The organism is Mesorhizobium sp. B2-3-6, assembly GCF_006442305.1.
Classification (GTDB): Bacteria; Pseudomonadota; Alphaproteobacteria; order Rhizobiales; family Rhizobiaceae; genus Mesorhizobium.
In genome coordinates this window covers 1-54,088 of the sequence record NZ_VFVW01000013.1, presented here as the reverse complement: position 1 = coordinate 54,088, position 54,088 = coordinate 1, and the positions used below count along the sequence as shown (strand labels likewise).

The following is a 54,088-nucleotide window of genomic DNA, read 5'->3' as shown; positions in this document are numbered from 1 at the left end:
GCGGCGCAGATGGCGCGGCCCTCATCGGAATCGTAGGGAATGCCCGAGGTCATCAACAGGCCGCCAATATTGGCATAGCCGAGGCCCAGCGTGCGGTAGTCGTAGGAGAGCTTGGCGATCTCCTTCGACGGGAACTGCGCCATCATGACCGAGATTTCCAGCACGATGGTCCATAGCCGCACCGTATGCTCATAGGCAGCGATGTCGATCGTGCCGTCGGCATTGCGGTAGGGGAGCAGATTGATCGAGGCGAGATTGCAGGCCGTGTCGTCGAGGAACATGTATTCCGAGCACGGGTTGGAGGCCCGGATCGCACCGGCGGAGGCGCAGGTGTGCCAGTCGTTCATCGTCGTGTTGAAATGCAGGCCCGGATCGGCCGACGCCCAGGCGGCGTAGCCGATCTTTTCCCAGAGATCCCTGGCCTTCAGCGTCTTCAGCACCTTGCCGTCCTTGCGGGCGGTGAGATGCCAGTCGGCATCATCCTCGACGGCGCGCAGGAAATTGTCCTTCAGCGACACCGAATTGTTGGAGTTCTGGCCGGAGACGGTGAGGTAGGCGTCGGAATCCCAGTCGGTGTCGTAGGTCTTGAACGACATCGAGGTGTAGCCCTGCTTGGCGAACTGGATGACGCGGTAGATGTAGTTCTCCGGCACCGCGTCCTTCTTGGCCGCCTTGATCTCGCGCTTCAGCGCCGTGTTGATGGCGGGGTCGAAGCAGTCGTCGTCATGGCCTTCGCAGTTGACGCAGGCCTTCATGATCGCTTCGAGATGCTTCTTGACGATCTTGGAGCCGGTCACCAGCGAGGCGACCTTCTGCTCTTCATTGACCTTCCAGTCGATGAATTCCTCGATGTCGGGGTGATCGGCGTCGACGATGACCATCTTGGCGGCGCGGCGCGTCGTGCCGCCCGACTTGATGGCGCCCGCGGCGCGGTCGCCGATCTTGAGGAAGCTCATCAGGCCGGACGAACGGCCGCCGCCGGACAGCTTTTCGCCCTCGCCGCGCAGCAGCGAGAAATTGGAGCCGGTGCCCGAGCCGTATTTGAACAGGCGCGCCTCGCGCACCCACAGATCCATGATGCCGCCCTCATTGACGAGGTCGTCCTGCACGCCCTGGATGAAGCAGGCATGCGGCTGCGGGTGCTCGTAGGAGGATTTCGACTTCGTCAGCTTGCCGGTGAACGGGTCGACATAGAAGTGGCCCTGGCTCGGGCCGTCTATGCCATAGGCCCAGTGCAGGCCGGTGTTGAACCATTGCGGCGAGTTCGGCGCCACGCGCTGGGTGGCAAGCATGTAGGCAAGCTCGTCGCGGAAGGCGCGCGCGTCTTCCTCCGACTTGAAATAGCCGCCCTTCCAGCCCCAATAGGTCCAGGTGCCCGCCAACCGGTCGAAGACCTGGCGGGCGTCGATCTCGGACCCGTAGCGCTCGGCTTCCGGCAGCTTGGCAAGTTCGGCCTCGTCGGCGACGGAGCGCCACAGGAAGGAGGGAACATCGTTCTCCTCGACCTTCTTCAGCCGCGCGGGGACGCCGGCCTTGCGGAAATATTTCTGCGCCAGGATGTCGGCGGCGACCTGGGAGAATTGCGCCGGCACGTCGATATTGTCCAAGCGGAACACCACCGAGCCATCCGGATTCTTGATCTCGGAGAGCGCCTTGCGGAATTCGATCTCCGCGTAGGCCGATTGTCCCTGTCTGGTGAAACGACGCTCGATGCGCATTGGTCCGGTCCCTTTTGTCTATATATAGCGCTTTCGTCAGGAGATTTCTGCTCCCAATGCGAAACGCGCATGTCCGCCGTCTGCCGGCGTTCGAAAACGGCCGGCTCTCCATTTTCGCGGTCTTCGTCCGCCTTGCTGGTCAAACTTCTTGCGAAGCGCCTGTCCAACTCACCGACGAACCCGCGGGTCCCTCAAAACTGATTTTTTCCGATTCCCTCACTCGAGGGAAATTCACATTATCTAGCGTCGAACCTGCCTGCAAACACTAAATATAGTGTTAACAGACAATTTATTCCAGTCCGACAATTCTCCCTTTTATCGCCCACGCCCCCGCAATCCCAACGCTTCCGCCAGCCTCGTAAACAGGCGGAAATGTGGGGAAAAACGCACATAATCCGGGAAAAAGACCGGGCTCAGAACTTTCCGGTCGCGCTCTCAACAGGAGCGCATGGCCTATAAAAGGCGACTCGTTTTGCGCCGTCAAGGATTCGTTTGCGTAGCTTTTGTGACCTCAACATCTTGTGTGTCACACATGTGGATAACGGGGATAGAATGGAGCTGCCGCGGTAGCCCCCGGCCGAGGGGACAAAGACGCGCTTGTCAGGCTTCGCGACGGCTCCGGGGCGTGATGCAGGCAGACCATCTGGCGCATCCGGCGTCGCGGATCAGCCGTAATGCGTCCTGGGCTTCGGCTCGGTTCCGGTGAAGTGCACCCCGATCCGGCCGTTGCGGCGCCAGCGGACCTCGCATCGATAGCCGATGCCGTCGACGGGCACATAGAGAAGGAAATGATCCGGAATCGTCGCTTCGGGCGGAACCTTGAGTTCGGCGCCACCTTCATTTTGATTGCGCAGCGTGCAGCCAACTTCCGAATTCGAGATGCCCGTGATGATCGTGCCGCCCTTGAGCACGCGCTGGCGATGCTCGCGCTTGTGCTCGTCGGATCGCTCTGGATTGGGATTTGCGGGATTTGTCATCGGTAAAACGCCAGGATCGGATCAGATCCTATTACGTCTTCATTAGAAAAGCATTCACGCCGCAGGCGCCCCCGTCCGAGCTGCTTGGTGGCGCGGCCGGTCCCGGGTTCAGGCAAACCGGCGCGGGTCGGCGCAGAAATAGGCGATGATCTGGCAAAGATCCGGTTCGTTGACCATGCGCACCGCTTCGCTCGAACTGACCCATTTGCGGGTGCGGGAGCGTTTTTCCTTCCAATGGTCGGCGACCTTGTCGACATGCAGCGGGAACACCAATACCTCGCACGGCACTTCCTCGCCGGAGGCCAGGGCCTTGGCGTAGAAATAGCGGCCGGCCTCGAGATGCGAGATCGTCCCGCGCAGTCCGGCTTCCTCGACAGCCTCGCGCGCCGCGGCTTCGCAGAGCGGCTCCCTGGCTTCAGGCCAGCCCTTCGGAAGCACCCAGCGGCCGGTATCGCGGCTGGTAATCAGCATGATCTCGACGCCGTTTCCGGTTTCGCGCCAGGGCAGGGCGGCTACCTGCAGACGGCACGGCGCGGTGCCGAAGAGTCGCCGGACCCTTTCGGCCAGATGGTTGTGCGTCGTTAGCCTCGTCAGCATAGGAGAAGCTAGCCCCAGCCTCCAGAATCGTTTGCCGTCTCACGAATCTTACGGCTAATTATCGGCAATAAAAGTAAAAACTTTCATCAGGATGGCCGATTTTCGCCAATAGACGCCGATTTCCGCGCGCCAGCCAGCCTCGCGAGACCTTTTGCCTAGTGGATGAGACTTCCCTGCGGCTCGATTTGCAGCAGGTTGCTTGCCGCGAATCAGCCGGCGTGATCGTCGGCGATCGGCTTCTGGTAGGTGAAGCCCATGTCCCAGGGAAAATAGATCCAGGTATCCTGACTGACCTCGGTGACGAAAGTATCGACCAGCGGTCGCCCCTTCGGTTTGGCGTAGACGGTGGCGAAATGCGCCTTCGGCATCATGGCGCGCACGATGCCAGCCGTCTTGCCGGTGTCGGTCAGGTCGTCGATGATCAGCACGCCCGCGCCGTCGTCGGCAAGCAGGGCCGGCGTGACCTCCTTCAGCACCTGCAGCTGCCCCTGGCTGCTGTAGTCATGATAGGAGGCGACGCAGACCGTCTCGATAACGCGGATGCCAAGCTCCCGCGAGATGATCGCCGCCGGCACGAGGCCGCCGCGCGTGATGCAGACGATCGCTTTCCATTGCGCCTTGTTGGTGCCGGCAAGCCGCCAGGCGAGCGCGCGCGCATCGCGGTGGAACTGGTCCCAGGAGACCGGAAAGGCTTTTTCGGGAAGGGACATCTTTCGCGCACTCCGCAGCACGCGCGGTCGCGCGCAGAAAACAGGGGAATGCGCGCGGAAGTAACTGGAAAACCTCGCGCTTGGCAAGAGCGGCCGCAAACGACACTGTGAACTTACCGCGACAGGAAAGCCGCCACCGGCGCGGTGCGCAGCACGGAGCGCGTCACTCCGCCGAACAGGAGCTGGCGCAGCCACGAGTGGCTGTAGGCGCCAAGCACCAGCAAATCGGCGCCGGTCTCCGCGATCCTGGTCTGGATCACCTCGTCGACCGAGGTGCCGCCCGATCTCTGCACCGAGACACTCACGCTGGCGCCATGACGCGACAAGGCGGAAGCGATTTCCGCTCCGGCGGCCTCGGGGCGTTCATCGAGCGTGTCCGGCGGATCGATGACCAGAATGTCGGTTTTGTCGGCCTCGATGATGAAGGGCAGCGCATCGAACGCGGCGCGTGCGGCCTCCTTGCTGCCGTTCCAGGCAAGCAGCACACGCTTGAAGGTGGTGATCAGCGGACCCAGGTGCGGCACCACCAGCACCGGCCGTCCGGCGTCGTAGACCAGCGTGTCGACGTCGGCGCTCGCATCGCCGCCCGTCTCGCGCTGCGCGGCGATGATCAGGTCGGCGGCACGCACGCTTGAAATGCCGGTCAGGGCGCTGTCGCCGGAAAAACTCTCCAGGCTGTGCCATTCGAAGGACAGGCCGGAATTCTCGATATGCCTGAGAAACGCGGCCCGCAGCTTTTCGGCCCGTTCGCGGTTCATGTCGGCCGAAACCTGCAGGAACTCGGTGTCGGGAAAGCCGGTGGCCGACGTGTAGGGCACCGGAAGCGCTTCGGCGTGGATGCCGATCAGATGGCTCTGGAAGCGGCCGGCAAGCGGAATGGCGAAGTCGAGCACGCGCTCCGCGTCCTGCTCGTTCTGCAGAATGGCGACGATGGTCTTGAAGCGCATGGTGATCCCCTCATTTTGCGAGCGATCCGCCCGCGGCAAGGAAACGTCGCCGCGTTGTGCTTGGTTCCGGCCTGGACCGGATCAGCTCGCGCTGCTGGCAAAGCCGGCCACCATCGCCTCGACATCGGCGCGCGCAGCGTCCAGGGCCTGCTGGCTGCGGGCACGGACCACCAGTTCGGTCCAGAACTTGCCGTCGCCGTATTTCGGATAGGAGCCGATGATCGTGTCCGGATGCGCTTTCTGGATCTCGCCCAGCGGCCCGCCGACGAGACCTTCGCCGAACGGGCAATGCACCGCTGCCGACAGCATTTTCGTGCCGGCTTTCAGCGTCGGCACGACATTGTCGAGCATGGCCTGGAAGATCGAGGGCACGCCCGCCATCACGTGGACATTTCCGATGCGGAATCCGGGCGCGACCGACACCGGATTGTCGATATGGTCGGCGCCGCGCGGCATTCGGGCCATGCGCTTGCGGGCCTCGGTGTATTCGATGCCGCGAGCGGCATAGCTTGCTTCCAGCAGGGCATAGGCCTTGGCATCGTATTCGCACGGCACGCCGAAGGCCTTGGCAATCGAATCGGCTGTGATGTCGTCATGGGTCGGGCCGATGCCGCCGGTTGTGAACACATAGGTATAGCGGGCCCGCACTGCATTTACCGCTGCGACGATCTCGTCTTCCTCATCGGGAACGATGCGCACCTCCTTCAGGTCGATGCCGATGGCCGTCATGATGTCAGCCAGATGGCCGATATTCCTGTCCTTGGTGCGGCCGGACAGGATCTCATCGCCGATGATGAGCATGGCGGCGGTAACGATTTCAGACATCGAAGGCTCCGGCAAAAACGGGGTCGCCTGAAATAGCGCGGCACGCGGCCAGCGGCAATGCCACCCGACCGGTGAACAAACTGTGCCCGCCTACGCGGTATTCCCCGAATATTGGCGCCCTAAGTACCCTGGCGTGGCCGGGCGGACGAGGATCATCACGTCAAGGAGACGCAAATGGCCAAAGTACTTGTTCTCTACCATTCGAGCTGGGGTCACATGGAGCAGATGGCCAAGGCCGCAGCCGAAGGCGCTCGCGAAGCCGGTGCCGAGGTGACCATCAAGCGCGTCGCCGAACTCGTGCCCGAAGCGGTCGCCAAGGCCGCCCACTACAAGCTCGACCAGGAAGCGGCGATCGCCAGCCCGCTGGAACTGAGCGACTATGACGCGATCATCGTCGGCGCCTCGACGCGTTACGGAATGATGTGCGCGCAACTGAAGAACTTCTTCGACCAGACCGGCCCGCTATGGGTCAAGGGCGCGCTGATCAACAAGATCGGCTCGGTGATGTCTTCGACCGCGACCCAGCACGGCGGCGCGGAACTGGCGCTGATCAGCACCCAGGCCATGCTTCAGCACCACGGCATGATCATCGTTCCCCTGTCCTATGCCTATCAGGCTCAGATGGGCAACGATGTCGTGCGTGGGGGGGCGCCCTACGGCATGACCACCACAAGCGACAGCGACGGTTCGCGCCAGCCTTCGGCGCAGGAACTCGAAGGCGCGAAGTTCCAGGGCGGGCGCGTCGCCGAAATCGCCGCGAAGCTGCACGGCTGATCGTTGTGCCGCCGGTGCCTGCCGGCGTTGCTCCTGCTGGCGATGCTTGTGGTCCACGCCGTGGATCGTCGCTTCACCGACGCTTCACAAGGAATTCAAGGAACCATTCGGCTGATGACTGGTTTGCCCCGTGTCGCACCCAAGGCGACGAAGACAAAACGGAGTGATCCAATGTACAAAAAACTTCTCGCGGCATTCGTTCTGACGGCCGGTCTTGCCACATCGGCGATGGCGCAGTCGACGGACGGCAGGTATTACAACCATGACAATTGGTGGAACAATTGGTCGCTGTTCGGCAATGAGGATTCATCAGCCATCGACCAGAGCACCACCGGGAGCATTAACGCATACGGCTCCGGGTTGAGCACCCAAGGCAATACCGGTGGGATGGGCCCATGTGCTCACAACACCCCGGGTCCGGACGCCAATGCTCAAGGCAACGTCAATGACCAGTACTGCGGCAAATAATCAGCCGTAAGCTCCCTGCTGACCGTAGGACGTTTTCTCTCCCGACGTCCGCGGTCGGCGCTCCGGGGCGGCCGGCCTTTGGGGCGATCGGGCTTTGGGCTGAAGATCAGTCGGAAACCTCGGTCTGCGGCCGGTCGCGTCCATCAGCCAGTTCCTCATGCCATTTGCCGTCGGCATCCTCGTACTGGATGCCGTCCGTCGACCCCGCGACCTGCTGCTCGGCTGAAGCGATCTCGGCGGCCCGCAACGCGTCCTGATGCGTGGGAAACGTCTCCGAGAAGGTCGCTCCGACCTTGTAGGCCCAGCCGCCGTCATGCTCGACGATCTTGTAAGTCAGCTTCGCCATCAAAAACCTCCGGTTTAAAGGTCCGTCCGCTCAATGCAGGCGGTCGTCGGACAGCTTGTCGTCTGGCACCAGCACTTCCGATTCCCTGGCGGCTTCGATAAGGGCCCGGCGCGCATCCGCTGTCGAACGATAACCTTCCAGCACTTTGAGGCAAGTGTCGAGAGCATCACGATGACGGGGGCCGCGATTGAGCGGCCAAACCGTCATCAGGCACTCCGCCGCCTCCTGGGTACTGCGGATGTGGCGATATTTGCCGACATGGCCGAGTTCGACCACGACCGGTGTTTCAAAAGGCTTGTTGTCCATCATGGCCGCAACGCAAAGCAGTCAATTTGGTTGCAACCGTGTCTTCAGCCTGCGCCCAAACGTCCCAGACCTCCTTGGAAGCTCTATTGCGGCGGTCGTCCGACGACGCGTTCCGCCTTCTCGGAAGGGCCGCTCAGCCCGCCGCCTTCATCCAGTGCTGCATCGTCGTCACCGAGCGCGCGAGCTGCGGCGCGGGATGGATCGTCTCGCTGAACGTGGCGGCCGCTCGCCACCCCCAGCGCGGGTCGGCGAGGAAGGCGCGCGCCAGCGCAACCATATCGGCGCGGCCTTCGGCGATGATCGCCTCTGCCTGCCTGGGATCGTCGATCAGACCGACCGCGCGGGTAGGGATGCCGGCGCCCCTGCGCACGGCTTCCGCCAGATGCACCTGGTAGCCGGGGCCGGAGGGCAGTTTCTGCAAGGGTGAATTGCCGCCGCTCGAGCAACAGAGATAAGCGACGCCTTCGGCCTTCAGCGCTTTCGCCACTTCGATCGCATCCTCGACGTCGAAACCGCCATCGACCCAATCCTTGACCGACAGCCGGGCGCCCAGCATCAGTTTTGGCGCTGCTTTTTTTACCGCCTTGGCGATCTCGACGACAAGACGCATGCGGTTTTCCAGCGAGCCGCCCCAGCGGTCCGTGCGTTGGTTGGAGAGCGGCGACAGGAACTGGAAGATCAGATAGCCGTGCGCCGCGTGCAGCTCGATGAAGTCAAAGCCCGCGCGTTCGGCCCGCCTCGCCGCCTCGGCGAACCGCTCGATGAGCTGGAGGATCTCCTCTTCCTCCAGCGCTCGCGGCACGTTCCAGCCGGTATCGTAGGCGATTGCCGAGGCCGAGACGGTCTGCCAGGGATCCTCGTTCGGCTGCAGCGGTCCGCCGCCCTCCCAAGGCTTGCGGTTCGAGGCCTTGCGGCCGGCATGGGCAAGCTGAGTGCCGAATTTGGTGTCGGGTGCGGCCACGCGCCTTGCTGCGTCCAGGGCGCGGCGCGCAGCGGCTTCATTGTCTTCGGAATAGAGGCCGAGGCAGCCATGGCTGATGCGGCCACGCCGCTCGACATCGGTCATCTCGACCGTGACCATGCCGGCGCCGGACATTGCCAGGTTCATCCAGTGGTGGAGATGCCAGTCGCTCGCCGAGCCGTCCTCGGCCGAATACTGGCACATCGGCGCGACGGCGATGCGGTTGGGAAAGCTCAAGCCATCGAGCGTGATCGGCTGGAAAAGCGATGTGGTCATGAACGACACTCCGGGAATAGGATGCGCTATTTAGGCGATCGATCGCCGCCATGCCACACACGAGAGAGTGAAATGCTTACTGGACCAACCGCTGCCCCGATTGCGTGAACGCCGGTTCGCGGCTACGCCTCCCGGGTAACGTGGAGGCAGCCGATGGAAGATCGTATCCGCATCCGTTCTGAAGAAATCCTATCCGACGACTGGGCGGTTCTGAAGAAGACCGTCCTCGACTACCGTCGCCGCGACGGACAATGGGAGACACAAATCCGCCAGACTTACGATCGCGGCGATGGCGCGGTGATCCTGCCCTATGATCCCCAGCGTTCAACCGTGCTCCTGGTGCGCCAGTTCCGCTATCCCGCCTATGTCACCGGCCACCGCGAGCCGCTGGTCGAGGCCTGCGCGGGACTGCTCGACGAAAACGATCCGGAGACCTGCATCCGCAAGGAGGCTGAGGAAGAGCTTGGCTATCGGCTGAACCATGTGGAGCGGCTGTTCTCGCCCTATATGAGCCCGGGCAGCGTCACCGAGCGGCTCTGGTTCTTCACCGCCCTCTATTCGCCCGCCGACCGCATTTCGGCCGGTGGCGGCGCCGCCGACGAAGGCGAGGACATCGAGGTGCTGGAAATGCCGCTCGACGAAGCTCTGGCCGGCATCGCCGATGGTCGCATCATCGATGCGAAGACCATCATCCTGATCCAGCATCTGAAGCTCAATCCGATCGCTGTTTGATCGATACCGGTCGCCCTTGGCACCCGGGGGCGTTGAACGCCTGCGGGACGAAGAATCGGTGCGGGGCGAATGAAAACGAACGTGTTTTGCACAACGCTTTTTTGGGACTGCATGGCCCCGATTGACGAGATCGCCTAGGTAGTTGAAACGAAAGGCGCGCGGACGTGGCGGAATTGGTAGACGCAAGGGACTTAAAATCCCTCGATCTCTGATCGTACGGGTTCGATTCCCGTCGTCCGCACCACCTTAACTCTACTTCAATGCTCTGCAGAGCCTAGCCGCCACCAACGGGTGCCACCCGGGTCTCTTAGCGGCGGCTCGGCGACCGTGCGCCGAGGCGCGCCGTCGGCTATGGGCCCTCGGCGAACGTTGCCACGATCCGCCGACCTGAAACGGCGGATCGTGGCGTTCAAGCGCTCACTGGATAATCTTTACGATCTTGCGTGTGCCGGGATCCACGACGACGGTGTGATTGTCCACGACGACGTAGCGATATTTGACGTTGGGAATTTCATGAAGCTCGACCGTGTCGGGCAGGGCGGTCCCGACATTGAGCTCGACGCCGGGAATCTTGACTGAGGCCAGAGGCTGTTTCTTTACGTATTCTTGTATGACGGTTTCGTCCTGCGGCTGAATGACCACATCCTGTGCGGCGGCGGCACCGATGCCGGCAAGCAGCAGGAATCCCGCTACGACGGTTGTAAGATCGGTTCTCATTGTTGCTTCCTTTCTCTCTCGTTGGGCTTGACGCGAAGCGCGGTGGCGCCCGAAGGATTGCCAGGGTTGGCAAGGGCTCCCAATGCTGGCCATCGATCAGGGGAACCATCGTTCAATGGCCTGTCAGGCAATCGCTCTTAGACGCGTGGGTTCCAAACAACCGTGGGTTTGGGCCTTTTGCGCGCCACGATCTGACTTTGGTCGCATGTTCAATAGGACCCAAGCCCCAGCAGTGGAACCGCCGGTAGGAAGCGTGCGTTGCGTTTGCTAATGATCTTCAACTGGAGGCCGATCATGGCAGCCGGCCCCGCTGTGGTAAATTCTGGCGGCAGCGCTGCCGTGGCCATTGTTCTGCAGGCGGAAAAAATATTTGGCGTCAAGATTGACGCTCCCAAAGCCAAAGTGCCGTCCGCATCGGCGAATCCGGCAGCTCCGTCGAACGGTGGCTGATGTCAATCCGACGCTTCGTGAGGCAAAGCATGACCCCTGGTTCCATCAAAACTGATGGCCGTGACCGTGTCACAATCCCCGACAACGACAATCACATGGCTGGCGTCGACACCAAGCCGCTCTTGAAAAGTATCCAGAGCGACGATTTTGCTGACGCGCTTTGCGCGAGAGCCGAGCGGTTCGCGACCAAGGTGGTCGTGGCAATGGCGATTTGTTTGACATCGACACTGGTCGCCGGCGTTTATTTTTTACTGGCGCCCTCTTGAGGGACCAGAAGCTCAAGCTGGAGAGCACGACCGGCCTCTCATACCCGGGCTGCGATTAAGCACTCATTTTCAACAGGGAAGACCCGCCTGGCTTCCTCAGCCTCCACTTCCCTTGTTGTCGGTCCGCCGCTCGCGGGCACGGCCCGGCAGGGTTGGCGATCAGCCGGGCCGGATTGCACAATATTAGTCGTTGCTGTCGTAGATCACCACTGGGTGATGCCGGTGGTGACGGCGTTCAGTTGAGCCCGTTATGACGACGGTGTCGCGGCGATGATGCCGGCGACCTTGGTCATAGAAAGCCACCGTGCCATGGCGCCGATGATGGAGGCGATGGCCCTGATCGTTGATCACTGCCACGTGACGGTGATGATGGCGATGGGTTTTGATGACGACGTCGGCTTCTGCCGCCGAAGCGACAACCGGCATTGCAACGAAAACGAGCGCCATGGCACTTGTCAGAAAAATCGCTTTCATAAGTGTTTCTCCATTCCAGATCCCTCGGGGGTAGTTTCACGACAGCTCAAGCCGCACGAGGTCTCGATTTGAGCTTTCTGCCTGCGAAATGAGCAGGGGGTTGAGGGTGCAACGATGGCAACCCTGCTCTCGTGGGCACATGAAGGACCATTGCTGCACCCGTTCAACAAATGAAAGGAATGCGAGTACGTTCCTTGCAGGAGAGCTGATCGGACCTCTGCTGTAGGTATTCGGACCAAGGTCTTGCTGATGTTCTTGGACCTTCGTCCGCACTTGCGGTTCGATGGCTCTTTTCTCGATGCAATTCTTTGAGTGTTTACTGCGCGATCGGGCGCGGGTACTGCGATGGCGGACGCGCGCCTGCGTGCGAGGGCAGGATCATAAACGGCACGCGGCATCAAGTTCTGCGCCGGTGACGTTCAGACAAGCGGGCATGGTGATACTGGTGCGATCACGCAATTCCGCGCGCCGCAGGCAATGATACGGTGTCTGCGCGGCGGATCTGATCCGTCGAGGCCGGCGTCTACCAGGCCCAACCCATCCCCCCGCCCACTGGGGACGCCGGCCCCTCAGTCCTTGGAATTGCCGTAGAATTGCCGTCACGGACCATGCGAGATCGAGCATGATCCTGCCCGGTGACCGGGCGCGGCGATGGGGCTCAGAACTTGTAGCTCAGATTGATGCCGACCGTATTCAGCTTCACATTCTGGTCGCGATCGAGAAAATCGTCCGGCGCATCGAAATGCTCCTTGCTGAAATCATAGTAGCGATACTGCGCCCCGACGACGAACCTGTCGGTCAGCGCATAGTCGATGCCGGCGCCAACCGTCCAGCCTATGCTGGTTCGCGTGTTGTCGAACGAGGTACCGGCATCTTGCGAGGTTTCGATGCCGGCAAAGGCGACGCCGCCGATGCCGTAGATCAGGAACCGATCCATCGCATAGCCGGCCTTGGCATTGATGGAACCGAACCACTTGACATCCGTGCCGAGCAGATTTCCCGCACCCAGTTCTTCGGCGCCCTTTGCCGAGGAATAGTTAAGCTCTGCTTCGGCGCCGAGCACAGCCTGGTCGAATTGCCACAGACCGGCGACATGGCCACCGACGAAACCGCCGTCGAGGTCTGGCGAGGCGGCAAACGGCTCGCCCTCGGTTCCCGAGATGTCGGAACTGCCCCAGCCATAACCGCCTTGCAGGCCGGCATAGTGGCCGGTCCAGTCGAAACCGGGCGCGGTCATCGGCACATCGGCCACAGGTTCGGCTGCGAAAGCCGGTGCGGCCAGAGCGGCAAGAAAACCGACACTTGCAAGCATTAGGCGACGCATCGAACTGCCCGAACGAAGAGCTGGAAGATCCTGGCAGGCACGGTAACCCGATTTGCGGCAAAACGGAATCGCATTTCTGTGCGGCCGATTTACGCTCTCCGTCGGTCTTGGAACAATCGGGAGAAGGTGTGAGGCTGGTCAAAACCGTGGCGGCTTGGCACAGTCGGGCAAACAGGAGTCGCTTCATGGCGAACACGCCGTCGGGCAGCAAACCCAGACCATGGACTGAAATGGCGACACATCTGGTCGATGTCGCCATGGGCAGGAAACCCGCGGATCTCGTCATCCGCAACGGGCGCTGGGTCAATGTCCACTCCGGCGAGATCGTAGCCGGCACCGACATCGCCATTGCCGGCGGCCGCTTCGCCTATTGCGGCCCGAATGCCGGCCATGCCATCGGGCAGGGCACCAAGGTGGTCGATGCCGGCGGGCGCTATCTGGTGCCCGGTCTTTGCGACGCGCACATGCATGTCGAGAGCGGCATGGTGACGGTGACCGAATTCTGCCGCGCGGTGATCCCGCACGGCACGACTTCGATGTTTATCGATCCGCACGAGATCGCCAATGTGCTCGGCCTGCCCGGCGTGCGGCTGATGCATGACGAGGCCGTCGCCATGCCGATCAACGTGCATGTCCAGATGCCGTCCTGCGTGCCCTCGGCCCCCGGGCTCGAACATGCCGGCGCCGAACTGACGGTCGCCGACGTCGCCGAGGCGATGGGCTGGGAAAATATCATCGGGCTGGGCGAGGTGATGAATTTCCCTGGCGTAGCCGCCAACGATCCTGTGATGTCGGGCGAGATCGCCGCGACCGTGAAAGCCGGCAAGACCGTCGGCGGGCACTATGCCTCGCGCGATCTCGGCTTGCCGTTCCATGGCTATGTCGCCGGCGGCCCGGAGGACGACCATGAGGGCACGCGCGCCGAAGATGCCATCGCCCGCGTGCGCCAGGGTATGAAGGCGATGCTTCGGCTGGGCTCGGCTTGGTACGACGTCGCCTCGCAGATCAAGGCGGTTACCGAGGGCGGCATCGATCCGCGCAATTTCATCCTGTGCACCGACGACAGCCATTCCGGCACCTTGGTTCACCAGGGGCATATGGACCGCGTGGTCCGCCACGCCATCAGCCAGGGCTTGAAACCGGTGACCGCGATCCAGATGGCGACGCTCAACACCGCTCAGCATTTCCGGCTGGAGCGCGAGATCGGATCGATCGCACCGGGGCGGCTGGCTGACCTTTTAATCGTCTCGGATCTCGCCGAAATGACCATCGACGAGGTCTATGCGCGTGGCGTCAGGCTGGCCAAGGCCGGCAAGCTCGACATCGACATTCCGGTCTACGACTATCCCAAGGCGGCGAAGAACACCGTCAAGCTCGGCAAGAAGCTGAAGGCCCACGATTTCGACATCACGGCACCCAACGGCGCGAACGAAGTCCGGGTCCGGGTCCGGGTCATCGGGGTCATCGAAAATCAGGCACCGACGCGGGCGCTGGAAGCGGATCTCGCCGTCGAGGACGGGCTGGTCGCCATGGATCGCCGCAACGACGTCTGCCAGATCGCGCTGGTCGAGCGCCACAGGGGTACCGGCGGCGTCACCAATGCCTTTGTCTCCGGCTTCGGTTACATCGGCGATTGCGCGATGGCGTCGAGCGTGGCGCATGATGCCCACCACATCATCGTCGTCGGCACCAACAAGCGGGATATGGCGCTGGCGGTCAACCGACTGGGCGAGGTCGGTGGCGGCGTCGTGCTGTTTTCCAAGGGTAAGGAACTGGCACTGGTCGAAATGCCGATCGCCGGGCTGATGTCGGACGAGCGGGCCGAAATCGTCGCGGCCAAGGCCGACAAACTGACCGAGGCCATGCGCCAGATGGGCTGCTCGCTGAACAACGCCTACATGCAGCACTCGCTGCTGGCGCTGGTCGTCATTCCGGAGCTCAGGATTTCCGATGTCGGCCTGATCGACGTGACGACCTTCCAGAAGGTCGACCTCTTCGTATAAGAGCAGTTGCGGTCGCTTCGCTCATCCGCCGGTGGCGATCGTCAGCACCTTGAACGGCGTGGTGATGACGATCTCGGCAACCGAGCCGACGGCCTTGCCGAGGCCTTGGCCGAGATTGTTGAGCTGCACTGGAGGTTCGTCCGACGCCAGGCCGGCCGGGGCCCGCAGCCGGTCGCCGAGCAACTGAACCAGGATCGGATTGTCGGCGAATTTGGCGTGGTTCAGCCGGTCGCCACCCTTGGTCTGGCTGAGATCGACCACAGACACGCCATAGCTGGCCAGATCGGCCGCGTCGCCATAGTCGCCGACGCGGGGCTTGTCGCCCGAAATCAGGGAAGACAGTTTGAGCGCCCGGTCGTCCGCGGAAAGCAGGATGGCGAACGGTTTGTCCGGCTTGCCGTAGCGGATCATCTGTTTCTTGAACACGTCGACGTCGATGTCGGGCGAGGCCAGGATGACATAACCAAGCTTGCCGTCGAGATCGCGGTCGCCGGTGATGGCAAGCTGGCGCAGCGCCTCCATGGTCACCCATGTTCCCATCGAATGGGCGACGATGTCGATGCTCTTAGCCCGCGTCTTGGCCAGCATCCTGAGCGTTGCCTCGAGGTCGTCACGCGCCGCGTTGGCGCTCTCCTTGTCGTAGATGTAGCCCGTCGCCTTGCCGCTCGAGGCCCAGGAGAACAGCACCGGCGTGCCCGGATATTTCGTGTCGTGCGCGATCTGCGTCAGCCGGTAGATGCCGTCGTCGAAACCATTGTTGAACCCGTGCACGAAAACCAGCGCACGGTCGCCGCGCATGGCGATGTCGGCACCGACCGCCTTGGCGAATTGCGGCGCATCCGCATAGAACGCGACATCCTTGGCGGTGAAATCCTTGGCTGGATTGCTGTTGGCAGACCCCCGGACACGCTCGATCATGCCGACCTTGTGACTTTTCGGCACGGTGACGTCGACCCGGGCGAAGCTGGTGGTCAAGGAGCGATCGCCGTCGAATACCTGCCGCGGGTCCTTGGTCGCCTTCTGGCGGGTGGTGGCGACGAATATCTCGTGGGTGGCCGCGATGTCGGACGCGGGTACGGCAACCGTCGTCCTGTTCAGCAGATCGTGCGTGTTTCGGCCGGCGCAGCCTGCGACCAGCAGCGTGAACGCAATGACGACGAAACTCTTCGAATGCACCGTCACACGCCGGCTCCCGCAAAGGAGGACGTCAAACGCGTGACGTCGCTGGATATTTCGATAAGGCCAGAGGCCGGCGCGGTCCAGTTCAAAGTTGGTCGAGTCTGTCGCAAGGCCGAGCGGGCCACGCGAACCCGCGGCGATGCATCTATTGGCCGAGCAGGCTGATGCGGTCGGTCACGTCGCGGTCGCTGGCAAATCCATCGTCTTCGCGCAGCCGTTGGCCGATCATCTTCACCAGCGCGGGATTGTCGGCGAATTTCGTATGGTTGAAACTGTCCGCTCCCTTGATCTTGGAGAGGTCGACGACCGTTACGCCGTAGGATGCAAGGTCGGCGGCGTCCTTGTAGTCGCCGACGCGCGGCCGCGCGCCGGCAATCAGACCGGAGAGCCGGAGCGCGCGGTCATCATCGGACAACAACAGGATGAACGGCTTGTTGGGTTTGCCATAGCGGCGCATCTGGCTCTTGAACACGTCGACATCGATGTCGGGCGATGCGAGCACGACGTCGCCGAGCTTGCCGCCGAGATCACGGTCGCCGGTGATGGCGAGCTGGCGCAGCGTCTCCATGGTCACCCAGGTTCCCATCGAATGGGCGACGATATCGATGCGCCGCGCGCCGGTCTGCGCCAGCATGCGCAACGTCACTTCGAGCTGGTCGCGCGCAGCGCTGGCGCTTTCCTTGTCGTAGACATAGTCGGTGGTCTTGGCGCCGGATGCCCAGGAAAACAGCACGGGCGTGCCGGGATAGCCGGAATCGTGGACGATCTGGGTCAGGCGGTAAACGGCGTCGTCAAAGCCGGTGTTGTAGCCATGGACGAAGACCATGACGCGGTCGCCGCGCGCCGCGATGTCAGCACTTAGCGCATTGGCGAATTTCGGCTGGGTGTCGTAGCCGACGACCTCGGAGGCCATGAAATACTTGGCCGGATCGTTCGACTTGCCGCGCGAGCGGCGTTCGATCTGCCCGGTCTGGTGGATGCCGGGCACGGTGACGTTGACGCGGGCGTAGTTCAGCGTGGCCGATCGCTCGCCGTCGAAGACCTTGTTCGGATCGTCGGATTTCTTGCGCGTGGTGGCGATGAAGATGCTGTGATTGCCGGCGATCTCGGTCACCGGCGCTGCCACGATGGCGCTGCCGAGCAGTTCCTGGGTCTGCTGTCCCGCGCAGCCCGCGACAAGCAAGGCTAGGCCAATGGCAAAAATCGTCTTCAACGGCACGTCTGAAATTCCACTCCGGCCCGAAAAGGCCAATCGCCTCCGCAAGTCTCCCCCGACAGCGCAAGTGCGGCGGAAGTAAGTCGTGCCCAGCCGAAAAGCGGTCGGCGTCTCGCGACCGCCGCCGCAGTGTTGCACGAAAGCCAGACTGCATCAGGGCGAGCCCCGACGGGCCTTGGCACCCGCATGGATTTTAAGAATTACATGAACAATCACCTCCAACTAACGGCAAATATGTCACTAAACGCCGACCGCTTGGGAACATGAGTGACGGGCAATGGTTTCACGGGGTCGCCTGTGCAATAGACGGAATCGGGTTGCTTGGCGGCAAGGCTCGCGACAAAAGGGCGTTCCGCAGCCAATCGATGATAGACGTTCCCAAACGACATGCGTTCAAGGTGGCTTTCCGATGACCAGCTTCTCTTCCCGTGTTGCCACCGCTGCTTCCGCGATCCGCCGGATCTTTCCGGAAACGCCGCTGCAGGAGAACGACTATCTGTCGAAGAAGACCGGCGCGCGGGTGCTTTTGAAGCGCGAGGACCTGAGCCCGGTGCGCTCCTATAAGATCCGCGGCGCCTTCAACTTCTTCCGCAAGGCACTTGGCGAAGGCAATCAGGCCGAACTGTTCGTCTGCGCTTCCGCCGGCAATCATGCGCAGGGTTTCGCCTTCGTCTGCCGTCATTTCGGTAAAAAGGGCGTTGTATTCATGCCGGTGACGACGCCGCAGCAGAAGATCGACAAGACGCGGCTGTTCGGCGGCGACTTCGTCGAGATCAGGCTCGTCGGCGATTTCTTCGACGATTGCTATCGCGCCGCCATCGAATTCACCGAAAGCGCCGGCGCTCATATGGTGCCGCCCTTCGACCACAAGGACATCATCGAGGGACAGGCGACGGTCGCCTATGAGATCGCCCACCAGATGCCCGGCGCGGGCATGCCCGACATCGTCATGCTGCCGGTCGGCGGCGGAGGTCTGGCCGCAGGGGTGACGCACTACTTCGCCGATCAGGGGCGTGAGGCGCGCTTCGTCTTTTGCGAACCGGCAGGGGCGCCAAGCCTGCGCGAGAGCCTTGCGGCGGGAAGACGGCTCAAACTCGCCAAGGTCGATAATTTCGTCGACGGCGCGGCGGTCGCCGAGATCGGCCGTGAGCCCCTGCGTCACCTCAAGGACTTCGCCACCGACACGGTGCGGTTGATCCCGGAAAACCGGCTCTGCGCGACCATGATCGAGATGCTCAATGTCGAGGGCGTGGTGCTGGAGCCGGCCGGCGCGCTGGCTATCGATGCGCTGAAGGATTTTTCCAGGAAGGAAATCCGCGGCAAGACCATCGTGGCCGTGGTTTCGGGCGGCAATTTCGATTTCGAACGGCTGCCGGACGTCAAGGAACGGGCACTGCGCTTCGAGGGCCTGAAGAAATACTTCATCATCCGCTTTCCGCAGCGGCCGGGCGCGCTGCGCGACTTCCTTGAAATGCTGGGGCCGGACGACGACATCGCCCGGTTCGAATATCTGAAGAAGTCGGCACGCAATTTCGGCTCGGTTCTGATCGGCATCGAAACCAAGGATCGCCGCAATTTCGACCTGCTGAAAGCGAATTTCGAGGCCGAAGGCGTCCAGTATCAGGATATCACCGACAACGAGACATTGGCCGGGTTCATCATATGAGCGGAAACGTCTTCATCGCCCTGTTTTCAGGCATCAATGTCGGCGGCAACCGCATCGTCAGGATGGCCGAGTTGCGGGCGTTCTTCGAGGATCTCGGGTTTTGCGATGTCGCTACCTACGTGCAGAGCGGCAACGCGGTGTTCCGGGCGAAGGAGGGAGACGCCGCCACGCTGACCAAACAGATCGAAGCGGCTTTCGAGGAGAAATGGGGTTTTCATTCGCGCATCATGGTGCGCGATCTCGGCTGGGTCGAACGGCTGGTCAGGGAAAATCCCTATCCGGAGATTGCCGAGGAGCCGACAAAGCTGCACGCGTATGCGCTGGAGCGCGCGCCTACCGCCGAGGAGGCGGCGCGGCTGGCCGAAAAATGTACGGGTCCGGAGCGGTTCGAGATCAAGGGCGACGTGCTTTACCTGCATGCACCCGGCGGACTGGGCAAATCGGTGTTTGCCAATCTGATCCCACGCGTACTGAAGGTACCTGGCACTGCGCGCAACTGGCGCTCGGTGCTGGCGCTGCTGGAGATGGCCGGCAAGCCCGGCGGCGGCTGATTAATGCCTGCCGTAATGCGCGGAGAAGAGCCTACGCCGCCTCGGCGCGTTTCCAGTCGAACGTCAGCTCCTCGCGAAACGCAAAGCGTCTGATGTGGTCGGCGACGACGCTTTCAAGGCGCTCGATAGAGCCGGGGTCGTCGCTCGACACGGTGATGTGCAGCGCAGCTCCGTCGGCATCCATGATGGTGCGGCCGAGCGAAAGGTCGATGGCGCCATGATTGGGATCGAATTCCACGGGGAATTTGTGCGCCCAATGTTTGCACAATTGCTGCAGATAACGGCTTGCATGTGCGGTGGTTACATCGGCATGGCTGATCGTCATGAAGGGATCTCCGAGGGTGAAACGCACAAAACGGTGCCCGCTTTCGAGGCGGGCGCTATCGCCGCATAGATAGGCGCAAGCTCGCCCGCCGCCATAGGCCGGCTGCCGACCGCCCGAAAAGGTGATCGATCACCAGCTTCCGGTGTTCGGCATCGACGCCCACGGTTCGGCCTTTGCCTTCGCCGGACCTTTCTGCAGAAGTTCGATCGAGATTCCGTCCGGCGACTTGACGAAAGCCATGTTGCCGTCGCGCGGCGGCCGGTTGATGGTGACGCCGCTGTCCATCAGCCGCTGGCAGGTGGCGTATATGTCGTCGACTTCATAGGCGAGGTGGCCGAAATTGCGGCCGCCCTTGTAGTCTTCCGGGTCCCAATTGTAGGTGAGCTCGACCAGCGGTGCTTTCTCGTCGATGCCGCTTTGCTCGTCTTCCGGCGCGGCCAGGAAGATCAGCGTATAGCGGCCCTGCTCGTTTTCGTAGCGGCGCACTTCCTTCAGGCCGAGCTTGTTGCAGTAGAAATCGAGCGAAGCATCGATGTCGGCGACGCGGACCATGGTGTGCAGATAGCGCATGTGATTTCCTCGACTTGTTGGGTTGCGGCGCAACATAGGGGTGGGCCGTCCAAAGGGCAAATCCCAGGCGGCTGCCGGCGCCGCCAAAGAACAAATCCGGTATTCGCATAATGAACCGTGAAAAAAGGCACGTCAGGTCTTGCACTCACCGGAAGCCGCAGTGTTAATCTGGTGTCAAGAATCAGTTGCGGTGTTCTTGAAAAAAGGGGGCATTCTTATGGGGGAAAAAGCCTCTTTGACGGGGCGGTCCGAAACCCTTGGCGACGCCATGAAGCGCGACGAAGGCGGCGATGCCGTCGATCTGACCGAAATATCCGGCGCCATCAAGTGGTTCGATGTAGCCAAGGGCTATGGCTTCATCCTCCCGGATGACGGCGTTTCAGGCGACATCCTCCTCCATGTGACATGCCTTAGACGGGATGGTTTCCAGACTGCTCTGGAGGGAGCGCGCGTTGTCTGCCTCGTCAAGCAGGGCGAGCGCGGATTGCAGGCTTTTCGGGTTCTCTCGATGGATGTCACCACAGCGGTCCATCCGGCGGAAATGCAGGAACAGCGCACCCATGTCTCGGTGACGCCCGAAAGCGGGCTGGAGCGTGCCTTGGTGAAGTGGTTCAACCGCACCAAAGGATTTGGTTTCCTGACCCGGGGCGAGGGCACCGAGGACATCTTCGTCCATATGGAGACCTTGCGTCGCTACGGCATCACCGAGCTTCGGCCGGGGCAGGTCGTGCTTGTCCGCTTCGGGCGCGGCGACAAAGGCCTTATGGCTGCCGAAATCCACCCCGATATGGGAACCTTGCCGGTCGCGCATTAGGGCGGTTGCCGAGGATTTTCGCATGACACATAGGAATTGGCTTACGGCGGGCGCAATGTGCGTCCTGGCTGCGGTCATCGTCGCCGCGGCCGCCTATTTCTATTCGCCTGCACCGACGGCGGCCGACAGCCGGGTGATGACCCTGCCGGTGGACCCGACGCCGCTGGTCGTGGCGACGAAAGGCGGAGATCGCTCCTTTTCCATCGAAATCGCCGACACCGATGCTGAACGCGAGGCCGGCTTGATGTATCGCCAGGACATGGCGGACGATCACGGCATGTTGTTCGTCTTCGACATGCAGCAGCAGGTCAACTTCTGGATGCAGAACACGCCGATGCCGCTTGACCTGGTTTTTATCGGCCAGGATGGCAAGATCCGGGCGGTCAAGCACGGCGAGCCGCAATCCCAGGCGCTCATTTCGCCCGGCGTGCCGGTGCGCTTCGTGCTTGAGCTCAAGGCGGGCACCGCCGCCAGGAACGGTATCGATTATGGCGACCTGGTGCGCCATCCGGCCGTTGGCACCATATCAGGCCCCGAGGTGCCGCCATCGGACAATGGCGATGCGCCGAACGGCGGTGGCGGTTGAGGACGCGGGCAGTATAGCCGATGCAGTTTTTTTCCCATGACGGGTTCGATATCGCCTTCCTCGACCGCCAGCCGGAATCGGGCCGGGGCGATCCTGTGCTGATGATCCATGGCTTTGCCTCCAGCCATTACGTCAACTGGGTTTCGCCCGGCTGGTTCAAGACGCTGAACGATAACGGCTACCGCGCCATTGCGCTGGACAATCGCGGCCACGGCTCGTCATCGAAAAGCTACGAAGAGGCAGATTACACCCCGGCCCGGATGGCCTCGGACGCGGCTGCTTTGCTCGATCATCTCGGCATCGGGCGCGCCCATGTCATGGGCTATTCGATGGGCGCGAGGATAGCGGCATTCCTGGCGCTGTCGGATCCCGACAAGGTGGCGACGCTGGTCTTCGGCGGTCTCGGCATCGGCATGATCGACGGCGTCGGCGATTGGGATCCGATCGCGGCAGCCCTTCTTGCCGACGATCCGGCCAAGACCACTCATCCCCGCGGCCGTTCGTTTCGCGCCTTCGCCGACCAGACTCGCAGCGACCGCCGGGCGCTCGCGGCCTGCATCGCCACCTCCCGCGAGTTGCTGAGCGAGGATGAAATTGCCCGGATCGCCCAGCCGACGCTGATCGCCGTCGGCACCACCGACGACATTGGCGGCTCGCCCGACGAACTTGCCGCACTGATGCCCAACGCCAAGGCTTTCCACATCGAAGGCCGTGACCATATGCTGGCCGTCGGCGACAAGACCTTCAAGCGGCGTGTGCTGGAATTCTACGCCGAAAATCCGCTTTGACCCGGCGCAAGAGCCCGATAAAACCTGATGCACAAGCCAGATGTCACGCTGGTTTTTGCAGCGCTTCGAGCGACCGGGTGAGATTCAGCCTGGCCTGCTGCTCGAAGCGCCGACGGAATTCCTCGCTGTGGAAGATGTGCGGGCGTGTCAGGAAGCTGTTCAGCACCGCGCCGCGTCCGGCCCGCCAGATCGGCTCCTCCACCCATTGATATTCGGCGCGGATCGCGCGCTCATAGGCATCGAATGCATCCGGCGCTGCGCCGAGGATCGACAGGTCCATGTCCAGGAAAAGAGCGGCGTCACGCACCGCGGCCGTGTCTTCGAAGCCCGGCAACTGGTGTGTTGCGGTGGCAAGGATCATGGCGCTGATGCGGCAGAGGCGCTGGGCGTCGATGCGGCCCGCGAGCTTTTTTTCCGCGAGTGCTGCGCTTTGTGCCTCGTTGTCCTTAGCCCGGCTGTCATAGACGGCGTCGTGGAACCAGATCGCCGCCTCGACGGCCTCGGGATCGTCGAGCAGCTTCTGGTACTCGCCGGCGAGCGCCAGCATCGCCTCGATATGGGTAAGGTTGTGGTAATGGCGGTCCTGTCTCTCATAGAGAGCGGAAAGCTCGCGTTTGAGGGCATTGTCGAGCAAGAGTTCATTTTCCATGCCGGCTTGAATTCCCGCTAACCAAATCCATTTGACAGAGCACTAAGGAAAATTGAGTTCAATCGTGCTATGATCTGGCTTATATGTGCGGCCCGACATTAGGCAAGGCGGCAGGACGACGTCGATGAACAGCATCAGCATTTCCCGACACAGCGCGTTGCAGCCGGTCGATCCGATCTGGCGCTCGATCCGTGACGAAGCGATGGACGCGGTCAATCGCGACCCGCTGCTCGCCGCCTTCCTCTATTCGACCATCCTCAATCAGGAGAGCCTGGAGGAGGCGGTCATCCACCGGCTGGCCGAGCGGTTGGCGCACCAGGACATTGGCTCCGATCTCATCCGCCAGACCTTCAAATCGATGCTGGCCGACGACAAGGATTGGCCGACCACCGTGCGTGTCGATATCCAGGCCTATTACGACCGCGATCCGGCCTGCGACCGCTTCATCATGCCGGTGCTCTACTTCAAGGGGTTTCACGCCATCCAGACCCACAGGCTGGCGCATTGGCTGTGGAACCAGGGGCGCAAGGATTTCGCGCTCTATCTGCAAAGCCGTTCGTCCTCGGTCTTCCAGACCGATATCAATCCGGCGGCCCGCATCGGCAAGGGCATCTTCATCGACCACGCCACCGGTCTGGTCGTCGGCGAGACAGCGGTCATCGAGGACGACGTGTCGATCCTGCACGGTGTCACGCTCGGCGGCACCGGCAAGGCCGGCGGAGACCGTCACCCCAAGATTCGTCGTGGCGTCTTGATCGGTGCCGGCGCCAAGATTCTCGGCAACATCGAAATCGGCCATTGCTCCAAGATCGCCGCCGGTTCGGTGGTGCTGTCGCCGGTGCCGCATAACAAGACGGTCGCAGGCGTGCCGGCTCGCGTCGTCGGCGAGACCGGCTGCGACCAGCCGTCGCGCCAGATGGACCAGCTTCTGCCGTCGCAGACGATGGACCAGGTCGTCAGCTTCGACATCTAGTTTTACTGAGGGGCGTCGCGGAGTTTCGCACTGCTCGCGCCGGCGGCTTCGATTGCCGTGCAATACGGCGAGCTTGCCTTTACATGGCCATCGTCGACGTGTCAGAAGCGCCGTTCAAACGAGCAAGCCCGATGATCGGAGAAGACTGTTGAAGCCTGACGAAATCAGAAAGCTGGACGCCTATTTCAAGCGCGTCTTCCAGAACCCCAAGCTCGAGGTCAAGGCACGGCCGCGCAAGGAGGATTCGGCCGAAGTCTACGTCGGCGACGAATTCCTCGGCATCGTCTTCAAAGACGAGGATGACGGCGACTACAATTTCTCGATGGCGATCCTCGACATCGATCTGGGCTGATCCCACGCCCATGGCGATGCCGGACGCAAACGCGGCCGGCCTTCCCGTCACTGTCCCGCCTTCAGGACACGCCCGGCCTCGGCGGTGATTGCCGCGTCAAGCGCCTGCCAATCCCCCAGAAATTCCTTCGGGAAGCGATAGGTGAGGCTGAGATCCTCGCCGACATGGATGTCGCGCTCGCAAGGCGCCAGCGATTGTTCGGCTGCCGGCCCACTCAGGCAGCGGGCCACGAACGGGTCCTTGCCGGGCCGGTTGCCGACAACGAGCACCTCGTTGAGGTAACCTGATTTCGCGTTGAAACCGTAAATCGTCGTGCCGCCCGGACCTGCCGTGCCGGGCTGCACGATCAACGCGCTGTAGATCGGCCCGAAACGTCCGCTCATGTCGCGAGACATCATCTGCTGTTCGAAGGACAGGAAGACGATGCTTTTGGCTGGCCCCGTGTGATTGAAATCGCCGCGGGCAGCTTCGCTGTAGCCATCCATCTGGGGATAGCGCAGGTAGAGGTCGAGCCGCGAGGCGATGCCGTCGCGCCGCGCCTGTTCGAAACGGATAAAGTTGGCAGGCACGGCGATGACATTGTTGCCGATCACCACCTTGCGCATCGTCGCATCATCCGTGTAGCCGGCCATGGCGATCGAATGGCCGAACCATTTGCCGCCCAGGCTGATTGCGACCGACAGCAGGGCGAGTGCTGCGAAGGCGTAGAACACCCGCTTCATCAACGTGGAATCGACCACGGTGAATTCGGGGTCGTCGGCGATCGCTGCCTGCTTCATCTCTGTCCCCGGATTCCTGTCCCGTGACGGCACGCATCGCACGGCACGGCTCTTGCAGTCCTTCCAGCGACTGTGCGATTTCATGGTAAACGGAAGGTAAAGATGGGCCCGGTTGAGCTAACTGCGTTCGCTTTTCTTGTCGGGTTGACGGCTTGCGGGCTGGTCGGATCGGCGATGGAGTTGGTTGCCGGGCGCAAGGTCGCGTTCACCGAGCCTTATGTGTCCTCCGCGCACGTACTGCGTTCGCTCGCCGCCACCGCGTGCGCCGGGCCGTTCATGCTGGTCAACGATGCCTTGGACGCCCGCCGCGACGGTCGCATTTCGTCGGTGGCGCTGATTTCCTGTGGCTGCACGGCGGTCGCCTGGACGCTGGCGCTCGGCATCGTTCTTGTGGCCGTTGCGTGTTGGGAGGTGCCAACCTAGGGTCGTTCGACTTCTAGGCTTGAGACGAATCGGAGACCAGAAATGCCGCTTTATGCGATCGATGGCACCGAACCGAACTTCGCGGATGCGGGCTCAAACTGGATCGCGCCCGATGCGACGCTGATCGGCGACATCAGCATCGGCCGCAATGCCGGCTTCTGGTTCGGCGTCGTCATTCGCGGCGACAATGAGCCTGTCGTGATCGGCGCCGACACCAACGTGCAGGAGCACACGGTCATGCACACCGATCCCGGCTTCCCGCTGACCATTGGCGAAGGCTGCACGATCGGCCACCGCGCCATGCTGCATGGCTGCACCATCGGCGATAACAGCCTGATCGGCATGGGCGCAATCGTGCTCAACGGCGCCAGGATCGGCAAGAATTCGCTGGTCGGCGCCGGCGCGCTGGTCACCGAAGGCAAGGAATTCCCGGACAATTCGCTGATCGTCGGCTCGCCGGCCAAGGCGATCAGGGTTCTGGACGAGGCTGCGATTGCAAGGTTGCGGGCCTCGGCCGCGCACTATGTCGCCAACGGCAGGCGCTTCAAAGCGGGTTTGGAGAAGGTCTAAGCCAGAAATGGCGGAGCCGGCCCGGGGACGGGGCCGGCTCCTTAGACCCGGTCGTTGGGACGGGGAGGGTGGGGACTCGACCGGGTTTCTCCTTAGGCGCATCGCCTTGATGCGTAGCGCCTGGTCTCTGGTTCACGCGTGCCGGTCCCCTAACGCTGCGCGTTGATCGCCATGGATCGACGCCTTCAGCGGACGCTGGCGACCGCGTCGGCGCGGCCGTCGTTGATCGTCACCCAGACGCCGGAATTGGTATCCGACTGTCGCTTGAGGTAGGTGTAGTCGGTGTCCGTCCAGGACAGGACCTTGGTTTCCAGATTGTCGAGGATGAACTCGCCGAGGCTGGTGCGCACGGTCAGCACCGCGTGGCCGTCACCGTTCGGCTGGCGCGCGACCGTCATCAACAGGTTGCCGGCCGGAACGCCGGCGTCCATCAGCTCGCGGCGCTTTTCCAGCGCGTAGTCCTCGCAATCGCCATAGCCGTTGTCGGGATAGGCCCAATATTCCTCGACGCCGTTGTTTTCCATGTCGGTGCGCGGCTTGACGCGGGTATTGACCGAATTGTTGATGCTGAGGATCGTCGCCCACAGCTTGCGGGTCAGTTCGACCGGCGCCCCCTTGGGTGTCCGCTCGCTGCATTCGCCCGGCATGCGCTGGCAGAATTCATAGTGGCCGACAGGCTGTGTGGTGCGGCCGCCGGTGTGCATATAGGCCGGTCCCGCGGCATATGCTGATCCCCAAGCGGAAAGCTGCATCGCCATTGCCATCAGCAACAGCTTGCCTCTCGTTTTCTTCATTGTTTTTGTCTCCCCGTTCGAGGGAGACATTGCCACAGGTGGATTTATTCGACGCAAAAGCGCGCAGTAGATATTGAGTAAAACGTCCCTAGAATAGGTATCAAATTTGAAACTTTTGAGTGGTCAATCGTTGTCGTGAAATACAAAAAAACCGGCCGCGAAGGCCGGTTTTGATCTTAACGCTGTTCGGCCTTCAGGCGCGCGGCGTGTTGAATTCCGAATCGAGCGTCTCAGGCCGCTGGATGACGGCGAATTCGATGGCGACGCCATCCTCGAAATGACGCACGATCTGTCCGCGCATGGTGCCGAGCATGACCTGGACGCCGATCGCCGGCTTGACGTCGATCTCGATCGCGGCGCCGGAGAGCGACAGGTCGATGATGCGGCACTGGTACTGACGGCCGTCGGTGAGCTGCAGGATGCTGGTCGGGTTGCGGGGGGCGACGCGCTCGTGGCGGCGGTCTTCCGGCAGATCGAGCTCGTGCTTGTTGGCGAGCCACGTCAATTGCGCGGCGAGCTTGTCCTTCTTGCGGTCCGACGCAATCACCGTCATTGCGAAACCGTCCTGCAAGGTGCGGGTGACGACGCCTTCTATGCGGCCGATATGGTCGACATAGGCGATGACCTTTTCACCGGGCATGCCGATGCGGTCCGTGCGAAACGCGACGTTACCCGGCGACATATCGACGACCTGGCAAGGATGTTCGGTGCGGTCTTCCAGCATGAAGCGCCCGTATATCTTGACCCGGACGCGCTGAAAGTTACGTCTCTCAGCTTGGGACGGCGCGTAGTCGACCGCCGCTGACCTCATGACTGCCTACACCCCGTTTGGCATCCCCGCGCGCCGATGCCAGGGACTTCATCCCAGAACTACAGCAAAGCGGGTTAACAAAGGGGAAAAACGGGCAGGCGGGGCTGTAGGATCGTCAACTATTCCTCGCGCCCGCCATCGAAGACGACGAGGTGGCGGATGCGGCGCGCTCGGCCGAGCGCGGAGATGGTTTCGGGCGCCTCCAGTTCGGCGGGAACAAGCGAGGGAACGTCGATCGCCGGCCGGCTCGCCAGCAACTCTTTTTCGGGATCGATGACACGGATCGAATCGATCAACGCGTCCGTGAGCGGGTCGGCGCCCAGCCAGAACGGCTTCTCCACAGCGCTGATCACGCCAAGGCAACGCGGGTTTTCGACGCCGCCATCCAGCGGCAAGGCAAGCAGTTCGAACTTGTTGGAACGGCCGTTGCGGCTGAAGCCCTCGAACATGATCAGCACGACGGATTTCTGGTCGAACACGCCATGGATCAGCTTCGAGACCAGCCGCTGGTCCTTCTCGCGCCATAGCGAGGGAAAGGAGAACCCCTTGAGTTCGCGGCCATAGGAGGCGCAGAGCCTTGTGCCGGCCAGCCGGAACACCGCTTGCCCACGCGTGTCCCTTTCCAGGATGAAGGTGTCGGCCAGCAGCGACTTGATATCGGCCGGCTCCACTTCCGAGCGCTTCGGGGCAGGGCGTCCATCACGCAAGCGGTTCCAATACTGGAACAGCGTGATCGATCCGTTCTGGTTCATGCTAAGCAGCTCCGCGCATTCTGTCGTCTGATGTCCCATCGGTGAACAGAAGGGCGCCCTCCGATGACCTACATGCGTTGCGGAGCAGGAAGCGTGCCAGCGTCGTTAACACTTGTTCACGGGTCGGGGCCGTTAAGGTTAACAAGTGGTTTACGTTGCGCCCGGTCGAGCCGCGTGGCACACAAAAACCACTCCAGAAGCGGTCGTTTCGCGGCGATCGGCAGCACTTCAGTCAAGAGTTCGGGGGAACAGGGGACTCGACAGCCGTTCAAGGGAAACCTTGGACGGCTTTCTTTTGATTCGGCACTTTTGATTCGCGCTCGGCGATTCGCCCTTTGTGGTCCGGCGGGCAGTGGTCTAGATGCTCGCAACGACGAATCCTGGACCGAGTGCTAGTGCGCATGAGTAAACCTGTAAGCCCACCGGAAATAGAACAGGCGGATCGCGAGCCCGAGCCGCGTCGCGAGCCGATCTTCAACCTGCCGCCGATCGTGCTGGCGGTGATCGCCATTTGCGTGGCCATCTACCTGTTGCAGCAATACGTGCTGAGTGATGCTCAGCAAATGACACTGCTTTACGATGGGGCCTTCATCCCTGTCCTCTACACCGGCCAATACGGCTTCGACTGGTTCCTGTTCACGCGGCCCTTCACCTATGCCTTCATGCATGGTGGATTTGCCCATATCGCCATCAACATGGTCTGGCTCGCTGCCTTTGGCTCGCCGCTGGCCAATCGGCTCGGAGCCTTCTGGTTCGCGTTGTTCTTCGCCGCGACGGGACTGGCTTCAGTGGCGCTTTTCTGGGCCATGCATCCATATGGCGAAGCGCCGCTGGTCGGCGCTTCCGGTGCGATATCGGGCATGATGGGAGCGGCGGCACGCTTTGGCTTCCGTACGGATCGTTCGGCGGGCAAAGCCGCTTTCGCCGGCCCCGTGCTGCCGATCGCAATGGTGCTGCGCTCGCGTGGCGTGATGATCTTCCTTGCCGTTTGGATGGTGATCAACCTTGTCACCGGCCTTGTCGGCTTCGCCCCCGGGGTCGACAGCCAGATCGCCTGGGAGGCTCACATTGGCGGCTTTGTCGCCGGCTTCCTCAGCTTGCGCTGGTTCGACAGGCGCTGGCAGCCGCTCGACTGGGAGACGACCGACCACCGCACTTGAAATGCAACCGATCGCGGCGCACGATGTTCACTCTTACGTGAAAGCCGGTCACGGCAGGAACCGGTTGGCAGAGTAGAGGAGGACGCCATGACGGTTAAGGCCATTCTCGAGCAAAAAGGCCACGACGTGTTGACGCTCGGGCCGAACGAAAAACTGAGCGAAGCCATCCGTATCCTTGCCGAACACAGGATCGGGGCGTTGGTCATCACCAATGGAGACCGCAAGATCGTCGGCATCCTGTCCGAGCGCGACATCGTGCGCGTCGTCGCCAGGGAAGGCGCTGCCGCGCTCGACATAGCCGTTCGTTCCGCGATGACGCCGAAAGTGAAGATCTGCAACGAGAACCACACCGTCAACGAGGTGATGGAGATCATGACCCGGGGCCGCTTCCGCCATCTTCCGGTGGAAAAGGACGGCATGCTCGACGGCATCGTGTCGATCGGTGACGTGGTCAAGCGTCGCATCGAGGATGTCGAGCGCGAGGCTGAGGAAATCCGCGCCTATATCGCTACCGCCTGAGCGGCAAGCAACCGCCGGCCGCGCAAACGGTCGGCGGGGCGATAGTTACCTGTTGTCGAGTTCGGAGCGGACGAGTTGGAGCCCGCGCCGCGTGATGCGGTAGGGGCCGCCGCCCGACGACGAAACCGCCTTCTTGCGCTTCAGCTTCCGAAACAGGTCGAGATCGACGTCGGGGTAGTGCCAGCCGTCGCGGGTCAGGCATTTGACGGAGGCGATCCGTTTCTTCTCACTTTTTTCGATCTCAATGCGTCCGCCCTGCGCGAGCAGGTGCAGAACGCGTTGTTCGATACGCGAAATATCCATGGGAGAGTATCCGGGAAAACAACAAAAGCCGCCGCCGCGAAGCTTCGCGGCGCGGGGTTTCAGGTTTTCTGCCCTGCCTCGCTATGAGGTCAGGGCCTTACCGGGACTGAGCGTAAGTGGACATCCACTCTCCATTGGGATGGATGGCCTATAGGCGAAAGCGGCGGAAAAGGCCAGCGGGCGGCTTTACGCTTGTCTCGGGAGGCGGTTTGCACTAGCGAAGTTGCAAATCAGGATGTGCAAAACGCACGTTTCCATCGTTCTACTACGCAGGCCACCATGAGCATCATCGATACCCGCACGCCCGACGCGAAACGCCTGATCCCCGGCGCCACCGGCGACTGGGAAATCATCATCGGGCTCGAGGTCCATGCGCAGGTGACATCGGAAGCAAAACTGTTTTCCGGCGCTTCGACGTCGTTCGGTGCCGCCCCCAACGCCAATGTCAGCCTGGTCGATGCCGCAATGCCCGGCATGCTGCCCGTCATCAACGAGGAATGCGTCAAGCAGGCGATCCGGACCGGCCTCGGGCTAAAGGCGCAGATCAACCACAAGTCCGTCTTCGACCGGAAGAACTACTTCTACCCGGACCTGCCGCAGGGCTACCAGATTTCGCAGTTCAAGCAGCCGATCGTCGGCGAGGGCACGGTGATCGTCTCCGTAGGGCCCGACCGCCAGGGCGAGTTCGAGGACATCGAGGTCGGCATCGAGCGCCTGCATCTGGAGCAGGATGCCGGCAAATCGATGCACGACCAGCATCCGACCATGTCCTATGTCGATCTCAACCGCTCCGGCGTGGCGCTGATGGAAATCGTGTCGAAACCGGACATGCGTTCGGCCGACGAAGCCAAGGCCTATGTTACCAAGCTGCGCACCATCGTCCGCTATCTCGGCACCTGCGACGGCAACATGGACGAAGGCTCCATGCGCGCCGACGTCAATGTTTCGGTGCGCCGGCCGGGCGGCGAATTCGGCACGCGCTGCGAGATCAAGAACGTCAATTCGATCCGCTTCATCGGCCAGGCGATCGATTTCGAGGCGCGCCGGCAGATCGCCATCATCGAGGATGGCGGCACGATCGACCAGGAAACGCGGCTGTTCGACGCCGTCAAGGGCGAAACCCGTTCGATGCGCACCAAGGAAGAGGCGCACGACTACCGCTATTTTCCCGATCCCGATCTGTTGCCGCTGGAGTTCGACCAGGCCTATGTCGAAGCGCTGGCCAAGGAGTTGCCGGAACTGCCCGACGACAAGAAGGCGCGATTGATCTCCTCGCTCGGCCTCTCGACTTACGATGCTTCGATCCTGGTGTCGGAAAAGCCGATCGCCGACTATTTCGAGAAGGTGGCCGCCGGCCGCGACGGCAAGCTCGCCGCCAACTGGGTTATCAACGACCTGCTTGGGCAATTGAACAAAGCTGGAAAGGACATTGAAAATGCTCCGGTTTCGCCGGATCAGATCGGTGCCATCATCGATCTGATCAAGGACGGCACCATCTCCGGCAAGATCGCCAAGGACCTGTTCGAGATCGTCTGGAACGAGGGCGGCGACCCGCGCCAACTGGTCGAGAGCCGCGGCATGAAACAGGTTACCGACACCGGCGCTATCGAAAAAGCGGTGGACGAGGTGATCGCGGCCAACCCGGACAAGGTCGAGCAGGCGCGCGCCAAGCCGACCATGGCCGGCTGGTTCGTCGGCCAGGTGATGAAGGCGACCGGCGGCAAGGCCAACCCACAGGCCGTCAATGACCTGGTCAAGGCCAAGCTGGGCATCGAGTAGGCTATGTTCGTGCGCACCGCCGGGGATCGCGACCTCGCCGCCATCCGGGCGCTGCTGGTCGAGACTTGGCATGCGACTTACGACGCCATCTATGGCGCCGAACGGGTGACAGAGATCACCGATGCGTGGCATTCGATCGCCTCGCTCAAGGCGCGGCTGGCGAAGCCAAACAGCGAGTTCCTCGTCGCCGACGATGGCCAGCGCATTGGCGGCATGGCATTTGCCGAAGCGCTCGATGGCGGCGGCGTGGTCATGCTGAAGCAGCTTTACGTGCAGCCCGGCCTGCAGGGCCGGGGCATCGGCGGCATGCTTCTCGACGAGATCATCGAAAGCTTCCCTGAGGCCCGCGCCATCCGGCTGGAAGTGGAAGAGAAGAACACGCGCGCAATTGCCTTCTACCAGGCGAACGGCTTCGTCCAGACCGGCCGCACCGACAATTGCGGTTCGGCCCAATCCGCTATCCCGGCGCTCGTCTATGAAAGGCCGCTTGCCGCATAGCGGCGGACCTTTCGGGTGCGCAATCCGGCGGTCGAATTCAGCGATCGAGCCGCAGCCTAACTGGTGGAGACGTCCACATTGTCGATCAGCCTGGTCTTGCCCAGCCAGGCGGCGGCGAGCAGGCGGCCCTCGTGCCCGCGGCGCCACGGCGTCAGCGTCCGGCTCTCGCGAGCTTCGACATAATCGATCTTGTGGAAGCCGGCCGCGAGTAGGGCGCGGCTGGCTTCGCCTGTCGCGCCGTTCTGGTCGGCGCCGGCCGCCAGCGCCGCGGCTGCCTTGCGGAGGATCACGTTGAGCCGGCGGGCGATCTGGAGTTCGGCCTCACCGAGATAGGCGTTACGCGATGACATGGCGAGGCCATGCGCGTCGCGGATCGTCGGCGCGCCGATGATTTCGACGGGCAGGTCGAGGTCGCGGCAGAGCTGCCTGACGACGCACAATTGCTGATAATCCTTTTCGCCAAAGACCGCGACGTCGGGCGACGCCTGCAGGAGCAGCTTCGCCACGACGGTGGCGACGCCTTCGAAAAAAGTCGGTCGAAAATCCGATTCGAGCCCGGCGGAGGGACCGCCGACCGAGATTTTGGTGGCAAAGCCGGCAGGATACATCTCACCAACCCCAGGCGTGTAGGCAAGATCGGCTCCGGCCAAAGCCAGCTGGTCGAGATCGCGGGCGAGCTGACGTGGATATTTGTCGAGATCCTCGCTCGGCGCGAACTGCGTCGGGTTGACAAAGATCGAGACGATGCAGCGCTCGGCTCTTTCAAGCGCGATCCTGACCAGCGATAGGTGCCCTTCGTGCAAGGCGCCCATTGTCGGCACCATGGCGACGCGAAGGCCGTCGCGCCGCCAGTCGCGGATCCGCGCGCGAAGGCCGGCGACCGTGTCGACGACGAGGGGCCGGCTCATCGGTTGTCCTTGCCCAAGGTGGCCGAAAACACATTTTCGGAACCGGGGAATGTCCGGTCTCGTACCTCGCTGGCGTAACGTGCGGCCGCCTGCGAGACCACGCTGCGCAAATCGGCGTACTCATTGACGAATTTCGGCACGCGGTCGACGGTGAGCCCGACCATGTCGTCTATGACCAGGATCTGGCCGTCGCAAACGCCACTCGCGCCGATGCCGATAGTCGGAATGGCGATGCGGCGGGTGATTTCGGCCGCGACCGCTTCGACCGTGCCCTCGATGACCATCGAAAAGGCGCCGGCTTCTTCGACGGCGCGCGCATCGGCAAACAGCGCTGCCGCATTCTCGTCGGTCCGGCCCTTGATCCTGTAGCCGCCATCCTTCTCGACGGACTGCGGCAGCAGGCCGATATGGCCCATGACCGCGATGCCGGCATCGACGACTGCGGCGATCTGCCGGGCCATACCGACGCCGCCCTCGAGTTTCACAGCCTGGCAGCCGGTTTCGCCAACGATACGCCGCGCCGAGGCAACGGCTTGGGCCGCCGAATCCTCATAGCTGCCGGCCGGCATGTCGACGACGACGCAAGCCCTGGCCGAGCCGCGCATCACCGCTTGCCCATGCGCGATCATCATCTCCAGCGAGGCGCCCAGCGTCGTTTTGTGGCCATGCAGGACCATTGCGACGCTGTCGCCGACGAGGAGCAGATCGACATGCTCGTCGAGCAGCCGGGCGATGGGGTAGGTATAGGCGGTGAGACAGACGATCGGCACGCCACGCTTGCGGCGGCGAATGGCATCGGCGCCGATGCGAATGTCGGCGGTCGGCGATTCCCTGGCCAATCGTCACCTCCCTCGGCCAAGGGTCGGCCGGATACCCGCACGGGGCGCGCGCGCAGAGCTTTAGAAAGGCTGAGGGTGGTTGGCAAGCACCATACGGCGCCGGCAATGCATCACCGGCTTGTGTCGCCTTACCGGCGCGCCATTTGCGCCCTCTTGGCGGCAAGCCCCTTGCCTTCACGAAGGGCTGACGCCATAAGCAGGAAACGGACGCCATCGGCGCGAGGGTTTGAAGATGAAGACTTTCCTTAAGCAGTTTTTCACCTGGTGGAACGGCCAGACGCTTGGCACGCGCCTGCACACCTGGCGGCACGGCAGGAAGGTCGGGCAGGACGAGGTGGGCAACGTCTACTACGAAGGCGGTGTCGATTCCGAAGGACGCACGCGCCGTTGGGTCATCTATCGCGATTATTCCGAGGCTTCTTCTATCCCGCCCGGCTGGCACGGCTGGATTCATCACCGCGTCGACGTCGCGCCGCCGAGCGACGATTACAAGCCGCGCGACTGGCAGAAGCCGCATCAACCGAACCTGACCGGCTCGCCCTCAGCCTATCGTCCGAAGGGCTCGGTGCTGACCAACCAGCACCGTCCGCAGGTCACCGGTGACTACGACGCCTGGACGCCCGGATCATAAGCGGGCGTCGGTCCTTTATCGCCACAATTGGTGTCTAGCTGCTTGCTGATCAGAAAACGGCGACTAGCCTTTGTGATAGAGAGAATCACCCGGGCGCTAACCACCGGTATCCCCGCATGAGCATTTCCAGCCTGACATCGATGGGCGCACTGATGGTAGCCGCCGGGCTCACCTTTGGCACAGCGGCACTTGCCGCTTCGCCAACGCCGGCCGCACCCGCGCCGGCGCCGGGGTCGGATCGAATCACCAACCCGGTCGCCGAATTCGCCGGCATCGACAAGATCACCGGCCGCATCATCACCTTCGACGTCTATATCGACGAGACGGTGCAGTTCGGTGCTTTGCAGGTGACGCCGCGCGTCTGCTACTCCCGGCCGCAGAACGAGGAGCCGAAGACCGATTCTTTTGTCGAAGTCGACGAGATCACGCTCGACCGCAAGATCCGCCGCATCTTCACCGGTTGGATGTTTGCCGAAAGCCCTGGTCTCAATGCCGTGGAGCATGCCGTCTATGACGTCTGGCTGAAGGCCTGCAAGCAGAAGTCGGATGTGCCAGCGCCCGATTCGGCCAAGACCGAGGCGGCCAAGCCCGATACGGCCCAGCCCAATGCCACGGCCGCTCCGGCTGCGACCGAGCCGGAAGCAACGGAACCGCCTACGACCAGCACCAACTGATCCTTCGGAACCGCCCTGACGGCAACGCGTTGAGGCCCTGACGGCCATACGATGCGCGCCGGGAGGATTTTCCGATGTCTGCCAGAAAGCGGATCACCGCCAGCATCAAGGAACTGCTTGAGCTCGAAAAGGGCTTCTGGACAGGCGATTCGGCATTTTTCGCGGCCAATGCCGACACCGAGTGCCTCGTAGCATTTCCGCAGATGGCCCAGACCATGAGCAATGCCGATCTCGCCGAAACCGCCGCCGATCCCAAGCGATGGCGTGATCTCGAGATCGATCTCAAAGGCGTGGTCGAACCAGGCAGCGACATCGTCATCCTGGCCTATGAGGCGCATGCCGTGAGGGGCAATGGCGAAGCCTACGCGGCGCTGGTCAGCACCGGCTATGTCCATCGCGTCAACGGCTGGAAGATGATGTTCCATTCGCAGGCTCCGCTGGAAACGAAGGTCCGCTGACGGGCTGGATCATCAGGGGAAAAACACCGCTTCACCCTTCAGCGCGTCGGCCAGCATCTTCTCGTATTTGCCGCGCGGCACGTCGATTGCGCCGAAGCGCTTGAGGTGTTCGGTGGTGAACTGCGTGTCGAGCAGCGCGAAACCGCGCGCCTGCAGGCGTTCGACGAGATGCACAAGGCAGATCTTCGAAGCATCCGTTTCCCGGGAAAACATGCTTTCGCCGAAGAACACCCTCCCCAGGGAGACACCGTAGAGGCCGCCGACCAGCCGCTCCTCGCGCCAGGCCTCGACAGAATGGCAATGGCCGATACGATGCAACTGCACATAGGCCTCGCGGATCGGCGCGTTGATCCAGGTGGAACGGCGCTCCTCGCGCCTTTCGGCGCAGCCATCGATCGTCGCCTCGAAATCGAAGTCGAAACGGATGTCGAAGAGGTTTCGCCGAAGCGCCTTCTTCAGACTTTTCGGCGTGTGGAAGCGGTCGAGCGGAATGATGCCGCGCGTCTCCGGCCGCACCCAGAACACTTCCGGATCGGCGGCGCTTTCGGCCATCGGGAAGACGCCCGAGGCGTAGGCCTTGAGCAGAAGGTCGGTCGGGATACGATAGCCTGGCGCGTAGGGGCGAGTCATCGCTTCATTATAGCGGCAAGTCCGGGGCTATTCGCCTTTGGCCAGATATTTTTCCAGCCAGTGGATGTCATAGTCGCCATTGGCGATGTCGGCGTTGCCGACGAGGTCGCGAAACAGCGGCAACGTCGTCTTGATTCCGTCGACGACGAATTCGTCCAGCGCCCGGCGCAGCCGCATCATGCATTCGACGCGGTTGCGCCCGTGCACGATCAGCTTGCCGATCAGGCTGTCGTAGTAAGGCGGGATCTTGTACCCTGAATAGACGCCGGAATCGACACGGATGCCAAGGCCGCCTGGCGTGTGGAAATGGGTGATCGTGCCGGGCGAGGGCGTGAAGGTGCGCGGATCTTCTGCATTGATGCGGCACTCGATGGCATGGCCCTGGAAGCGGATGTCTTCCTGCTTGACCGAAAGACCGCCGCCCGAGGCGACACGGATCTGCTCATGCACCAGATCGATGCCGGTGATAGCCTCCGTCACCGGATGCTCTACCTGCAGGCGCGTGTTCATCTCGATGAAATAGAACTCGCCATTCTCGTAGAGGAACTCGATCGTGCCGGCGCCGGAATAGCCGAGGTCGGCGATGGCGTTGGCGCAGATATCGCCGATGCGCGAGCGTTCCTCGGCGTTGAGGGCGGGTGAGTTGGCCTCTTCCCAGACTTTCTGGTGGCGACGCTGCAAGGAGCAGTCGCGCTCGCCGAAATGCACGCCCCGGCCAAAGCCGTCGCCGAACACCTGAACCTCGATATGGCGCGGCTTTTGCAGGTACTTTTCAATATAGACGGCGTCATCGCCGAAGGCCGCGCCTGCTTCCGAGCGGGCCGTCTGCAAGGCGACTTCGAGGTCGGCCTCGGTATGCGCCACTTTCATGCCGCGTCCGCCGCCGCCGGCCGACGCCTTGATGATCACGGGATAGCCGATCTCTGCGGCGATGCGCTTGGCCTCCTTTTCCTCGGTCACCGCACCATCGGAGCCGGGAACCACCGGAATGCCGAGTCGCTTGGCGGTGCGCTTGGCTTCGATCTTGTCGCCCATGATGCGGATATGGTCGCCGGTCGGACCGATAAAGGTAATGTTATGCGCGGCCAATATGTCGGAAAACTTGGCGTTCTCCGACAGGAAACCGTAGCCGGGATGCACGGCGTCGGCGCCGGTGATCTCGCAGGCGGCGACGATCTGGTGGATATTGAGATAGCTGTCGCGCGATGGCGGTGGCCCGATGCATACGCTCTCGTCGGCGAGCCGAACATGCATGGCGTCGGCGTCGGCGGTCGAATGCACCACCACCGTCTGGATGCCAAGCTCCTTGCAGGCACGCAGCACCCGAAGCGCGATTTCGCCGCGATTGGCGATGAGAATCTTCTGGAACATTAGGGCCGCTCTACTCGATCACGACGAGCGGCATGCCGTATTCGACCGGCTGTGCGTCCTCGAACAGGATCGCCGTCACCGTGCCGGCGCGCGGCGACGGGATCTGGTTCATCGTCTTCATCGCTTCGATGATCAGCAGCGTCTGCCCTTCCTTGACGTTCTGGCCGATCTCGATGAACGGCTTGGCATCCGGCGAGGGCGCCAGGTAGGCGGTGCCGACCATGGGGGAGGCCACGGCGTTTTTCGACACGTCGGCCGCGGCCGGAACGGCTGCGGTGGCAGGTTGGGCCGCTGGCGCCGGCGCAAAGGCCGGCTGCGGCGCGGCTATCGCGTGAACCGCCGGCGCCTGCCGCGATACGCGCACCTTCAGGTCACCCAGCTCGACTTCGATCTCGGTGAGATTGGTGTCGTTCAGTATGCCCGCCAGGTCGCGGATCAGCTGCTGGTCAACACCGGTCTTCTTTATCGACATTTTCGAGCCTTCTGTTTGTTGGCCGGTCATAGGCGTGCGGCCAGCGCCTGAAGCGCCAGCGTGTAGCCGAGCGGCCCAAAGCCACAGATCATGCCGACAGCGACCGGCGCGACCATGGAGACGTGGCGGAATGATTCCCGCGCATGGATATTGGAAAGATGGACCTCGGCGACCGGCAGCGGCGCCACGGAACGAATGGCGTCGTGAATCGCGATCGAGGTGTGGCTATAGGCGCCGGGATTGATGACGATGCCGGCGGCCTTGTCGCCGGCTTCCTGGATCCAGTCGACGAGGTCGCCCTCGTGGTTCGACTGGCGGAAATCGATTTCGAGCCCGAGCGCCGCGCCCGCCTCTCTGCAGTCCTCCGCGATGGCGGCAAGCGTCTTGCCGCCATAGATGCCTGGCTCGCGCTTGCCGAGCGCGTTGAGATTGGGACCGTTCAGGACGAAAACCGTTTTCAAAAAATGCCGACCTTTTCCGGCACCGGCGTCAAACCGGCGCTGGGCCCTCTATAATGGGCATAGACGCCCGCGGAAAGAGCGCAAGTGCGTTCTTTCACTGTCCACAACAGGCGGAAATGCGCCCGTGAAGAAAACCCGCGGCCGATCAAAGCGCGGCTTTCGCCGCCTCGATCTTCTCCGCCAGGACTTCCTGTCCGAGCGCCCCGAACACGACCTCGTTGCCGACGACATAGGACGGCGTTCCGGTGATCGCCAGCTTGTTGGCGAGATCGTAGGTCTTGGAGAAGGCTTCGGTGATGGACGGGTCCTTCATCTTTTCACGCAGCGTCGCTTCATCGGCGCCGAGCGAAAGCGCGACCTTGATCGCCGCCGCCTCGGTGGCGCGACCCTGGCCGCCGAGCAGCGCATTGTGGAACTCGCCGTACTTCTGCGGCATCATCAGGTGGAAGGCCATCGAAACGACGCTGGCCTTCTGCGAATCCGGGCCGAGGATCGGGAACTCCTTGAGCACGAAACGCAGGTCCGGATCGGCCTTGGTCAGCGCCTGCATGTCTTCGATGGCGCGTTTGCAGAAGCCGCAATTGTAGTCGTAGAACTCGACGATCGTGACCTTGCCGTTCGGGTTCCCGACCACGCCGTCGAAGGAGGAGTTGAAGATCTGCTCCTTGGCGCCCTTGATGACGCCGAGATGGGCAATGCGCTGCTCTTCCTTCTGCTTGGCCTCGAGCGCATCCTGGACTTCCAGCAGCACTTCCGGATTCTTCAGGAGATAATCGCGGATGATGCCTTCGACCTCGGTGCGGTCGATCTTGGTATCGGCCGCTGCCGTCTGAAGCGGTTGCGCCGCACCGGCTTCCGCGATTTGCGGGCTGCCGGCCACGAAACCGAACGCCAGCATGGCAAGGGCTATCGCAACTCCCGTGGTGCCCAGCAACAGTGCCTTTTTCATCGTTCCGTTCCTTTGCCTGTTTTCCGGTCTGGCTGCGTCGCAGCGCACGGCCGGAAGGTTCATTATACCTTGCCCGACGGCTTGTAGTTTATGATGTCCTGGGCGCGAATCCATCGCGGCTCGCCGCGTTTGAGTTGCTGCTGCGCTCGCATGGCGAAGATCTTCGCATCCTTGTAGTTACCGGAATAGAAATGACCCTCGGCCGTGGCGAGCTCGGCGCCCGGTATGTCTCCCAATTCGCCATAGGCCTGCGCCAGATAGCGGTATCCCACGGAATTTTCCTTGTCGCGTCGCAAGCCGTTATTGATCTGCACCACGGCCTTTTTCAGAGCGTCTGGGGTGCCCGTCGCCATCAACGCCTGGCCGAGCGAAACCGGCAGCAATCCGGATCGCGCCTTGTCGAGGCTGACCGCCTTGGCGTAGGCATCGGCAGCTTCCTTGGGCTTGTTCGCCTTCATCAATATATCGCCGCGCAATTCCTGGAAATAGGCGTTGCCGGGCTGGGCCTTGATCAAGGCGTTGGTCTTGGCGAGTGCGGTGGCGATGTTGCCGAAAAGATAGGCCGATTGGGCCTCGCCATACTGCGCGGCAAGGCTGCCCTGCATCTTTCGCATCAGCCGCGACGCGGCGGCCTGGCCTTCCATGTAGACAGCGATCTTCACCCGCATCATGTCGTGGCGCAATTGCAGTGCCGGCGCATCGACCTTGTCGAGATAGGGGCTCTGCTTGACCAGCACTTCGAGGTTGGAGATTCGATCGCGCGGCATTGGATGGCTGATCCGGTAGGGATCGACCTGCGCGCCCGACAGCGACAAGGCCGTCTGGAAACGCTGAAACGTCTTCAGCATGCCCATGCCGGACTGGCCGGTGGCGTTGAGATAGGTGATCGCCGAGCGGTCGGCCGTCATCTCCTCGGTGCGCTGATAGGCGAGAATGCTGCGCTGCGCCATCTCGCCGCCGCCAGCCGCCACGCCCACGCCGGCGCCGGCAAGTCCGCGGCTGTTGGTGGTCGCCCCGGCGACCATGGCGCCAGCGCCCAGCAAGGTTGCGATGATGGCCATCGTCTTGGCGCGCTCGAGTTGGTCACGCAGTTTCTGCTGGTGGCCGCCGGCGATGTGGCCGGCCTCGTGGGCGATGACGCCGATGATCTCGTTGGGCGTTTCGGCTTCCATCAAGGCGCCCGTGTTGATGAACAGCCGGCGTCCGGTGACGAAGGCATTGAAGCTCTGGTCGTTGACCAGGACGATGTCGATGCCGTCATTCGCCAGACCGGCGGCCTTGAAGATCGGGCGGGCGTAGTCGCGCACCAGCGCCTCGATCTCGGCATCGCGCACCACCGGCACGTTCTGGGCGAAGGCGCTGATGGAACCAGACACCGCGACGGCGACGCCAAGCGAAAGCGTCGCAACGACGCGCGCTGCCCGGGCAACCATCGATTTGGGTCGGCTCAACATGACGTGTCCACTGGTAGACGAGCGGGCGAAAGATGAAAAGTCGGCACCGGAAAAACTTCCTCAACTTGTGATCCTCACACCAATCGGGCATTTGTGCGGCGCATGCGCCAGGATGTGGCGCGCTCAATCGTTGGATCGAGGTCAAAATGGTCGTTTCGCTCTCACGCCGTGGCAATGTCGAACCCTTCCACGCCATGGATGTGCTGGCCGAGGCGAACCGGCTGAGAGCGACGGGCGCGCCGGTCATTTCCATGGCCGTCGGCCAGCCGTCCGATCCGGCTCCGGCCCGCGTTCGTGCCGCGGCGGCCAGGGCTTTGCAGGACGGGCGCATTGGCTATACCGATGCGCTGGGCCTGGCTGGATTGCGCAAGGCGATCGCGGAACACTATGGGGATCACTATGGGCTTGATGTCGCGCCCGACCGGATCGCGGTCACGACGGGATCCTCGGCCGCCTTCAATCTCGCCTTCCTGGCAATGTTCGATCCTGGTGACCGGGTCGCCATCGCAGCGCCGGGCTACCCCGCCTATCGCAACATCATGGCGGCGCTCGGCATCGAAGTGATCGAGATAGAGCTCGGCGACGCGGCCTATCTTCATGCCGCTCACCTGGAGACCGCGCATCGCGAAAAACCGCTGAAGGGCGTGCTGTTCGCAAGTCCCGCCAACCCGACCGGCGCGGTCATTCCGGCCGATGATCTCGCGGACCTGGTCCGGACGGCGGAGGCGCTCGGCATTGCCGTCATCTCCGACGAGATCTACCACCGGCTGGCCTATGCGGCGCCCGACACCACGGCACTCGCCTTTGGCACCGGTGTCACGGCGATCAACTCCTTCTCGAAATACTATTGCATGACCGGCTGGCGCATCGGCTGGATGGTGCTGCCGGAAGCGCTGGTGCGGCCCATCGAGCGCATTGCGCAGAGCCTCTACATCTCGCCGCCGGAACTGTCGCAGGTCGCCGCAATCGAGGCCTTTGCCGCTACCGAGGAGCTAGAAGCGGTCAAGGGTCGCTATGCCTGGAACCGCGAGCTCCTGATGAAGCGTCTGCCGGAGCTCGGTTTTCCGCTCACAGCACCGATGGATGGCGCCTTCTATGCCTTTTGCGACGTCACCAGGCACAGCAATGACAGCATGGCTTTCGCCCGCAAGATGCTGGCCGAAGCGCATGTCGCGGCCACGCCCGGCCGTGATTTCGACACCCAGGCCGGGCACCGCACCATGCGTTTCTCCTATGCCGGCAGCCATGACGACATGGTCGAGGCATTGGCGCGCATCGAACGCTGGCTGAGGTAGATCCATGCCGGAACTCGAGCAGGCCCTGGCCGAAGTCGCGGTTGAAATGGCCGAACGCACCGATCGCGGCGAGGTCGCCACCTATATCCCGCAGCTCGGCAAGGTTGATCCGAAGAAATTCGGCATCGCAGCCGTCACCAATGACGGTCGTGTGCTGATGGCGGGCGACGCCGACCAGCCCTTTTCGATCCAGAGCATCTCGAAAGTGTTCACCTTGACGCTCGCGCTGGGCAATGTCGGCGACGCGCTGTGGAAGCGGGTAGGGCGCGAGCCTTCGGGCAATCCGTTCAACTCGATCGTGCAGCTCGAGCATGAGAACGGCATTCCGCGCAATCCCTTTATCAATGCCGGCGCCATTGTCATTTCCGACATCCTGCTTGCCGGCCACCAGCCGCGCGAGGCGATCGGCGAGATCCTGCGCTTCATCCAGTTCCTCGCCGACGACGATACCATCATCATCGACCGCGAGGTGGCGGCGTCGGAGCGCGCCACCGGCTATCGCAATTTCGCGCTCGCCAACTACATGAAATCCTTCGGGAATCTTCATCATGCGCCGGAGCTGGCGCTCGGCGTCTATTTCCATCATTGCGCCATCGCCATGAGCTGCCGGCAGCTGGCGATGGCCGGTCGGTTCCTCGCCAATGGCGGCAAGAATCCGGCGACCGGACATTCCGTGGTGTCGGCCGAGCGGGCACGCCGCATCGGCGCCATGATGCTGACCTGCGGCCACTATGACGGCTCCGGTGATTTTGCCTTCCGCGTCGGCATTCCGGGCAAGAGCGGCGTCGGCGGCGGCATATTGGGCATCGTGCCCGGCGTCGCCTCGCTCGCCGTCTGGTCGCCCGGCCTCAACGCCAACGGCAATTCCAAGCTGGGCTCTATCGCCCTGGAGAAGCTCGCCAGGATGATGAACTGGTCGATCTTCGCGCCGTAACGCTCTGTCGGAAAAGCTGGATATGAAAAATCCCGCACCGTCTTTCGACCGGCGCGGGATTTTTTTTATTCAGGAAGTCAGTTCAAAGGGCTGAAATCTCAGAAGAAACCTTTCCGCTGCCACCAGCCGGCGCGCTTCGGCTTCTCTTCGGTCTTGGTTTCCGGCTCTTCGGCGACGGCCGAGGAAACCACCGGCACGATCGGCGCATCGATGGCCGCCGGCTTGCGTCGTGACGGACGGGCCTTCGGTGTTTCCTCGGCGGTCGCTGCCGCCGCCTCGTCCGATGCCGTGGCTGGCGTCTCGGCGGGTGCCGGAACTGCCAGTTCAGCGATCGGCTCCTCGGCGACAGCCTCGGCGGCTGCCTTCTTCGGCTTGGCTGCGCGCCGCGGCTTCTTGGGCTTCTCGGCGGTCGTCGCCTCGTCGCTCACTGGAGCCACCGGCTCTTCCGCAGCCACGACGGTTACCGGCTCGATCGCAGGCTCGCTTTCGGAAGCATCGACCCCGGAAGGTTCGGTCGCTTCATCGGCGCTTGCCTCGGCCTCGCCTTCGCCGTCCTCGCGCCGGTTGCGCTTGCCGCCGCGCTTGCCGCGGCGACGCTTCTTGCCCTGGCCCTCGTCGGATGCTTCCGCCGTTTCGGCAGTTCCGGCCGCGGGGACCGGAGCCTCGTCGCCGGCTTCCGCCTCGTCACGGCTCAACAGGTTTTCCGATGTGGACAACTCGTCGGCCTGCGCCGACACGGAAGCACCGTCGGTGTGGCCATGTTCTCGATCGCGATCCTTGCCGCCGCGGCGTCTGCGACGCTTGCGGCGCTTGCGGTCGCGGCCTTCGCCCTCTTCGCCGGGCCTCTGCTGGTGCTGACCTTGCTGCGGCTGACGCGGCTGTTCGGCCTGAGCCGGTGCTTCGTCTTCCTCCTCGACGATGGTCTCATCCTCGAGCTCTTCCGGTTCGACATAGGCCGGCAGGGTGCGTGCCTCGACGAAGCCTTCAGGCTTTTCGGCCAGCGCGCCGCGGAAGATCGCATAATGCTGCGAACCGACCGTGTCGTCGGCCTCAAGCGTAATGGTCAGGCCGAAGCGGCTTTCCAGTTCCACCAGCGTGCCGCGCTTGTGGTTGAGCACATAGAGCGCGGTCGCCGCGGGCGTGCGAACTGTGATGTGGCTGCGCGAATCCTTGAGCAGGAACTCCTCGATCGCCCTGACCACCATCAGCGCGACAGACGAATCGGAGCGCACATGGCCGGTGCCGCCGCAATGCGGGCAAGGCTTCATGGTCGATTCCAGCACGCTGGCGCGGATGCGCTGGCGCGACATCTCCATCAGGCCGAAATGCGAGATGCGGCCGACCTGGATGCGCGCGCGGTCGTTCTTGAGATGATCCTTCAACCGCTTCTCGACGGCACGGTTGTTGCGGTTCTCCTCCATGTCGATGAAGTCGATGACGATCAGGCCGGCAAGGTCGCGCAGCCTGAGCTGGCGGGCGACTTCCTCCGCCGCTTCCAGATTGGTGTGGAGCGCGGTGTCCTCGATCGAGTGCTCCTTGGTCGAGCGGCCCGAATTGACGTCGATGGCGACCAGCGCCTCGGTCTGGTTGATGATGATGTAGCCGCCGCTCTTCAGCGTCACTTGCGGCTGCAGCATGCGGTCAAGCTGCGCCTCGATGCCATTGCGCACGAAGATCGGCGTCGTATCGCGGAACGGCTGAACCACCTTCGCGTGGCTCGGCATCAGCATGCGCATGAAGTCCTTGGCCTCGCGGTAGCCCTCTTCGCCGGAGACGAGGATCTCATCGATGTCCTTGTTGTAGAGGTCGCGCACCGAACGCTTGATCAGGCTGCCTTCCTCGTAGACGAGGGCAGGGGCCGTGGACTGGAGCGTGAGATTGCGCACGTTCTCCCAAAGCCGCATCAGATATTCGTAATCGCGCTTGATCTCGGCCTTGGTGCGGCTCTCGCCAGCGGTGCGCAGGATGACGCCCATGCCTTGCGGCACTTCGAGATCGGCGACCACTTCCTTGAGGCGCTTGCGGTCGACAGCACTGGTGATCTTGCGCGAAATTCCGCCGCCGCGCGCCGTGTTCGGCATCAGCACGGAATAGCGACCGGCAAGCGACAGATAGGTGGTGAGCGCCGCGCCCTTGTTGCCGCGCTCTTCCTTGACGACCTGCACCAGCAGGATCTGGCGGCGCTTGATCACTTCCTGGATCTTGTACTGGCGGCGCATCGGCTTGCGGCGGTTGCGCGCTTCCTCCAGGGCATCCTCGGCACCGACCGATTCGACCTCGTGATCGTCCGGATGCGAAGACTGAACCTCTTCCAGCATGCCGCGATCATCGTCGCTGGATTCGCTGCCCTGTTCCGTCAGCGGGACGGGTTCGGAAATCACATCGGCGTCGACGGAGGCGGCGATCGACGTCGGGCCGCCCTCGCGGGTCTCGCCTTCGTTCTGCCCAGAAGATTCGTCGCCCTGCTCGGGGGAGGCTTCGCCACGATTGGATGCATCCGCGGCCTGTTCCGAGATATCGGCCGCATGTTCGATGGTTTCCGAACCGTGGGAAGTGTTCTCCGAGACGGCGTCATTGCCATTGTCGGCGTCGCCTGCCTCGCCGGCCGTTTCGGTTGCCTCGTCGGCATCGGCCCCGCTCGCATCGCGCTTGTGTTCTGCGCGGTCGCGGCCCTTGCCGCCGCGCCGGCGCCCGCGCCGGCCGCGATCGCGGCTCTGGCGGTCGTCGCCTTCGCCGTCCTCATCGTCCTCGTCCTCGGCTTCCTGCGCTTCGGCGCGCAGCAGCGCCTGACGGTCGGCGACGGGGATCTGGTAGTAGTCGGGGTGTATTTCACTGAAGGCGAGGAAACCGTGACGGTTGCCGCCATATTCGACAAAGGCTGCCTGAAGGGAGGGTTCGACGCGCGTTACGCGGGCGAGATAGATGTTTCCTTTGAGCTGCTTCTTGTCCTGTGATTCAAAGTCGAATTCTTCGATACGATTACCGCGTACGACGACAACGCGTGTTTCCTCCGGGTGGGAGGCGTCTATCAGCATTTTGTTGGGCATTATTTCGTTTCCCCCCGGCAGCCGTCAGCCGCAGCTTGCGGCGCAAAGGCCGCTGCTGTGTGTCTGGATGAATGTGGGTGCCGGATGTCTGAATGTCCGCCGGACGGTGCCTGCGCGCCATGGCGGTGCCGCCCGCAGCCATATTGGCGCGGTTTGATGCGGACCTTTCCATGATTGCGCTTGAAGCCATCGTCACCAGCAGAACCTTTTGAACCAAAGCCCGGAAACCGGACCAGCTTGTTTGCTCATACAGAGCCGGCGCGGGACAAACCCGGCCGTTTTCCTCACGCAGGCGATTCCCCCGCCACGGGCGCACACCTGCGAAATTCGTCGCGATCACCTGAACCCTTCTCGCATGGAGCGAAAGGAGCCGCCTTTCGTCTCACCTGTAGCGGGAAGCTGCGGAGGAGGGCGGTTCCAGGATTGCAGTGATCCACTATCGCTTTTATGATTTGGCGGGTTGGAAGGCAACCCCGATTTCCGACGCCGGCAAAAGCGGTTCCGCCACGTAAGCACGGGTCCGGGCCTCGCGTGAAAAGGCTTGGTTAACCTTCTCTGGATACCAATCGTTAATCGAGTTCGCGGCCTAACCGGCACTTCGACTACATGACCGGGCGCCTTGGCGCCAAACCGGGAGCGACTGCAAAGAGATGGTACTGGCAGGCTTCACAGACAAGGGCAGTCGTGCCGGCGGCCGTTTGCTCGCGATCTTCTGCCTCCTGCTGTCGATGACCATCTCGTTGGTCGCCAACGCCGCCGATGCCCCGCTCACGGCAACCGGTTACAAGATGGCGGGCGATGCCACCAAGATGCGCATCGTCATGGATTTCGACCGCGAGCCCGACGTCAAATGGTTCCTTTTGCGCGGGCCCAATCGTCTGGTCATCGATCTGGCGAATACGAAGTTAGCCATCGATGCCAAGGATTTGAAGCCTCGCGGGCTGGTCAAGGGCGTGCGCCTGGGTGAGTTGGAGGCAGGCGTGTCGCGGCTGGTTCTCACCGGGAAGGGGCCGTTCGCGGTCGACAAGCTCGATGTTCTCAAGAACGAGGACGGCGCGGGCTACCGCATCGCCATCGACATGTCGGCGGCCTCCGAACGCGAGTTCGACACTGCCCTTGCCAATCAGGCGCTGACCACCGGTTCCACGGTTTCGACCGACAAGGGCGGGCGGGTCGGCACCGGGCCGGTCTCCAATCCGGGCCATCGCTTCACCGTCGTCATCGATCCGGGCCATGGCGGCGTCGATGGCGGTGCCGAGGGCCTGAACGGCACCGTCGAAAAGAACGTCACGCTGGCTTTCGCCACGGAACTGCGCGACAAGCTCGCCGCCGTCGGCAGATACGATGTCTTCATGACGCGCGACACCGACGAATATTTGCGGCTGGACGACCGCGTGCGCATCGCTCGCCAGCATGAGGCCGACCTGCTCATCTCCATTCATGCCGACACTATCAGCCTCAAGGGCATCCGTGGCGCGACCGTATATACCGTTTCCGACAAGGCTTCGGATCCGGAAGCGCAGGCGCTTGCCGACCGTGAAAATCTCTCGGACCAGTTCGCCGGCATGGTGATCAAGGACGACAACAAGGAAGTCACCGATATCCTGATCGACCTGATCCGCCGCGAGACCCACACCTTTTCGATGAGTTTCGCCCACACGCTGGTCGGCCAGTTGTCGACCAGCGTCGGCCTCATCAACAATCCGCAGCGTTCCGCTGGGTTCAAGGTGCTGAAAGCGCCTGACGTCCCCTCCGTGCTGGTCGAACTAGGCTATCTCTCGAATGCCAAGGACGAGGCGCAACTGCTCGACGCCGACTGGCGCGGCAAGGCGGCGCAAAGCATCACCAACGCCGTCGCGCTGTTCGCTTCCGCGCGTGCCGGAACGGGAACCGGGGGCTGAAATGCCTGACGACGCCTGCAACCACAGGCAGCGTTGCGCGGCGACAACACCCGACGCTTTTATTTCCGACTCACGGCCGCGAAATCCGGCCTTGCCGTATTTTGCCCACATGGTAGCGACATGGGTTTTCCATTACGGGTTGGGACCGGCTCGAATGCTTGCGCGGAAGGCGGCTTCGTTTAGGAAATTCCCGAACCAAGGACTGGAGCGGGCATGATTCGTCTCATTGGCTATTTCTTCGGTATCGGCACGACGCTGGCCCTGCTGGTCGCGGCGGGGGTTGCCATCTATATCGGGCATTTGTCCAAGGATCTGCCCGACTATGAGGTGCTGGCCAAGTACGAGCCGCCGGTGACCACCCGAATCCATGCCTCGGACGGCGCGCTGATGGCCGAGTACGCGCGCGAACGGCGCCTGTATTTGCCGATCCAGGCCATCCCCGACCGCGTCAAGGCGGCCTTCCTGTCGGCCGAGGACAAGAATTTCTACAACCACCCCGGCATTGACGTGACCGGCCTGGGCCGCGCTATCATCGTCAACCTGCAGAATTTCGGCTCGGGCAGGCGTCAGGTTGGCGCCTCGACGATCACCCAGCAGGTGGCGAAGAATTTTCTGCTGACCTCGGACCAGACCTACGAGCGCAAGATCAAGGAAATGATCCTCGCCTTCCGCATCGAGCAGGCCTATTCCAAGGACCGCATTCTCGAACTCTACCTCAACGAAATCTTCTTCGGTTTCGGCGCCTATGGCGTGGCGGGTGCCGCGCTCACTTATTTCGACAAGTCGGTGAACGAGCTGACCGTGGCCGAGGCCGCCTATCTGGCCTCGCTGCCCAAGGGGCCGAACAATTATCACCCCTTCAAGCATGCCGACCGCGCGCTTGAGCGCCGCAACTGGGTCATCGACCAGATGGTCGAGAACGGCTACGTTACGCGCGAGGAAGGCGACAAGGCCAAGGCGGAGCCCCTCGGCGTCACACCGCGCCGCAACGGCACCTATCTGTTCGCCGGCGAATACTTCACCGAGGAGGTGCGCCGCCAGATCATCGCCCGCTACGGCGAGAACGCGCTCTATGAAGGCGGCCTGTCCGTCCGCACCACGCTCGACCCGAAGATCCAGCTCATCGCCCGCAAGGCGATGCAGAACGGCTTGATCAAATACGACACGCTGCGCGGCTACCGCGGGCCGCTGAAGACGATCGACGTGTCCGGCGACTGGGGTGTGCCGCTGGGCAATGTGAAGGGACTGGAAGACGTTCCCGAATGGAAGCTCGCAGTCGTGCTCGACAGTTCGGCATCCGGCCTGTCGATTGGCTTGCAGCCGGCACGCCAGGCGTCGGGCGACATCGTCAAGGAGCGCGTCGAAGGCACCGTCAGCAAGGAAGACATGGGCTTTGCCATGCGCCATGTGGTCGGCGGCAAGACGGTCAGGGCCAAGTCGCCGGCCGATGTGCTGAAGCCGGGCGACGTCGTCTTCGTCCAGAAGAACGAAGGCTCCGACGACGCCTACAGCCTGCGCCAGGTCCCCGAAGTGGAAGGCGGCCTAATCGCCATGGATCCACACACCGGCCGCGTGCTGGCCATGGTCGGCGGCTTCTCCTACGCGCAGTCGGAGTTCAACCGCGCCACCCAGGCCATGCGCCAGCCCGGCTCTTCGTTCAAGCCGATCGTCTATTCCGCGGCGCTCGACAATGGCTATACGCCGGCGTCGGTGATCATGGACGGGCCGATTACCATCCAGAGCGGCAACACGACCTGGACGCCGAAGAACTACGACGGCACGGTCGCTGGTCCGGCAACCCTGCGCTCCGGCATCGAAAAGTCGCGCAACCTGATGACTGTGCGCCTCGCCAACGACATGGGCATGAAGCTGGTCGTCGAATATGCCGAGCGTTTCGGCGTCTATGACCATCTGGCGCCGTATTTGCCGATGGCGCTGGGCTCCGGCGAGACGACGGTGATGCGCATGGTTTCGGCCTATTCGATCATGGCCAATGGCGGCAAGTCGATCAAGCCGACATTGATCGACCGTATCCAGGACCGCTACGGCAAGACCGTCTTCAAGCAGGACGAACGCGGCTGCGAAGGCTGCAACGCGGCCGAATGGCAGAACCAGCCCGAACCTGAGCTTGTCGATAATTCCGAACAGGTTCTCGATCCGATGACCGCCTACCAGATCACCTCGATGATGGAAGGCGTCGTCCAGCGCGGCACCGGCGCCACCATCGCCGAGCTCGGACGCCACATCGCCGGCAAGACCGGCACCACCAACGACGAAAAGGACGCCTGGTTCATCGGTTACACGCCAAACCTCGTCGTCGGCCTCTATATGGGCTACGACACGCCGCGCGGCCTTGGCCATGGCGCCACCGGCGGCGGCCTCGCCGCTCCTATCTTCAAGGATTTCATGCGCGTGGCGCTGGATGGCACGCCCAATGTCGACTTCAAGGTTCCCGAAGGCATGAATCTGGTCGCCATCAACCGCAAGACCGGCATGCGGGCCAATTCGGGCGATCCCGGCACCATCATCGAGGCCTTCAAGCCGGGCACCGGGCCAGCCGACAGCTATTGGGTGATCGGCATGGGCGCCGACGGGTCCAATGCCTCCGGCGGCGCGCTGTCGCCTCAGGCCAACCAGGCCATCCAGTCGGGCGGCGGCGGCCTCTACTGACGGGTATGCATGCAGGATTGGGCCGGCCCTGGGCCGGTCCAATTTGCTTTACAGGCGGCGGCGCCGTCCCTATGTATCGCGCCGACCAGGCGTCACTTTCAGCAACAGGATAAAACACCAGGCCATGCGCGCGGAAACGCAGAATATTGTCGACGAGATCAGGCAGGCGATTACCCTGCTGAGGAGGCATCTTTGACTGGGATCAGGCCATAAAGCGGCTTGAATATCTCAACGTCCGCGCCGAGGACGCCAGCCTCTGGAACGAACCGCTGGAAGCGCAGAAGCTGATGCGCGAGCGCCAGGGCCTCGAGGAAGGCATCGCGGCGGTCAGGGGCCTGACCCAGGCGCTGGAAGACAATATCGGCCTGATCGAACTCGGCGAGGAAGAGGGCGACGAGAGCGTCGTTGCCGAGGCTGAGGCAGCGATCCGCTCGATGCAAGGCGAGGCGAAGGCCCGCCAGGTCGAGACGCTGCTGTCGGGCGAAGCCGACGCCAACGACACCTATCTCGAAATCCACGCAGGCGCCGGCGGCACCGAAAGCCAGGATTGGGCCTCGATGTTGCTGCGCATGTACACGCGCTGGGCCGAGCGCCGCCGCTTCAAGGTAGAGGTGCTGGAAGTGCATGACGGCGAAGAAGCCGGCATCAAGTCCGCGACGCTGCTGATCAAGGGCCACAATGCCTATGGCTGGCTGAAGACGGAGTCCGGCGTCCACCGGCTGGTGCGCATTTCACCTTATGACAGCAACGCGCGCCGGCACACGTCCTTCGCCAGCGTCTGGGTCTATCCCGTCATCGACGATACGATCGAGATCGACGTTTCCGAATCCGACGTGCGCATCGACACCTATCGTTCGTCCGGTTCAGGCGGCCAGCACGTCAACACCACCGATTCGGCGGTGCGCATTACCCATCTCGCCACCGGTATAGCGGTCGCCTGCCAGGCCGAACGTTCGCAGCACAAAAATCGGGCAAAGGCCTGGGAGATGCTGCGCTCGCGGCTTTACGAGGAAGAGCTGAAGAAGCGCGAAGCCGTCGCCAACGCCACCGAAGCATCGAAGAGCGACATTGGCTGGGGTCACCAGATCCGCTCCTACGTGCTGCAGCCCTATCAGCTGGTGAAGGATCTGCGTACTGGCGTCGAAAGCACCAGCCCGTCGAGCGTGCTCGATGGCGACCTCGATGACTTCATGGAAGCCTCGCTGTCGCAACGCATCGAGGGTGGTGCTGGGGAAGCGGTGGCGGACCTGGATTAGGGCCGGCGCCTACAGTGCCACACATTTGGATTGGATGATGGCTCGCAAGCTTGTTGGAAAGTGCTTCTGCGGCGCGGTGCACTATGCGGTCGCTGACGAGTTCCTGTACGCGGCGAATTGCCATTGCTCGAACTGCCGGCGCACGACAGGTTCGGCTTTCAAGCCCTTCGCGGGCATCGAACGCGCCAAGTTTGTCCTGACCAAGGGCCACGACATGTTGCTGGTCTTCGGCGACGACAACGGCCATGACGCGCACTGCAAGCGGTGCGGTTCGCTGCTCTATTCGGTCGTGCGCCAGGGCGCCTTCGTCCATGTCGCGATGGGAACGCTCGTCGACAACCCGAGCATCCGCCCGACCGAGCATATCTTCGTCGGTTCCAAGGCGCCGTGGTACACGATCAGCGACGGCCTGCCGCAGTATGACGAACACGTGATCACAGGACCTGCTGGCGAATAGGCCGGAACTTCTCTCGCTGAATCTCGTTATCTGCGATCCCGTCTGCTGGGCATGGTTGTGCCTGCCTATCCAATCGAGAGACGGCGCCTGTTTTCTGTTGCCGATGCGCGGCATTCAGCCTGCGACATCGGCATGCAGTGGTTTCTTGCGCCGACTCACAAATCGGCCCACCATCCATGGTCGAGGGGAGACAAAAGCATCTATGGCCGGGCGCGGCAGAAATGCCTGCTGACGATCCGGCCGCTGGGAAGACACGTTTCAGGAACGGGCAAGCGAAACGCTTGATGCTCGTCGAAAGGAGCGCTTCCATGTCTGCTGCCCCATCAAAATCGGCTCGGGCCGCGGTGGGCCGACTCATGCTCTGCCTGCTTGCAATCGCAGCGATTGCGTTGCCGATGGCGCCTGCCTTCGCCCACGACGCCAAGCCTACAGCGGCGAAGCCGCTGGGTTGGAGCTATCCATTCGCATGCTGCGCTAACTACGATTGCCGCACGGCCCATACTGGCGAGGTTTTGGAAAAACCCGAGGGTTATGTGATCGCCGGCACGGGGGAAGTTGTCCCGATGACCGACAAGCGTGTGAAGGACAGCCCGGACGGCGAATTCCACTGGTGCGCGCATCAAGCGGGTCTAGACGCCGGTAAGACGATCTGCCTGTTCGTGCCGCCGCGCTCCTACTAGAGCATTTCCTATTTTGGGAGAATCGTAGGATTCCCAAAACCGGATGTTTGTGATTCAAGATGCTGGCTGGATT

At 62.5% G+C, this 54,088-nt stretch carries 60 protein-coding genes and 1 tRNA gene (1 of these 61 cut by a window edge); 30 read left to right on the top strand and 31 right to left on the bottom strand.

Features of this window, described 5'->3' with window-relative positions:
• The 6 genes from FJ953_RS28345 to FJ953_RS28320 all read right to left on the bottom strand — a co-directional run.
• A protein-coding gene (locus tag FJ953_RS28345) for a vitamin B12-dependent ribonucleotide reductase (protein ID WP_140625546.1) crosses the window boundary here: on the bottom strand, positions 1–1,718 show its 5' end (the start). The gene continues 2,050 nt to the left of window position 1, outside the view; 1,718 of the gene's 3,768 nt are visible here — the first part of the coding sequence; it begins with the start codon at positions 1,716–1,718; the stop codon falls past the left edge of the window.
• Between the two features lie 665 nt (positions 1,719–2,383).
• The gene (locus FJ953_RS28340; RefSeq protein ID WP_140493741.1) at positions 2,384–2,695 is read right to left on the bottom strand and encodes a PilZ domain-containing protein; all 312 of its coding nucleotides are present in this window, start codon (positions 2,693–2,695) and stop codon (positions 2,384–2,386) included.
• Between the two features lie 108 nt (positions 2,696–2,803).
• Positions 2,804–3,292 (bottom strand): NUDIX hydrolase, encoded by a 489-nt coding sequence (locus FJ953_RS28335; RefSeq protein WP_140625545.1) that lies wholly within the window; start codon positions 3,290–3,292, stop codon positions 2,804–2,806.
• A gap of 209 nt (positions 3,293–3,501) precedes the next feature.
• Positions 3,502–4,002, bottom strand: coding sequence for a xanthine phosphoribosyltransferase (gpt, locus tag FJ953_RS28330; protein WP_140493737.1), 501 nt, complete (start codon positions 4,000–4,002; stop codon positions 3,502–3,504).
• A 113-nt stretch (positions 4,003–4,115) separates the two neighbouring features.
• Positions 4,116–4,949 carry a universal stress protein gene (locus FJ953_RS28325; protein WP_140493736.1) on the bottom strand — a complete coding sequence of 278 codons (834 nt, stop codon included), beginning with the start codon at positions 4,947–4,949 and terminating at the stop codon, positions 4,116–4,118.
• 81 nt (positions 4,950–5,030) lie between these two features.
• Positions 5,031–5,774, bottom strand: coding sequence for a competence/damage-inducible protein A (locus FJ953_RS28320; RefSeq protein WP_140625544.1), 744 nt, complete (start codon positions 5,772–5,774; stop codon positions 5,031–5,033).
• Positions 5,775–5,948: 174 nt separating this feature from the next.
• On the opposite strand from FJ953_RS28320, the gene wrbA reads away from it, so the two are divergent.
• Together wrbA and FJ953_RS28310 are read left to right on the top strand one after the other, a co-directional pair.
• Entirely contained in the window at positions 5,949–6,548 is a 600-nt protein-coding gene (wrbA, locus tag FJ953_RS28315) for an NAD(P)H:quinone oxidoreductase type IV (RefSeq protein ID WP_140625543.1), read from the top strand.
• A gap of 171 nt (positions 6,549–6,719) precedes the next feature.
• Entirely contained in the window at positions 6,720–7,016 is a 297-nt protein-coding gene (locus tag FJ953_RS28310) for a hypothetical protein (protein ID WP_140558510.1), read from the top strand.
• 106 nt (positions 7,017–7,122) lie between these two features.
• On the opposite strand, the gene FJ953_RS28305 is transcribed toward FJ953_RS28310, so the two are convergent.
• The 3 genes from FJ953_RS28305 to FJ953_RS28295 all read right to left on the bottom strand — a co-directional run bounded on the left by FJ953_RS28305 (position 7,123) and on the right by FJ953_RS28295 (position 8,905).
• The gene (locus FJ953_RS28305) at positions 7,123–7,362 is read right to left on the bottom strand and encodes a DUF2188 domain-containing protein (protein ID WP_140493732.1); all 240 of its coding nucleotides are present in this window, start codon (positions 7,360–7,362) and stop codon (positions 7,123–7,125) included.
• Positions 7,363–7,392: 30 nt separating this feature from the next.
• Positions 7,393–7,671, bottom strand: a complete 279-nt coding sequence (locus FJ953_RS28300; RefSeq protein WP_032920128.1) for a DUF982 domain-containing protein — start codon at positions 7,669–7,671, stop codon at positions 7,393–7,395.
• Positions 7,672–7,801: 130 nt separating this feature from the next.
• Positions 7,802–8,905 carry an NADH:flavin oxidoreductase/NADH oxidase gene (locus tag FJ953_RS28295; protein ID WP_140493730.1) on the bottom strand — a complete coding sequence of 368 codons (1,104 nt, stop codon included), beginning with the start codon at positions 8,903–8,905 and terminating at the stop codon, positions 7,802–7,804.
• A gap of 153 nt (positions 8,906–9,058) precedes the next feature.
• Between FJ953_RS28295 and FJ953_RS28290 the strand changes: the two genes are divergently transcribed.
• Positions 9,059–9,637, top strand: a complete 579-nt coding sequence (locus FJ953_RS28290) for an NUDIX domain-containing protein (RefSeq protein ID WP_140625542.1) — start codon at positions 9,059–9,061, stop codon at positions 9,635–9,637.
• Positions 9,638–9,795: 158 nt separating this feature from the next.
• A tRNA-Leu gene (locus FJ953_RS28285) sits at positions 9,796–9,881 on the top strand.
• A gap of 173 nt (positions 9,882–10,054) precedes the next feature.
• Here the strand turns inward: FJ953_RS28285 and FJ953_RS28280 are convergent.
• Complete coding sequence (locus FJ953_RS28280; protein ID WP_140493726.1) at positions 10,055–10,354, bottom strand: DUF1236 domain-containing protein; 300 nt, start codon at positions 10,352–10,354, stop codon at positions 10,055–10,057.
• Positions 10,355–10,648: 294 nt separating this feature from the next.
• Between FJ953_RS28280 and FJ953_RS30645 the strand changes: the two genes are divergently transcribed.
• Both FJ953_RS30645 and FJ953_RS28275 read left to right on the top strand, forming a co-directional pair.
• The gene (locus tag FJ953_RS30645) at positions 10,649–10,804 is read left to right on the top strand and encodes a hypothetical protein (protein ID WP_181171663.1); all 156 of its coding nucleotides are present in this window, start codon (positions 10,649–10,651) and stop codon (positions 10,802–10,804) included.
• A gap of 29 nt (positions 10,805–10,833) precedes the next feature.
• Positions 10,834–11,070, top strand: a complete 237-nt coding sequence (locus FJ953_RS28275) for a hypothetical protein (RefSeq protein WP_140517659.1) — start codon at positions 10,834–10,836, stop codon at positions 11,068–11,070.
• Positions 11,071–11,253: 183 nt separating this feature from the next.
• Here the strand turns inward: FJ953_RS28275 and FJ953_RS28270 are convergent, their stop codons facing one another.
• Positions 11,254–11,544 (bottom strand): hypothetical protein, encoded by a 291-nt coding sequence (locus FJ953_RS28270; RefSeq protein WP_140625541.1) that lies wholly within the window; start codon positions 11,542–11,544, stop codon positions 11,254–11,256.
• A gap of 658 nt (positions 11,545–12,202) precedes the next feature.
• Positions 12,203–12,868, bottom strand: coding sequence for an outer membrane protein (locus FJ953_RS28265; protein WP_140561012.1), 666 nt, complete (start codon positions 12,866–12,868; stop codon positions 12,203–12,205).
• 185 nt (positions 12,869–13,053) lie between these two features.
• On the opposite strand from FJ953_RS28265, the gene ade reads away from it, so the two are divergent.
• Positions 13,054–14,871 carry an adenine deaminase gene (ade, locus tag FJ953_RS28260; protein ID WP_140625540.1) on the top strand — a complete coding sequence of 606 codons (1,818 nt, stop codon included), beginning with the start codon at positions 13,054–13,056 and terminating at the stop codon, positions 14,869–14,871.
• A gap of 21 nt (positions 14,872–14,892) precedes the next feature.
• Here the strand turns inward: ade and FJ953_RS28255 are convergent, their stop codons facing one another.
• On the bottom strand, positions 14,893–16,053 hold the full coding sequence (locus tag FJ953_RS28255; protein ID WP_140517656.1) for an alpha/beta hydrolase: 1,161 nt from the start codon (positions 16,051–16,053) through the stop codon (positions 14,893–14,895).
• A 142-nt stretch (positions 16,054–16,195) separates the two neighbouring features.
• Entirely contained in the window at positions 16,196–17,269 is a 1,074-nt protein-coding gene (locus FJ953_RS28250) for an alpha/beta hydrolase (protein WP_140493715.1), read from the bottom strand.
• Positions 17,270–17,675: 406 nt separating this feature from the next.
• Between FJ953_RS28250 and ilvA the strand changes: the two genes are divergently transcribed.
• Positions 17,676–18,932, top strand: coding sequence for a threonine ammonia-lyase IlvA (ilvA, locus tag FJ953_RS28245; protein ID WP_140625539.1), 1,257 nt, complete (start codon positions 17,676–17,678; stop codon positions 18,930–18,932).
• Positions 18,929–19,483, top strand: coding sequence for a DUF1697 domain-containing protein (locus tag FJ953_RS28240; RefSeq protein ID WP_140625538.1), 555 nt, complete (start codon positions 18,929–18,931; stop codon positions 19,481–19,483). The genes ilvA and FJ953_RS28240 overlap by 4 nt, the downstream gene beginning before the upstream one ends.
• A gap of 31 nt (positions 19,484–19,514) precedes the next feature.
• On the opposite strand, the gene FJ953_RS28235 is transcribed toward FJ953_RS28240, so the two are convergent.
• Together FJ953_RS28235 and gloA are read right to left on the bottom strand one after the other, a co-directional pair.
• Positions 19,515–19,808: a DUF2218 domain-containing protein gene (locus tag FJ953_RS28235; protein ID WP_140493709.1), complete on the bottom strand. Its 294-nt coding sequence runs from the start codon at positions 19,806–19,808 to the stop codon at positions 19,515–19,517.
• 129 nt (positions 19,809–19,937) lie between these two features.
• Positions 19,938–20,378 carry a lactoylglutathione lyase gene (gene gloA / locus FJ953_RS28230; RefSeq protein WP_140522101.1) on the bottom strand — a complete coding sequence of 147 codons (441 nt, stop codon included), beginning with the start codon at positions 20,376–20,378 and terminating at the stop codon, positions 19,938–19,940.
• A gap of 268 nt (positions 20,379–20,646) precedes the next feature.
• On the opposite strand from gloA, the gene FJ953_RS28225 reads away from it, so the two are divergent.
• Genes FJ953_RS28225 through FJ953_RS28215 form a run of 3 tightly spaced genes read left to right on the top strand, consistent with a single transcriptional unit; the run spans position 20,647 to position 22,566 of the window.
• Positions 20,647–21,192, top strand: a complete 546-nt coding sequence (locus FJ953_RS28225; protein ID WP_181165163.1) for a cold-shock protein — start codon at positions 20,647–20,649, stop codon at positions 21,190–21,192.
• A 22-nt stretch (positions 21,193–21,214) separates the two neighbouring features.
• On the top strand, positions 21,215–21,778 hold the full coding sequence (locus tag FJ953_RS28220) for a DUF192 domain-containing protein (protein WP_140625537.1): 564 nt from the start codon (positions 21,215–21,217) through the stop codon (positions 21,776–21,778).
• A 20-nt stretch (positions 21,779–21,798) separates the two neighbouring features.
• A complete protein-coding gene (locus tag FJ953_RS28215) occupies positions 21,799–22,566 on the top strand; it encodes an alpha/beta hydrolase (protein WP_140625536.1) in 768 nt (255 codons plus the stop codon).
• A gap of 43 nt (positions 22,567–22,609) precedes the next feature.
• Here the strand turns inward: FJ953_RS28215 and FJ953_RS28210 are convergent, their stop codons facing one another.
• Complete coding sequence (locus FJ953_RS28210; RefSeq protein WP_140625535.1) at positions 22,610–23,215, bottom strand: hypothetical protein; 606 nt, start codon at positions 23,213–23,215, stop codon at positions 22,610–22,612.
• Between the two features lie 124 nt (positions 23,216–23,339).
• On the opposite strand from FJ953_RS28210, the gene cysE reads away from it, so the two are divergent.
• On the top strand, positions 23,340–24,188 hold the full coding sequence (gene cysE / locus FJ953_RS28205; RefSeq protein WP_140493699.1) for a serine O-acetyltransferase: 849 nt from the start codon (positions 23,340–23,342) through the stop codon (positions 24,186–24,188).
• Between the two features lie 148 nt (positions 24,189–24,336).
• Entirely contained in the window at positions 24,337–24,540 is a 204-nt protein-coding gene (locus FJ953_RS28200; RefSeq protein WP_019857879.1) for a DUF3126 family protein, read from the top strand.
• Between the two features lie 47 nt (positions 24,541–24,587).
• Here the strand turns inward: FJ953_RS28200 and FJ953_RS28195 are convergent, their stop codons facing one another.
• A complete protein-coding gene (locus FJ953_RS28195; protein ID WP_140625534.1) occupies positions 24,588–25,319 on the bottom strand; it encodes a hypothetical protein in 732 nt (243 codons plus the stop codon).
• Positions 25,320–25,421: 102 nt separating this feature from the next.
• Here FJ953_RS28195 and FJ953_RS28190 point away from each other — a divergent pair, with 102 nt between their 5' ends.
• Both FJ953_RS28190 and FJ953_RS28185 read left to right on the top strand, forming a co-directional pair.
• A complete protein-coding gene (locus tag FJ953_RS28190) occupies positions 25,422–25,742 on the top strand; it encodes a hypothetical protein (RefSeq protein WP_140493695.1) in 321 nt (106 codons plus the stop codon).
• Positions 25,743–25,784: 42 nt separating this feature from the next.
• On the top strand, positions 25,785–26,312 hold the full coding sequence (locus tag FJ953_RS28185) for a gamma carbonic anhydrase family protein (protein WP_140493693.1): 528 nt from the start codon (positions 25,785–25,787) through the stop codon (positions 26,310–26,312).
• A 185-nt stretch (positions 26,313–26,497) separates the two neighbouring features.
• Here FJ953_RS28185 and FJ953_RS28180 read toward each other — a convergent pair whose 3' ends face one another.
• From FJ953_RS28180 to FJ953_RS28170, 3 genes are all read right to left on the bottom strand, one after another.
• Positions 26,498–27,106 (bottom strand): transglutaminase-like cysteine peptidase, encoded by a 609-nt coding sequence (locus FJ953_RS28180; protein WP_140493691.1) that lies wholly within the window; start codon positions 27,104–27,106, stop codon positions 26,498–26,500.
• A 193-nt stretch (positions 27,107–27,299) separates the two neighbouring features.
• Positions 27,300–27,917 (bottom strand): PilZ domain-containing protein, encoded by a 618-nt coding sequence (locus FJ953_RS28175; RefSeq protein WP_140493689.1) that lies wholly within the window; start codon positions 27,915–27,917, stop codon positions 27,300–27,302.
• Positions 27,918–28,036: 119 nt separating this feature from the next.
• On the bottom strand, positions 28,037–28,669 hold the full coding sequence (locus FJ953_RS28170; RefSeq protein ID WP_140493687.1) for a PAS domain-containing protein: 633 nt from the start codon (positions 28,667–28,669) through the stop codon (positions 28,037–28,039).
• Between the two features lie 401 nt (positions 28,670–29,070).
• Here FJ953_RS28170 and FJ953_RS28165 point away from each other — a divergent pair, with 401 nt between their 5' ends.
• Positions 29,071–29,829, top strand: a complete 759-nt coding sequence (locus tag FJ953_RS28165; protein WP_140625533.1) for a rhomboid family intramembrane serine protease — start codon at positions 29,071–29,073, stop codon at positions 29,827–29,829.
• Between the two features lie 87 nt (positions 29,830–29,916).
• The gene (locus FJ953_RS28160) at positions 29,917–30,348 is read left to right on the top strand and encodes a CBS domain-containing protein (RefSeq protein WP_140493682.1); all 432 of its coding nucleotides are present in this window, start codon (positions 29,917–29,919) and stop codon (positions 30,346–30,348) included.
• Between the two features lie 45 nt (positions 30,349–30,393).
• Here the strand turns inward: FJ953_RS28160 and FJ953_RS28155 are convergent, their stop codons facing one another.
• The gene (locus FJ953_RS28155) at positions 30,394–30,651 is read right to left on the bottom strand and encodes a YjhX family toxin (protein WP_140561018.1); all 258 of its coding nucleotides are present in this window, start codon (positions 30,649–30,651) and stop codon (positions 30,394–30,396) included.
• Positions 30,652–30,930: 279 nt separating this feature from the next.
• Here FJ953_RS28155 and gatB point away from each other — a divergent pair, with 279 nt between their 5' ends.
• Together gatB and FJ953_RS28140 are read left to right on the top strand one after the other, a co-directional pair.
• On the top strand, positions 30,931–32,430 hold the full coding sequence (gene gatB / locus FJ953_RS28145; protein WP_140517644.1) for an Asp-tRNA(Asn)/Glu-tRNA(Gln) amidotransferase subunit GatB: 1,500 nt from the start codon (positions 30,931–30,933) through the stop codon (positions 32,428–32,430).
• Positions 32,431–32,433: 3 nt separating this feature from the next.
• Positions 32,434–32,928: a GNAT family N-acetyltransferase gene (locus FJ953_RS28140; protein WP_140561020.1), complete on the top strand. Its 495-nt coding sequence runs from the start codon at positions 32,434–32,436 to the stop codon at positions 32,926–32,928.
• A gap of 56 nt (positions 32,929–32,984) precedes the next feature.
• On the opposite strand, the gene panC is transcribed toward FJ953_RS28140, so the two are convergent.
• Positions 32,985–33,836, bottom strand: a complete 852-nt coding sequence (gene panC / locus FJ953_RS28135; protein WP_140517642.1) for a pantoate--beta-alanine ligase — start codon at positions 33,834–33,836, stop codon at positions 32,985–32,987.
• Positions 33,833–34,648, bottom strand: a complete 816-nt coding sequence (gene panB, locus FJ953_RS28130; protein WP_246674925.1) for a 3-methyl-2-oxobutanoate hydroxymethyltransferase — start codon at positions 34,646–34,648, stop codon at positions 33,833–33,835. The genes panC and panB overlap by 4 nt, the downstream gene beginning before the upstream one ends.
• A gap of 259 nt (positions 34,649–34,907) precedes the next feature.
• Here panB and FJ953_RS28125 point away from each other — a divergent pair, with 259 nt between their 5' ends.
• The 3 genes from FJ953_RS28125 (at position 34,908) to FJ953_RS28115 (ending at position 36,438) form a co-directional block, all read left to right on the top strand.
• Entirely contained in the window at positions 34,908–35,306 is a 399-nt protein-coding gene (locus FJ953_RS28125; protein WP_140522122.1) for an NADH:ubiquinone oxidoreductase subunit NDUFA12, read from the top strand.
• A gap of 116 nt (positions 35,307–35,422) precedes the next feature.
• A complete protein-coding gene (locus FJ953_RS28120) occupies positions 35,423–35,980 on the top strand; it encodes a DUF2155 domain-containing protein (protein ID WP_140625531.1) in 558 nt (185 codons plus the stop codon).
• Positions 35,981–36,054: 74 nt separating this feature from the next.
• Entirely contained in the window at positions 36,055–36,438 is a 384-nt protein-coding gene (locus tag FJ953_RS28115; RefSeq protein ID WP_140561024.1) for a hypothetical protein, read from the top strand.
• Between the two features lie 12 nt (positions 36,439–36,450).
• On the opposite strand, the gene aat is transcribed toward FJ953_RS28115, so the two are convergent.
• The 6 genes from aat to FJ953_RS28085 form a co-directional block, all read right to left on the bottom strand.
• Complete coding sequence (gene aat, locus FJ953_RS28110; protein ID WP_140517639.1) at positions 36,451–37,068, bottom strand: leucyl/phenylalanyl-tRNA--protein transferase; 618 nt, start codon at positions 37,066–37,068, stop codon at positions 36,451–36,453.
• 27 nt (positions 37,069–37,095) lie between these two features.
• Positions 37,096–38,439 carry an acetyl-CoA carboxylase biotin carboxylase subunit gene (gene accC / locus FJ953_RS28105; protein WP_140493663.1) on the bottom strand — a complete coding sequence of 448 codons (1,344 nt, stop codon included), beginning with the start codon at positions 38,437–38,439 and terminating at the stop codon, positions 37,096–37,098.
• Positions 38,440–38,449: 10 nt separating this feature from the next.
• Positions 38,450–38,911, bottom strand: a complete 462-nt coding sequence (accB, locus tag FJ953_RS28100; protein WP_140493661.1) for an acetyl-CoA carboxylase biotin carboxyl carrier protein — start codon at positions 38,909–38,911, stop codon at positions 38,450–38,452.
• A 26-nt stretch (positions 38,912–38,937) separates the two neighbouring features.
• Positions 38,938–39,372 (bottom strand): type II 3-dehydroquinate dehydratase, encoded by a 435-nt coding sequence (aroQ, locus tag FJ953_RS28095; RefSeq protein ID WP_140517638.1) that lies wholly within the window; start codon positions 39,370–39,372, stop codon positions 38,938–38,940.
• A gap of 145 nt (positions 39,373–39,517) precedes the next feature.
• Positions 39,518–40,321 carry a DsbA family protein gene (locus tag FJ953_RS28090; RefSeq protein ID WP_140517637.1) on the bottom strand — a complete coding sequence of 268 codons (804 nt, stop codon included), beginning with the start codon at positions 40,319–40,321 and terminating at the stop codon, positions 39,518–39,520.
• 62 nt (positions 40,322–40,383) lie between these two features.
• On the bottom strand, positions 40,384–41,775 hold the full coding sequence (locus FJ953_RS28085; protein WP_140522130.1) for a M48 family metalloprotease: 1,392 nt from the start codon (positions 41,773–41,775) through the stop codon (positions 40,384–40,386).
• 146 nt (positions 41,776–41,921) lie between these two features.
• Between FJ953_RS28085 and FJ953_RS28080 the strand changes: the two genes are divergently transcribed.
• Together FJ953_RS28080 and FJ953_RS28075 are read left to right on the top strand one after the other, a co-directional pair.
• Positions 41,922–43,070 carry an aminotransferase class I/II-fold pyridoxal phosphate-dependent enzyme gene (locus FJ953_RS28080; protein ID WP_140522132.1) on the top strand — a complete coding sequence of 383 codons (1,149 nt, stop codon included), beginning with the start codon at positions 41,922–41,924 and terminating at the stop codon, positions 43,068–43,070.
• Between the two features lie 4 nt (positions 43,071–43,074).
• Positions 43,075–44,004 (top strand): glutaminase, encoded by a 930-nt coding sequence (locus tag FJ953_RS28075; RefSeq protein ID WP_140625530.1) that lies wholly within the window; start codon positions 43,075–43,077, stop codon positions 44,002–44,004.
• Between the two features lie 98 nt (positions 44,005–44,102).
• On the opposite strand, the gene FJ953_RS28070 is transcribed toward FJ953_RS28075, so the two are convergent.
• Entirely contained in the window at positions 44,103–47,051 is a 2,949-nt protein-coding gene (locus tag FJ953_RS28070; protein ID WP_140625529.1) for a ribonuclease E/G, read from the bottom strand.
• A gap of 650 nt (positions 47,052–47,701) precedes the next feature.
• On the opposite strand from FJ953_RS28070, the gene FJ953_RS28065 reads away from it, so the two are divergent.
• The 5 genes from FJ953_RS28065 to FJ953_RS28045 all read left to right on the top strand — a co-directional run bounded on the left by FJ953_RS28065 (position 47,702) and on the right by FJ953_RS28045 (position 54,015).
• Positions 47,702–48,952 carry an N-acetylmuramoyl-L-alanine amidase gene (locus FJ953_RS28065; RefSeq protein ID WP_140625528.1) on the top strand — a complete coding sequence of 417 codons (1,251 nt, stop codon included), beginning with the start codon at positions 47,702–47,704 and terminating at the stop codon, positions 48,950–48,952.
• Positions 48,953–49,165: 213 nt separating this feature from the next.
• Positions 49,166–51,622, top strand: a complete 2,457-nt coding sequence (locus FJ953_RS28060; protein WP_140493638.1) for a penicillin-binding protein 1A — start codon at positions 49,166–49,168, stop codon at positions 51,620–51,622.
• Between the two features lie 124 nt (positions 51,623–51,746).
• Positions 51,747–52,878, top strand: a protein-coding gene (gene prfB, locus FJ953_RS28055; RefSeq protein ID WP_140493636.1) for a peptide chain release factor 2 whose coding sequence is annotated in 2 segments (ribosomal slippage) — positions 51,747–51,812 and positions 51,814–52,878 — 1,131 coding nt in all. Because the reading frame shifts where the segments join, the coding sequence is not laid out codon by codon here.
• A 37-nt stretch (positions 52,879–52,915) separates the two neighbouring features.
• Complete coding sequence (locus FJ953_RS28050) at positions 52,916–53,335, top strand: GFA family protein (protein WP_140517633.1); 420 nt, start codon at positions 52,916–52,918, stop codon at positions 53,333–53,335.
• A 308-nt stretch (positions 53,336–53,643) separates the two neighbouring features.
• A complete protein-coding gene (locus FJ953_RS28045) occupies positions 53,644–54,015 on the top strand; it encodes a hypothetical protein (protein WP_140493631.1) in 372 nt (123 codons plus the stop codon).
• The last annotated feature ends 73 nt before the right edge of the window (positions 54,016–54,088 follow it).

Bases quoted from the DNA above. Each gene is read 5' to 3' on its own strand.
- FJ953_RS28305 (WP_140493732.1), bottom strand. From the start codon at position 7,362: ATGGCGAAGCTGACTTACAAGATCGTCGAGCATGACGGCGGCTGGGCC.
- aat (WP_140517639.1), bottom strand. From the start codon at position 37,068: ATGACTCGCCCCTACGCGCCAGGCTATCGTATCCCGACCGACCTTCTG.
- ade (WP_140625540.1), top strand. From the start codon at position 13,054: ATGGCGAACACGCCGTCGGGCAGCAAACCCAGACCATGGACTGAAATG.
- FJ953_RS28080 (WP_140522132.1), top strand. From the start codon at position 41,922: ATGGTCGTTTCGCTCTCACGCCGTGGCAATGTCGAACCCTTCCACGCC.
- panC (WP_140517642.1), bottom strand. From the start codon at position 33,836: ATGAGCCGGCCCCTCGTCGTCGACACGGTCGCCGGCCTTCGCGCGCGG.
- cysE (WP_140493699.1), top strand. From the start codon at position 23,340: ATGAACAGCATCAGCATTTCCCGACACAGCGCGTTGCAGCCGGTCGAT.
- FJ953_RS28085 (WP_140522130.1), bottom strand. From the start codon at position 41,775: ATGTTGAGCCGACCCAAATCGATGGTTGCCCGGGCAGCGCGCGTCGTT.
- accB (WP_140493661.1), bottom strand. From the start codon at position 38,911: ATGTCGATAAAGAAGACCGGTGTTGACCAGCAGCTGATCCGCGACCTG.
- FJ953_RS28240 (WP_140625538.1), top strand. From the start codon at position 18,929: ATGAGCGGAAACGTCTTCATCGCCCTGTTTTCAGGCATCAATGTCGGC.
- FJ953_RS28160 (WP_140493682.1), top strand. From the start codon at position 29,917: ATGACGGTTAAGGCCATTCTCGAGCAAAAAGGCCACGACGTGTTGACG.
- FJ953_RS28225 (WP_181165163.1), top strand. From the start codon at position 20,647: ATGAAGCGCGACGAAGGCGGCGATGCCGTCGATCTGACCGAAATATCC.
- FJ953_RS28075 (WP_140625530.1), top strand. From the start codon at position 43,075: ATGCCGGAACTCGAGCAGGCCCTGGCCGAAGTCGCGGTTGAAATGGCC.
- FJ953_RS28235 (WP_140493709.1), bottom strand. From the start codon at position 19,808: ATGACGATCAGCCATGCCGATGTAACCACCGCACATGCAAGCCGTTAT.
- FJ953_RS28155 (WP_140561018.1), bottom strand. From the start codon at position 30,651: ATGGATATTTCGCGTATCGAACAACGCGTTCTGCACCTGCTCGCGCAG.
- FJ953_RS28120 (WP_140625531.1), top strand. From the start codon at position 35,423: ATGAGCATTTCCAGCCTGACATCGATGGGCGCACTGATGGTAGCCGCC.
- FJ953_RS28295 (WP_140493730.1), bottom strand. From the start codon at position 8,905: ATGACCACATCGCTTTTCCAGCCGATCACGCTCGATGGCTTGAGCTTT.
- FJ953_RS28265 (WP_140561012.1), bottom strand. From the start codon at position 12,868: ATGCGTCGCCTAATGCTTGCAAGTGTCGGTTTTCTTGCCGCTCTGGCC.
- FJ953_RS28275 (WP_140517659.1), top strand. From the start codon at position 10,834: ATGACCCCTGGTTCCATCAAAACTGATGGCCGTGACCGTGTCACAATC.
- FJ953_RS28335 (WP_140625545.1), bottom strand. From the start codon at position 3,292: ATGCTGACGAGGCTAACGACGCACAACCATCTGGCCGAAAGGGTCCGG.
- FJ953_RS28190 (WP_140493695.1), top strand. From the start codon at position 25,422: ATGGGCCCGGTTGAGCTAACTGCGTTCGCTTTTCTTGTCGGGTTGACG.
- gatB (WP_140517644.1), top strand. From the start codon at position 30,931: ATGAGCATCATCGATACCCGCACGCCCGACGCGAAACGCCTGATCCCC.
- FJ953_RS28185 (WP_140493693.1), top strand. From the start codon at position 25,785: ATGCCGCTTTATGCGATCGATGGCACCGAACCGAACTTCGCGGATGCG.
- FJ953_RS28140 (WP_140561020.1), top strand. From the start codon at position 32,434: ATGTTCGTGCGCACCGCCGGGGATCGCGACCTCGCCGCCATCCGGGCG.
- FJ953_RS28290 (WP_140625542.1), top strand. From the start codon at position 9,059: ATGGAAGATCGTATCCGCATCCGTTCTGAAGAAATCCTATCCGACGAC.
- FJ953_RS28340 (WP_140493741.1), bottom strand. From the start codon at position 2,695: ATGACAAATCCCGCAAATCCCAATCCAGAGCGATCCGACGAGCACAAG.
- FJ953_RS28125 (WP_140522122.1), top strand. From the start codon at position 34,908: ATGAAGACTTTCCTTAAGCAGTTTTTCACCTGGTGGAACGGCCAGACG.
- FJ953_RS28195 (WP_140625534.1), bottom strand. From the start codon at position 25,319: ATGAAGCAGGCAGCGATCGCCGACGACCCCGAATTCACCGTGGTCGAT.
- FJ953_RS28215 (WP_140625536.1), top strand. From the start codon at position 21,799: ATGCAGTTTTTTTCCCATGACGGGTTCGATATCGCCTTCCTCGACCGC.
- FJ953_RS28050 (WP_140517633.1), top strand. From the start codon at position 52,916: ATGGCTCGCAAGCTTGTTGGAAAGTGCTTCTGCGGCGCGGTGCACTAT.
- gpt (WP_140493737.1), bottom strand. From the start codon at position 4,002: ATGTCCCTTCCCGAAAAAGCCTTTCCGGTCTCCTGGGACCAGTTCCAC.
- FJ953_RS28175 (WP_140493689.1), bottom strand. From the start codon at position 27,917: ATGAGGTCAGCGGCGGTCGACTACGCGCCGTCCCAAGCTGAGAGACGT.
- accC (WP_140493663.1), bottom strand. From the start codon at position 38,439: ATGTTCCAGAAGATTCTCATCGCCAATCGCGGCGAAATCGCGCTTCGG.
- FJ953_RS28115 (WP_140561024.1), top strand. From the start codon at position 36,055: ATGTCTGCCAGAAAGCGGATCACCGCCAGCATCAAGGAACTGCTTGAG.
- FJ953_RS28180 (WP_140493691.1), bottom strand. From the start codon at position 27,106: ATGAAGAAAACGAGAGGCAAGCTGTTGCTGATGGCAATGGCGATGCAG.
- FJ953_RS28170 (WP_140493687.1), bottom strand. From the start codon at position 28,669: ATGAACCAGAACGGATCGATCACGCTGTTCCAGTATTGGAACCGCTTG.
- FJ953_RS28060 (WP_140493638.1), top strand. From the start codon at position 49,166: ATGATTCGTCTCATTGGCTATTTCTTCGGTATCGGCACGACGCTGGCC.
- FJ953_RS28210 (WP_140625535.1), bottom strand. From the start codon at position 23,215: ATGGAAAATGAACTCTTGCTCGACAATGCCCTCAAACGCGAGCTTTCC.
- FJ953_RS28320 (WP_140625544.1), bottom strand. From the start codon at position 5,774: ATGTCTGAAATCGTTACCGCCGCCATGCTCATCATCGGCGATGAGATC.
- FJ953_RS28090 (WP_140517637.1), bottom strand. From the start codon at position 40,321: ATGAAAAAGGCACTGTTGCTGGGCACCACGGGAGTTGCGATAGCCCTT.
- ilvA (WP_140625539.1), top strand. From the start codon at position 17,676: ATGACCAGCTTCTCTTCCCGTGTTGCCACCGCTGCTTCCGCGATCCGC.
- FJ953_RS28045 (WP_140493631.1), top strand. From the start codon at position 53,644: ATGTCTGCTGCCCCATCAAAATCGGCTCGGGCCGCGGTGGGCCGACTC.
- FJ953_RS28280 (WP_140493726.1), bottom strand. From the start codon at position 10,354: ATGAGAACCGATCTTACAACCGTCGTAGCGGGATTCCTGCTGCTTGCC.
- FJ953_RS28300 (WP_032920128.1), bottom strand. From the start codon at position 7,671: ATGATGGACAACAAGCCTTTTGAAACACCGGTCGTGGTCGAACTCGGC.
- FJ953_RS28270 (WP_140625541.1), bottom strand. From the start codon at position 11,544: ATGAAAGCGATTTTTCTGACAAGTGCCATGGCGCTCGTTTTCGTTGCA.
- FJ953_RS28065 (WP_140625528.1), top strand. From the start codon at position 47,702: ATGGTACTGGCAGGCTTCACAGACAAGGGCAGTCGTGCCGGCGGCCGT.
- wrbA (WP_140625543.1), top strand. From the start codon at position 5,949: ATGGCCAAAGTACTTGTTCTCTACCATTCGAGCTGGGGTCACATGGAG.
- FJ953_RS28310 (WP_140558510.1), top strand. From the start codon at position 6,720: ATGTACAAAAAACTTCTCGCGGCATTCGTTCTGACGGCCGGTCTTGCC.
- gloA (WP_140522101.1), bottom strand. From the start codon at position 20,378: ATGCGCTATCTGCACACCATGGTCCGCGTCGCCGACATCGATGCTTCG.
- FJ953_RS28165 (WP_140625533.1), top strand. From the start codon at position 29,071: ATGAGTAAACCTGTAAGCCCACCGGAAATAGAACAGGCGGATCGCGAG.
- FJ953_RS28325 (WP_140493736.1), bottom strand. From the start codon at position 4,949: ATGCGCTTCAAGACCATCGTCGCCATTCTGCAGAACGAGCAGGACGCG.
- FJ953_RS28070 (WP_140625529.1), bottom strand. From the start codon at position 47,051: ATGCCCAACAAAATGCTGATAGACGCCTCCCACCCGGAGGAAACACGC.
- FJ953_RS30645 (WP_181171663.1), top strand. From the start codon at position 10,649: ATGGCAGCCGGCCCCGCTGTGGTAAATTCTGGCGGCAGCGCTGCCGTG.
- FJ953_RS28220 (WP_140625537.1), top strand. From the start codon at position 21,215: ATGACACATAGGAATTGGCTTACGGCGGGCGCAATGTGCGTCCTGGCT.